The 40,624-nt window shown below is 52.1% G+C and carries 30 protein-coding genes and 2 pseudogenes; 20 read left to right on the forward strand and 12 right to left on the reverse strand.

The genetic code is table 11. From position 1 onward, the window contains the following. The 8 genes and pseudogenes from BSZ31_RS05855 to tssK all read right to left on the reverse strand — a co-directional run. Nucleotides 1-203 (reverse strand): annotated as a pseudogene (locus tag BSZ31_RS05855) (hypothetical protein); the annotation flags it as partial. 77 nt (nucleotides 204-280) lie between these two features. After that, complete coding sequence (locus tag BSZ31_RS05860; RefSeq protein ID WP_105027962.1) at nucleotides 281-1,288, reverse strand: putative solute-binding protein; 1,008 nt, start codon at nucleotides 1,286-1,288, stop codon at nucleotides 281-283. Between the two features lie 70 nt (nucleotides 1,289-1,358). Continuing rightward, nucleotides 1,359-1,547, reverse strand: coding sequence for a hypothetical protein (locus BSZ31_RS05865; protein WP_168426868.1), 189 nt, complete (start codon nucleotides 1,545-1,547; stop codon nucleotides 1,359-1,361). Further along, entirely contained in the window at nucleotides 1,544-3,031 is a 1,488-nt protein-coding gene (locus BSZ31_RS05870) for a serine/threonine-protein kinase (protein ID WP_168426869.1), read from the reverse strand. Before BSZ31_RS05870 ends, BSZ31_RS05865 begins: the two co-directional genes overlap by 4 nt. Further along, nucleotides 3,028-3,636 (reverse strand): type VI secretion system-associated protein TagF, encoded by a 609-nt coding sequence (gene tagF, locus BSZ31_RS05875; protein WP_105027965.1) that lies wholly within the window; start codon nucleotides 3,634-3,636, stop codon nucleotides 3,028-3,030. The genes BSZ31_RS05870 and tagF overlap by 4 nt, the downstream gene beginning before the upstream one ends. Beyond that, the gene (gene tssM / locus BSZ31_RS05880) at nucleotides 3,633-7,106 is read right to left on the reverse strand and encodes a type VI secretion system membrane subunit TssM (RefSeq protein ID WP_105027966.1); all 3,474 of its coding nucleotides are present in this window, start codon (nucleotides 7,104-7,106) and stop codon (nucleotides 3,633-3,635) included. Before tssM ends, tagF begins: the two co-directional genes overlap by 4 nt. A gap of 43 nt (nucleotides 7,107-7,149) precedes the next feature. After that, the gene (tssL, locus tag BSZ31_RS05885; RefSeq protein WP_105027967.1) at nucleotides 7,150-8,514 is read right to left on the reverse strand and encodes a type VI secretion system protein TssL, long form; all 1,365 of its coding nucleotides are present in this window, start codon (nucleotides 8,512-8,514) and stop codon (nucleotides 7,150-7,152) included. After that, entirely contained in the window at nucleotides 8,511-9,875 is a 1,365-nt protein-coding gene (gene tssK / locus BSZ31_RS05890; protein ID WP_105027968.1) for a type VI secretion system baseplate subunit TssK, read from the reverse strand. The genes tssL and tssK overlap by 4 nt, the downstream gene beginning before the upstream one ends. 159 nt (nucleotides 9,876-10,034) lie before the next feature. On the opposite strand from tssK, the gene BSZ31_RS05895 reads away from it, so the two are divergent. The 13 genes from BSZ31_RS05895 (at nucleotide 10,035) to BSZ31_RS05955 (ending at nucleotide 28,590) form a co-directional block, all read left to right on the forward strand. Continuing rightward, nucleotides 10,035-10,574: an OmpA family protein gene (locus BSZ31_RS05895; RefSeq protein WP_105027969.1), complete on the forward strand. Its 540-nt coding sequence runs from the start codon at nucleotides 10,035-10,037 to the stop codon at nucleotides 10,572-10,574. Then, a complete protein-coding gene (locus BSZ31_RS05900; RefSeq protein ID WP_105027970.1) occupies nucleotides 10,571-12,628 on the forward strand; it encodes a type VI secretion system Vgr family protein in 2,058 nt (685 codons plus the stop codon). The genes BSZ31_RS05895 and BSZ31_RS05900 overlap by 4 nt, the downstream gene beginning before the upstream one ends. Nucleotides 12,629-12,642: 14 nt before the next feature. Next, the gene (locus BSZ31_RS05905; RefSeq protein ID WP_105027971.1) at nucleotides 12,643-13,101 is read left to right on the forward strand and encodes a hypothetical protein; all 459 of its coding nucleotides are present in this window, start codon (nucleotides 12,643-12,645) and stop codon (nucleotides 13,099-13,101) included. After that, nucleotides 13,098-14,459 (forward strand): hypothetical protein, encoded by a 1,362-nt coding sequence (locus tag BSZ31_RS05910; protein WP_105027972.1) that lies wholly within the window; start codon nucleotides 13,098-13,100, stop codon nucleotides 14,457-14,459. Before BSZ31_RS05905 ends, BSZ31_RS05910 begins: the two co-directional genes overlap by 4 nt. Next, complete coding sequence (locus tag BSZ31_RS05915) at nucleotides 14,452-15,252, forward strand: hypothetical protein (RefSeq protein WP_105027973.1); 801 nt, start codon at nucleotides 14,452-14,454, stop codon at nucleotides 15,250-15,252. Before BSZ31_RS05910 ends, BSZ31_RS05915 begins: the two co-directional genes overlap by 8 nt. 11 nt (nucleotides 15,253-15,263) lie before the next feature. Next, the gene (locus BSZ31_RS05920; protein WP_105027974.1) at nucleotides 15,264-16,277 is read left to right on the forward strand and encodes a type VI secretion system-associated FHA domain protein; all 1,014 of its coding nucleotides are present in this window, start codon (nucleotides 15,264-15,266) and stop codon (nucleotides 16,275-16,277) included. Continuing rightward, complete coding sequence (locus BSZ31_RS05925) at nucleotides 16,268-17,053, forward strand: PP2C family serine/threonine-protein phosphatase (protein ID WP_105027975.1); 786 nt, start codon at nucleotides 16,268-16,270, stop codon at nucleotides 17,051-17,053. The genes BSZ31_RS05920 and BSZ31_RS05925 overlap by 10 nt, the downstream gene beginning before the upstream one ends. Before the next feature lie 80 nt (nucleotides 17,054-17,133). Then, complete coding sequence (locus tag BSZ31_RS05930; protein ID WP_105027976.1) at nucleotides 17,134-18,834, forward strand: ShlB/FhaC/HecB family hemolysin secretion/activation protein; 1,701 nt, start codon at nucleotides 17,134-17,136, stop codon at nucleotides 18,832-18,834. A gap of 10 nt (nucleotides 18,835-18,844) precedes the next feature. Continuing rightward, complete coding sequence (locus tag BSZ31_RS05935) at nucleotides 18,845-21,616, forward strand: filamentous hemagglutinin N-terminal domain-containing protein (RefSeq protein WP_105027977.1); 2,772 nt, start codon at nucleotides 18,845-18,847, stop codon at nucleotides 21,614-21,616. After that, nucleotides 21,613-27,123: a hypothetical protein gene (locus BSZ31_RS05940; protein ID WP_105027978.1), complete on the forward strand. Its 5,511-nt coding sequence runs from the start codon at nucleotides 21,613-21,615 to the stop codon at nucleotides 27,121-27,123. Before BSZ31_RS05935 ends, BSZ31_RS05940 begins: the two co-directional genes overlap by 4 nt. 93 nt (nucleotides 27,124-27,216) lie before the next feature. Next, nucleotides 27,217-27,624 (forward strand): heme-binding protein, encoded by a 408-nt coding sequence (locus tag BSZ31_RS05945; protein ID WP_105027979.1) that lies wholly within the window; start codon nucleotides 27,217-27,219, stop codon nucleotides 27,622-27,624. 107 nt (nucleotides 27,625-27,731) lie between these two features. Further along, nucleotides 27,732-28,079: a hypothetical protein gene (locus BSZ31_RS05950; protein ID WP_105027980.1), complete on the forward strand. Its 348-nt coding sequence runs from the start codon at nucleotides 27,732-27,734 to the stop codon at nucleotides 28,077-28,079. Continuing rightward, complete coding sequence (locus tag BSZ31_RS05955; RefSeq protein ID WP_105027981.1) at nucleotides 28,072-28,590, forward strand: NlpC/P60 family protein; 519 nt, start codon at nucleotides 28,072-28,074, stop codon at nucleotides 28,588-28,590. Before BSZ31_RS05950 ends, BSZ31_RS05955 begins: the two co-directional genes overlap by 8 nt. Before the next feature lie 60 nt (nucleotides 28,591-28,650). Here the strand turns inward: BSZ31_RS05955 and htpX are convergent, their stop codons facing one another. Together htpX and BSZ31_RS05965 are read right to left on the reverse strand one after the other, a co-directional pair. Next, nucleotides 28,651-29,529 (reverse strand): protease HtpX, encoded by an 879-nt coding sequence (gene htpX, locus BSZ31_RS05960; RefSeq protein ID WP_105027982.1) that lies wholly within the window; start codon nucleotides 29,527-29,529, stop codon nucleotides 28,651-28,653. Then, on the reverse strand, nucleotides 29,526-29,870 hold the full coding sequence (locus BSZ31_RS05965; protein ID WP_105027983.1) for an HPF/RaiA family ribosome-associated protein: 345 nt from the start codon (nucleotides 29,868-29,870) through the stop codon (nucleotides 29,526-29,528). Before BSZ31_RS05965 ends, htpX begins: the two co-directional genes overlap by 4 nt. A 107-nt stretch (nucleotides 29,871-29,977) precedes the next feature. Here BSZ31_RS05965 and BSZ31_RS05970 point away from each other — a divergent pair, with 107 nt between their 5' ends. After that, the gene (locus BSZ31_RS05970; protein WP_105027984.1) at nucleotides 29,978-30,889 is read left to right on the forward strand and encodes a LysR family transcriptional regulator; all 912 of its coding nucleotides are present in this window, start codon (nucleotides 29,978-29,980) and stop codon (nucleotides 30,887-30,889) included. 65 nt (nucleotides 30,890-30,954) lie between these two features. After that, nucleotides 30,955-31,827: an AEC family transporter gene (locus BSZ31_RS05975; RefSeq protein WP_105027985.1), complete on the forward strand. Its 873-nt coding sequence runs from the start codon at nucleotides 30,955-30,957 to the stop codon at nucleotides 31,825-31,827. Here the strand turns inward: BSZ31_RS05975 and BSZ31_RS05980 are convergent. Both BSZ31_RS05980 and msrA read right to left on the reverse strand, forming a co-directional pair. Continuing rightward, entirely contained in the window at nucleotides 31,759-33,714 is a 1,956-nt protein-coding gene (locus BSZ31_RS05980) for a hypothetical protein (protein WP_105027986.1), read from the reverse strand. The two genes, BSZ31_RS05975 and BSZ31_RS05980, sit on opposite strands and share 69 nt — an antisense overlap. Before the next feature lie 79 nt (nucleotides 33,715-33,793). Next, nucleotides 33,794-34,402: a peptide-methionine (S)-S-oxide reductase MsrA gene (gene msrA / locus BSZ31_RS05985; RefSeq protein ID WP_105027987.1), complete on the reverse strand. Its 609-nt coding sequence runs from the start codon at nucleotides 34,400-34,402 to the stop codon at nucleotides 33,794-33,796. Between the two features lie 116 nt (nucleotides 34,403-34,518). Between msrA and BSZ31_RS05990 the strand changes: the two are divergent. From BSZ31_RS05990 to pstS, 5 genes and pseudogenes are all read left to right on the forward strand, one after another. Then, nucleotides 34,519-36,500: pseudogene (locus tag BSZ31_RS05990) on the forward strand (U32 family peptidase). A gap of 133 nt (nucleotides 36,501-36,633) precedes the next feature. Next, on the forward strand, nucleotides 36,634-37,584 hold the full coding sequence (pstC, locus tag BSZ31_RS05995; RefSeq protein WP_105027988.1) for a phosphate ABC transporter permease PstC: 951 nt from the start codon (nucleotides 36,634-36,636) through the stop codon (nucleotides 37,582-37,584). Nucleotides 37,585-37,587: 3 nt separating this feature from the next. Continuing rightward, complete coding sequence (gene pstA / locus BSZ31_RS06000) at nucleotides 37,588-38,505, forward strand: phosphate ABC transporter permease PstA (protein WP_255411418.1); 918 nt, start codon at nucleotides 37,588-37,590, stop codon at nucleotides 38,503-38,505. A gap of 22 nt (nucleotides 38,506-38,527) precedes the next feature. Then, nucleotides 38,528-39,304 carry a phosphate ABC transporter ATP-binding protein PstB gene (gene pstB / locus BSZ31_RS06005; RefSeq protein ID WP_105027989.1) on the forward strand — a complete coding sequence of 259 codons (777 nt, stop codon included), beginning with the start codon at nucleotides 38,528-38,530 and terminating at the stop codon, nucleotides 39,302-39,304. A gap of 190 nt (nucleotides 39,305-39,494) precedes the next feature. Then, nucleotides 39,495-40,526 carry a phosphate ABC transporter substrate-binding protein PstS gene (gene pstS / locus BSZ31_RS06010; RefSeq protein ID WP_105029772.1) on the forward strand — a complete coding sequence of 344 codons (1,032 nt, stop codon included), beginning with the start codon at nucleotides 39,495-39,497 and terminating at the stop codon, nucleotides 40,524-40,526. Nucleotides 40,527-40,624: the final 98 nt, after the last annotated feature.

Below are 40,624 nucleotides of genomic sequence, written 5' to 3' on the forward strand. Positions count from 1 at the left end.
CGGCCTTCTCCCCAGTGCAAAAAGTCGCTGCCTTTCAGGTCGCGTTTAAATTCTGTCGAGAATAGCGCCCCGCTTTGCGATGCAGTAATCGCTTCAGCGGCAGGGCCTTCAGGTTCTACAAGAATGGGCAGTAAATAAATGCCCAAGGCAACACCAACAATCAGCGCGCCGGCATGGGTAATCAACAGGAGAATTTTCTTCATGGTGTTTCAAGCCCTCAGGGAGTGAACTTGTCAATTCGCTCCCTGGGCTCAAAACGTTTCACATGCAGATGAATAATTTACAGTTCGCGCTTGTCCGCACACTCGCCCAAGCTTGCGTCCAGCCGGCAGCGAATGCGCTTCAAAATTTTCATCATCTCGGGATCGTAGAAGCCGTCTGCGGTCATTTGAATTCGGGATTCACGCATCAGCACATCGTACTTTTCGCGATCACCGGCAGGAATATCCAGCCATGCAGCAGCGGGCACGGCTTTCTCAGACGTATCGACCAAAGCAATGGCGCGTTCAAATTGTTGCTGAATCCAAACCCGCGACTTTTGCCCAAAGCCCTCGGGAAATTTGTCTTTGCGGATCAAAATATTCGCGGTTAGCTGCACCAAGGGAAAGCGGTAAATACCACCCTTGCTGCCAATGCCTTTGTACAATTCAAGCGGCTGGTAAGCAATGGCCGGTGCAGCAATAATGTCCACCTGCCCGTTGTTGAATTTTGTGCCAAAGTTGATCACCTCGCTGGCCACGGGTTGCGCGCCCAACTGTTGCACCATTTTGGCTTGCGATTTGTCGTAGTCCAGCACCGCAATTTTTTTGCCCGCCGCTTTTTCAACTGAATTAATGGCCCTGTCGTTCACCATCACATAGGCGGCACCAATGGGCAAAATACCCGCCACTTCAAACAGGCCCGAGGTCATTTTGTCATTCAGCTTTGGGCTGCTCATCAGGTCAATTACCGTGCGCAGGTGCTTGTAGGTGGGCACAGCGCCAATGGAGTCGATGCTGCCCACAAACTTGTTGAACTGCCTGCCACGCAAAGTAGAAATGGCTGCCGCATCGCATTTGCCGGTTTTGAAATCTTCGGCGGCAAGGCGTTCGTCGACATACGCTTCCAGTTCAATATTGGCACCCCAGCCCTTGGCTGCCACTGCATAATCGCGCGCTTGCGCAAAAGCGGGCCCACTGCGCCCTGCAATGTCGAAAATACACATTTTGATGTTGGAGGCTTGGGCTTGTGCCGGGAAAGCGAGGCTGGCGCCCAGCAATACGAGTGCTGCAGCTTTGGTGGTGTTCATGTCGTCTCCGGTAATTTTGGGCTTTTTTTGTAATGTTTAGCCCTTGAGGAAATTTCATTCTACAGAAGAATTAATCCACTTCATGCACTGAGAACCAGGCTGCTGCCAGTCTGTCAGTGCAACTGGTCTTGGTGCAGGGGCTGATTCCCTCGAGCGCTTGAACCAGTGGGCCGCTGTGCGGCGGGTCCGCAGGAATCAAGCCGAATCCGTAGTGGTCCTGAAAGTTCAGGTGCCCGTAGTCTCTTGGCTGTTCTGTCACCACCACCAGGAACTGGTTTTCTCCGGCAGGGCCGGCGGCTTGAATGGGTTCATTGGCTGGAGGCAACGGCATAGGCTTGTTGGCTTCAATGGCCAAGCTGGTACGCGAACATTTGGCAACAACTGAATCAGAGAGTTGTCACTGGCACGAACATACACCGCCACAAAACCCGAAACAGGGGACTCAAGCTGAAAGCGCAACAGATCTTTACCAATTTTCAGTGTTGTTTGCTCCATTTGAATAGTGAGCGCACTGTCAGCTTTGTCAATCACGGCTTGAAACGATGGGTCCAAATTGTTGGTCAGCGCCGGGCCGATTTGTATGGTGTCTGATGAAGGTACGGTTGCTTGAACAACAGCAGTCTTTGTGGTGTCAGCGTTTTCCTCCAAGGGCGGAGCATTTAGATCAAAAATGAATACTGCAAGCAGCGCGGTAAAGGCAGTCGCAGCTGCAATCACGCTGCCTCCACGCTTCATCGACTTCGTTGAATGAAGTCGTTTGGGTGGAGCTTCCGGTTGGGGGTGGGCTGCCTGATCATACAGGCTCAGAATGTCTTGTGTTTCGGTTTGCAAAGCCTGCCGAAACAGCGACATGCTGGCGGTGCGGTCTTGTGGCTGCACTGCCAGTGCATGGTCAATGGCCTTTTTTACATGTGGGCTGTAGGGCAATTCCGGTCGTTCATGCAAGGGCAGGTAGCTGTCATTCACCAGTCGCCCGACTGAAGAAGGCGGTGTTTTTCCGGTCATCAAGAAGTGAGCAACCGCTGCCAGTGCGTACACATCTGTCCAGGCACCTTGGGTCATGGAAGGCACTTCGGCATACTGCTCAATCGGTGCGTAACTCGCTTTGAGAATCACGGTGAATGGTTGCGACACGCTGCCAATGGCTCGGCGCGCTGCACCAAAGTCCAGCAAGATGGGCAGGTCAGTGTTGTCTTGAATAATGATGTTCTCTGGCGAAATATCCCGGTGATAGCACTGCTGCGAATGCATTACCTCCAGTGCCTCGGTCAATACAAGCAGCCAATTCACCAGTTGTTCCTGCGCCAGCGGGGCAGCGTGGTTTTCGGCATACTGTTTCAGGTTCATGCCTTGGTACAGTGGCATCACCATGTAAGCCGTTCCGGCCATTTCCCAAAACCGGTACACCTTCACCAGCGCAGCATGGTCAAATTGTGCCAGCAGGCGAGCTTCATTGATAAAACTTCGCATGCCAGCATCAAAGGTGCTTTTATGGCGTGCCTCACGCACTTTCACAGCGCCACCCGGAATGCGTTGGGCCAATGAAGCCGGCAAATACTCTTTCAAGGCCACTTGTCGTTCAAGCATTGGATCAAGTGCTTTGTACACAATCCCGAATCCACCCACGCCAATCACATCCTGAATCTCAAATCCTTCAATCCGTGTGCCAACAGGCAGCGGTTGCTGGCCTGAATCATTGGGTATCACAGGCGCAGCCTGAATAACGGTGTTCTCGTTCATCATGGTGCGGTGCCAAGTCCAATCAAGGTATTGAAATCGTGGCTTGCAGGCAAGCCGTCGCATTGAAGTACTGCCTTGATTGCACCGCCGTAGTCAATTTCGAACCAATGGCTTTGTGCGTCTCCGACCTGAATGGAATCTTTGCTTGCCGACTCATCCATACATAGCGCAAGAGATTCTGACTTCAATTCAAACTTGTTCAGGCACCAGTCCTCGTTCAAGGCATCCGCGCACAAAGTGTGGGCTTGTTGAAACCACAGTGCGAGTGATTCAAAAGCAAGTTTATCCAGGCTGCATGAAGGCAGTTCTTGAAGCAAAACAAATGGAAATGCCCGCCCGGCTTTGTCGACCGAGGGCATCAAGACGCCGATCGCCGCATTGTTGTGAAACTCGGGTGTCACTCGTGAGCCCCACACAAATCCGTGTACAGGCATTTGGAAATACGCGTTTGTCCACGCGTCTCCGTGTACCGCCTGGCCCTCTTGAATGGTGCTGCTCAGCCAAAGGTCAAGTGTTTCAAGTAGCCCGGCAGGCATGTTGTGGCTGCAAAAATCGCCCACACAGGGCAGTTTGCCAAACCAGCAAAGTTTTTCGGCATGGGTGTTCATAAATTGCCTGGGCAGCGGAATTGTTTTAGCTCGGTGAGCCGCAGCGGGTTGAAGGCAGAATTGGCCAGTACTTCAAACTCAAATTGTTTTCCATCCAGATTGAAAGTCGCCCTGAATTTCTCTGGTCGCTCTGTGTTCTGAATTTGAGCTGCATCGAAAAGACGGAACAGCGCCCAAGGTCCGTTGTATGTTTTGTAGTTTCCCTCTGAGGCCCGAACACGCAATGTGGTTGAAGGCGATTGCCCGCCCCATTGAATTCGGTGCGTGGGCTGAAACTGTTTCGAGAACATTTTCAAGTCGCCATTTGTTTCAAGGTAAAATACATCACTGGGGTTGCTGGCGTTGATCAAACGCATTTCTACATCGAAGCTTGCAGTCGGTTTGCTGCCTTGAAAAAATACGTCGCGAATACGCGCTGCGCGCTGAAACTGCACCAGAGAAGGATTGGCTTGTGGTGCAGAACCGTCACTCAAGGGTTTCAGCGTCCAGTTCGCGCCACCTGTGTCGACCACGCTCGCCAAGCGGCTTGAAAAGAACTGATCCATCAGGCCACCGGGCCCAAAGAACCGGGCGAAGTCGTCTGTCAACACATCCAGACCTGAGCCGGGGTGAATTGGATAACGGTTTGTCACGGTTCGTCTGCACACCTCTTGCAGTGGGCGCAGGTCTGCTGTCAAATTTGCCCGTTCTGCGGCACGCCCTTGAGCGCTGCCTTGTCCCGCCAATTGACCAACAATCGCACGCACGGGCTCAGGCAGTACGCCAGCACCCACCAGCAGCGAGTCCATCGCAGACGCAGGTGGGGGTGGAACCTTGCTTTTCTTTGCGCTGGAAACAGCCGCCAATTGCGCATACAAATCGTTCAACAAGGTTGCCACCTGGGCGTAAGCAGGCGGGTTGCCCTCAAACAGATTGTTGATGTCGCTGAAGTGGTCGTCCACTTGCTGTTCGAGCGGAACCTCGAAGTCGACAGGTTTGAAGTCTGACCCAGCCAGTAGAGCCACATTGGGTGACAGTGCCTGATTTGCTTTTTGGTTGGCAAGTGCTTCGGTTTTTTCGCCAGCCTTGCTCATGGCAGAAGCCAGTCGAGTATGTGTTGAAACTCCCTCGAGAAACTTTTTCAGGGGTGATTGCGGCGAGGCCAGTACGCGGGCCAAATCGACGGCCTGGTCAAATTGTGCAGGTTTTAGAATTTGCACATCTTTCAGGTAGGTGTCCCAGGTGCGAATATAGTCCCGAACATAAAGCTGACGGGCCTGTTGAAGCAGTGCTTTGGAATTCAGCTCGCTGGCCCGGTTGCCTGTGGAAGTGTCCCCCATCACCCAGCTTGATTCCTGACGCAGGCGGTCCGCTTCAACGGGCAATTTCGCCAGAAAATAGCTGACATAGCCTTGGCGCGTATACAGGGCGTCCACCCCCTGGTTCAGTGATTGCCCACTGGGTCGATTGAAAATTCCAGCGGCACTGATACCAACAGTTTTGATCAAATTGAAATCTGCACCCGGTTGCGGCTTGAAGAACCGCTGCATGCGTTTGTACAAGCGTTCATCCAGCGCCTGGGCACCGATGATTTGGCGAGCGGTATCGATCAGCTCTTGATCTTTGGGTGGAAGGCTATTGGGTGCTCCCAGGTGAATTGCTGCCTCCAGGTGTAAACCAGCCGAATCCCGCAGTTCGGGCTCATAAGCCACAAAAACATTTTGCTGCCAGTCATACACCACCCAAGTCGACAAGGCTTCTGCATCATAGTGCTTGGGTGTGTGAATCATCACATAGGCTTTCAGAGATTCATATGCCAGTTCCATGTCCTGATTCAAGGCATTCCGCAACCGGTCTTCAAGGCGCTTGGCCACTCGGGGTATTAGCGCATTCGCCAGGGAATTCCGATAGGCAATTTGTTCGGCCTGTTGAAGCTTTTCATCCTGATTCAGGCCCAAGGTGTGGTTCACTGCGTCGGGGTTGGCCTGGGCTACCGCGCGCAAATCATTCAGCGCCTTGAACAATTCCTGCAGCGGTGCCTGTGCTTCTGTTGGCAAGTTGGCGGTTTGCGCAGCCAGTGCAGTGCTCCGTTCTAGTGTCTGTGCTATGGCTTCACTGTTGTTGCCGTGGCTAATCCACCACCCCAAAGACAACAATGAAAACCCAATCACTGCCACTGCGATCGTGCTGAAATAAACCAACTGCTCGAGAAGGGCTTTCTTTTTCACATAGGCAGCCAGGTGCTGTTCTGCAAACACCACTTGCGACAACACATCACGAATGAAAAAACTTTTGCCGGGACCTTTGGCCGTTGTGCCTTCAGCTGGATTGTTGGCCATCGCTGATGCAATTCGATCGAATACATTGCCGTCTTGTGTGCCGCTGGTTAAATAAACACCGCGCAGTGTCACCTGTTTTTCAAAAGGACTGTCCGACGAAAAGGCCATGCTCAGCAGGCCTTCGATGGCGGGCTTCAATTGGGCCACAGCCAAGGGAAACTCAAACAGCTTTGTACATTTGTAGGCTTGTTCTTCCCGTTCCAGTCGAGCGTTTAACTGAGCGCTCAGTTTCTCCACCATTTGACCCAGAGCCCGTGGCAAATCCTTGCTTAGCGTGATGCTCAAATTGTTGGGGTGCTCGAAGTTCACGCCCCATGCCTTTGCGCGTTCCGTTTCACTCAGGCGACCAAAGGTTTCCTTGAAACCACAGAGCAGATCCAGCTTGGTTACCAGCACGTAAACCGGCGGGCACATGCCCAGGGTGCGAATCATCTCCTGCAAACGCAAGGCAATTTTTGCAGCGGTTTCCTTTCGCTTTGCTTCAACGTCCAGTAACTCTTGAATACTCAAGGTCAGAAGCACACCATTGACTGGCTGCTTCGGTCTGTGTTTTTTCAGCAGACCCAAAAAAGAATTCCAGCCCGCAGCATCGGTGTTCTGATCGGAATCTTGCGTGGTGAAACGGCCTGCTGTGTCTATCAACACCGCTTTGTCTGTAAACCACCAGTCGCAGTTTCGCGTGCCGCCCACACCCTTGACGGATTCCTTGCCCAAGGGGTCTTGCAATGGAAAACGAAGCCCGGCGTTTTTCAGTGCCGTGGTTTTTCCACTGCCGGGTGGGCCCACAATCACATACCATGGCAACTCGTACAACCCGGGTTTGCTAAGGTACCAAGCCTTGCGGGATTGATGCTGCCTCAGCGTTTCCACGGCCTGCTTGAATATGTCATGCAGCTTGGCGGCTTGCATCTGAGATTGCTCATCCTGACGAGTCAGCCCTGCTTTCAATGCATGTTCAGCTTTGTGAACTTTCCACCATCGCCAGGCCAGGGGGCCAAATACCAGTGCGAAAATCAGCACGCTTAGTGTGCTTCGAATCCAGATGCCGGCAAAAGGCTGCGAATCGCCAATAGAAACAATTGGACCCACAAGCCAAACCAAGGCCAGAAAACCAATGAATGCCAATAGGCTGAGTACAAATTTCAAAAGCATGTTGAATACCTGGTGATGTGGAGTTCGAGATTCAGCTCAGCCTTCATTGGTTGTGAATCAGCATGATCTCGACACGACGATTTCTTGCCCGGCCTTGCGCGCTGTCATTGGGTGCGATCGGGTTGGCAGCCCCCGCGCCTTCAGTGGCAATTGCAGTGTTCGGAAGAAATGTGGCGATGCGTTGGCCCACATGTTCCGCGCGTTCCGCGGACAGCTGCCAGTTCGATGGAAAGCGAATGGATCGAATAGGTTGGTTGTCGGTGTAGCCTGTCACCGTGATCTGCCCCGGGTGTAGCGCAAGTTCCCTGGCCACTTTCTCCACCAGTGGTATTGCACTGTCATTCAATTCAGCACTGCCGGAATTGAACAAACCGTCGCCAGTCAGAATCACAGTTGATTTATTGCCGATTTGTTTCAGGGTGAGCAATCCTGCAACAATTTCTTCCCGAAGTTGAATGGGCAATTCAAGCCCCTGAGTTACTGGAACGGGCTCACTCTGAGTCTGCGCGAATTGGGGTGATGGAAATTGAATGGATACAATTTCTGCAAACGCATGATCCGATTGGGTATTCAAGTTGAAATACAATCCGAGGAAAAACAAGGCGCCCAAAGTACTCAGGGCGCTGATTGGTAACCACAAGGGAATTTGGCGCATTCGCCTGTTGTTGCCGGGTGCCTTCGATTGCCAGAAGTCGGGGTGAAGACTGGTTGGCGTGTCGGTTGAATTGGGTTGAACCAATTGAAACAGACGGGTTTTCAATTGGCTCAAAGCAAGGTCGCCACCCTGTTCAACCTTGTATTTGCCTTTGAATCCAAAGCTGAGAATCACAGCCATCACTTCCAGCAAATCCCGATTGTCGGAAGGGTTTTGCATCAACTTCTGAATCAGCGCGAAAATCTTTTCCCCGCCCCAGGTTTCACTGAAAAACTGCAACAGCAAACTGTGATTGGCCCATTGGCCCGAGCCACCCCATGGGGTACTGGCGGCACGTTCATCCATGAAGGTACACAGCGCATAACGAATGGACAAACGCTCAGCCTGTACACGCCCAATTTGTTCCAGTTTCTGATCAAGTTCAGTCAAGCCTTTTGACAGGGTGGCCGACAAAGCCTTGTGCGATGGAATATCGCTGAGCGCTCCCATGGTACAGATCAAGCGCAGCAACGGGCTGGCATGGGCCAGCAGTTTGTTCTGGCTTGCTGTCGGGTTTGCCTGAAGTTGATGCAGCATTTGATCAAAACTGGTTTGCGCTTGCGTGTCGGGCATCCCCATGCCGGAACCTGAGGTGGTCGATGGCCCCAAAATATTGTCGAGTGACTGAATGGCTGGCGATGCAGGTTTACCCAAGCGCGGCTTGATGATGGTGCGTTCACCACCCAGTGCGAAAAACGGATCATTGGGATTCATAGCAAACGCTCCTGTTCACGGCGAACAGCCCACAACTCCAGGCGTAGTTCAGGCAAGTCGCCGGCGTAATGAATCGCAATGTGCCCTGTTTGATCCAGCATTTTCCACAAAGGATCTGTGCGCGTTTCCAGCTGAAAATACAAATTGTCTGCGTAATAGGGCAAAGCGGCGTGCGCCTGCTGAACATGCTTTAGTCGAACACCCGGAAGGTTCAGATTGACGAGGTCGCGCAATTTCTCAACCGGACCAATTTTGACAGTGCTTGGAAATTGTCTTTGTACCAACTCCTCGGGTGCCGCAGCATGCACAGTCAGGTAAAAGTGAGCGTTGACCAGCAGTGTTCTGTCGGTAATTTGACCCAGATGAACACCCGCCTGTTTTTGTATCAAAGGAATTTGTACGGCGTGCTGGTCGTGAAAGCCTGCAAGTGCATTGCGAAGGGCTGTAAAAACTGTGTCAAAAGCCAAACGCAAATTGTCATGGTCGTAGTTGGGCAAGAAGTCGGCTGCGGTGTCGTCACCATACAATGTGACAGCACCCAAACAAGCCAGAAGTCGCATGTAGGCAGCTTCAGGATGTACCTGTTTGCTGCGAAGCAGGTGTACAACAATCAACCGGTGTTGTACGCAAGCTTGCAATAACAAGAAGTCCCCTATTTCCGAACTGTTGTGGCTTCCCTTGCGCACGCGTCGTTGCCGAAGCTGGTTGATTTTACTTTCCAGCAACGCCAGTACAGCTTCCAGTATTCGGCGAATGTTGGCGTTTTGAAGGCTGCACAAGCAAGGTTCAATGAAAGCATCAACAAGCTGGATTTCTGAATTTCTTGATTCACGAAATTCACAGATCGCCAGTTGAACATGCCCTTCCTGATGAAGGTGTTCTGCACTTAAAAAAAGATTCAAGCGCGCCAGGTCAACCGCAGAGGGTTCAAGCTCAGGGTCGTAAACACTGGAAATTTCAGTGGTTTCGGCCAGGTACTTTAGCGGCGAACGGTTGTTTGTTGGTGCCTCTTCCGGTGTCCAGTCCAAATGCCTCCCCGCCCAGTGGGGTTTGGGCAGCGAAAGGTAGACCTTTCCGCTTTTCACAGCATTGGCGAAATCAAGACAGGGAGGTGCCGGGTCCTTGTCAGGAATCGAGAAGTGTGTTCCGTCCGGAAAATACCCTGATGCCTTGAGAATACCCACCTTGCCGGCCAGCAACAGATCAGGGTCTAGCTGTAGCTGATGAAAGCCGTGGCAATGCCCGTGAAAATGCGCTGTTCGAATATGAATTTCATGGTCGAAATAGCGTTCTTGCTGCTGAAAATGTTGGGGTTGGAGAAAGAGACCTTCACTCCAGATTACACGGCTGTTTTTAGTCATTTAGGGGGATGAGTTTCACTCTCTGTTGGCTGTGATGTATCACTCGTTGGGCGAATTTTTTCAAAAGGAATAGACTCGTGGCCCAAGTCGCGAAAAATCCTATCACGAGATTTTTTAAGGTGATTTTTTTACCGATGCCCTACCTATTCCGGAGTAGCTATGTTTGAAAAACATATTCTGAAGTTCGCTTTGTTGGCGCCCGTGCTCATCGGCTTGCACGCACCGTCCCATGCAGAATCGTTGGTGGTTGATTTGGCCAACACAGTTCCAGCTGTCGAGCAGGTTAAAGAGGGTCTATTCCCCGAAGAGGCATGTGAAGAGCTTCGTAAAAACGGTTTCAAATGCATGGGGTTCAAGCCCGCAGTGCGTTTTTCAATTCCGAATGCGCATTTCCAGTTGGGATCTGCCGAGCTTCCCGCTGAACTGAAAAAGCAGTTAGACGTTTTCGCACAGGTGCTGAGTAATCGTCCATCCGATTCCCCGCCAATTGTGGTTACGGGGCATGCCGATGCCAGCGGTGACGCTTCCTTGAACCAGGTGCTTTCTTCAGAGCGCGCCAAAGCTGTTAAAACTTACCTGACTCAGAAGGGTGTATCGCCAAGCTTGTTGCGTGTGGAGGGCAAGGGTGCTGACAAGCTGGCTGACGTGAATAATCCTTTTGCTCCCGCCAATCGCCGAGTTGAAATCAGCCGCCAATGAACAGATTGATCAGCCTGAGCGGTTCAGCTCCTCTGGACGAAGTTCATTTCAGATCCGCGCGCTTGCAGGAATCACTTTCCGAGAACAGTACAGGTTCTGTGTTTCTGGAATCCGATTCTGCGCTGTTGAATGCAGACGATTTTCTGGGAAAGAATTGTTGTCTGGCCTATGAAACCCGTGAGAAAACCAAGCGTTATTTTGACGGTGTAATTGTGGAAATGGAGCAGGTTTCCATGTCCAGCGTAGGGCGCTGCGCCTATCGCCTGGAATTGAAATCATGGACGTGGTTGCTGGGCAAGAACCAGGAGTTTCGCGTTTACCAGAACAAGACCGTACCGGGCATTGTTTCCGAAGTAATTGGTCGCCACGGACATTCCTCAGTGCGGTTTTCTGATCGCACAATGGGCGCCAAGCGTGTTTGGGAATATGTGGTTCAGTACGGTGAAAGTGACCTGAATTTTATTCGCCGTATACTTGAACAGGAAGGCGTTTATTTTTACTTTGAACATGGTGAGGGCCAGCATACGCTGGTACTCGCAGACTCAAGCAGTACACATCAAGTTTTTCCCGGTTATGCCAATCTGGCCTATGATCCAGCTTCGCAGAGTGGCAGGCTGACCCCGGAAGAAACGATCACCAGCATGTCATTGAAGAAGTCCATTGAACCGCCAAGGCATGCACACACGGATTACAACTTCAAAACACCATCGAACTCCTTGCTCGTGAACTCACAGGGCAAGGCAGAAAGTTACAACTCGGCCTACGAGGTGTTCGAGTATCCTGGTGAGTTTGAAAATGAAGGTGAGGGTACTCACTACAGCAAACTGCGTCACGAAGAATCTCAGGCGCGCCAGCAAACGTTCAATGCAAGCACTTCGGCAAGGGGAGTTGCAACAGGCCATTTGTTGAACACGGTTTGCAAGGACAACCCCGCGTTGTCCAAAACTTTGCTTGTGATTGGTACCCTGATCACCGTTCACGAGTCAGAGCCAGAAGCCAGTGGCGGTGCGCAATCTGATTTTGATTGTCAGTTTGAAGCCATTGAGTCCAGCCAGCCTTTCAGACCCGAACGGAAATCCAGAAAACCCCAAGTCAAAGGACCCTTGCCCGCCTTGGTTGTTGGCCCGGAGGGGCGAGAAATACACACCGATGAATTTGGTCGAATCAAGATTCAGTTTTACTGGGATCGCTACGGCAAACACAATCAGGACAGTTCTTGCTGGGTGCGTGTAGCTTCTCCTGTTGCTGGCAAGGGCTGGGGTTTTGTGGCCATTCCGCGTATTGGCCAGGAAGTGGTGGTGTCATTCGAAGATGGCGATCCCGACCGGCCCTTGGTTACCGGGGTTGCCTACAATGCTGAGCAAACAGTTCCCTATCCATTGCCTGAACACAAAACAGTGTCTGGCTGGCGTTCTCAATCCAGCGAAAAAGGCTCACCCTCCAATTTCAACGAACTTCGTTTCGAAGACAAAATTGGCAGCGAGTATGTGTGGTTTCAGGCCGAGAAAGATTATTTAAGCCTGATCAAGAACAACAGCAATACAGAAATTCGCGGGCATTCCCACAGCTTGATTCACGGCAACCTGATTGAAGAAATCAAGGCCGATGTGTCGCGCACAGTGCTTGGTCAACTCAGTCAGCAGATCGACAAAGCCTTGCATTTGACGGTGAACGATGATGTGTTGGCCAAAGTTCAAGGTTTACTCGGTTTGACCAACAACGGGCAAATTGCAATTAGTACCACTGGCCAGTGCTCATTGAAATCCCAGGGCAGCACTGACCTGGATGCAGCAGGCAATTTGAACCTGAGTACCTCGGCCCAAGGCAACTTGAAAGCGGGCTCAAGCCTGAAGCTGACCGCGGGCTCTAGCTTGTCGCTGAACGTGGGTGGCTCTTCGATTGTTATTTCCGCATCAGGCATCAAATTCAGTGGCCCAGCAGTTTCAGTCAACGGAAGTGCCATGGGTGGTGACGCCTCAGCAGCTTCCCCAAGTCCGCCCGAAGCCGCACTGGCACCCGAAATGGTAGAGCCACCCATCGATCCAATTCCCTGAGGAATCTTGCCCAGATGTTGACCGTTTACGGTGTGGCCCCTTCTGAAATTGTGTCTGGCGGATCGACGCTAGTGCAGTTTCCTCCCTTGTCGGGGCGGGCTGTGGGCGGAGTTATTCCAGTGGATTGCCAAGTCAGTGTGCTGAAACTTGCAGACTCTGCCTTGGGCTCTACTGCGTTCTGGCCCTGGAAGCCTGTGGATCGAGGCTACGTAATTTCCAGCAGAAATGTGCAGTCCAGTGTGCTTAAGAATCACCTGCGACAGGTTCGTCATCTTCAAGATTCCTCAGGCTGTAATCGAATTTGGCCCTGGTTTGATCCGCGTTACCTGAAGCTTGCCTTGAACACCCTGGCAGGACAAGAGTTGGTCAAACTGTTTGGTCCAGTGGAGTCGTTTGGTTTTGCCGATGAATCCGGTGTGGAGGTGTTTCAACTAAGGTCTGGCCTGGTTCATGTTACACAGGTGCGCCGTTGATCACGATTGATCTTCAAGCCAGTTTCAATGAGCAGGCACGCGCTGATCACTTGCGGCGCATGCATGTGCTGTTGAGCTCGCTCGATCTGGATCAAAGCTACAGCTTAAAACCAGATTTCACCGAGTCACTTTCAGCCGCAATTGATTTGCTGGAAGCTCATGATGTAACCCAGGCGTATTCGCAAGCCTGTGTCTTGCTCAGCTTGTTTGCAGGTCAAGTGAGCATTCACGGTATATCGAGTGAAGCCGACCCTCAAACCAATGTTTTGCGTAGCATGCAACAGGCTTTGAGCGCCGGAGTGTCCCCAAGCGCCTTTCATTGTCTGTATGAATCATTGGCCGGTCTTGGGCGATTTGATCAGCCGTGGCCAAGCGGGCAATTGCAGATCAATTTGATCGACCTGCTGGCCGCCGTTCAAATGGGCAGTCAGCCAACAAAAATTCCATGCAATCAAACAGGTTCTTTGGCTATTGGCGTGAGCACCATTGCTGGTGAGCTGGTGAACTGGTTCAGAACAGACTCTGGTTTTGTACATCAGGTCTTCGGACAATTCACTCCCGATTATCTGATTGCACAGGTCTGTAAAAATTCATTGCCAGCAAATGATTTGGTCATTCATGTAGACCCCGTATTTGAGCGCTGTGAAATTGGTCGGCAAAACACGTCTGGATTCTTTTCACTTCAGCGTATGGAGCTGATTGACACGCGGCTTACACAGCTGGATTTTAAACAGCTCAGTTTGTCCTGCTCACCTGAAGAAAAGCAGGGCTTGCAATCAAGATGGTCTGATTCAGGCGTACTGATTGAGCCGGTGGTGCAACAGTCCAATTCCTGGCTCAGCACGGATTTGAACTTTCGTGCCCAATGGACGATTCATGAAGGCTTGATTGAATTTGTTACCACAGCGGACATGCAGCTTCGTGCAGCCGCAGATGATTTCAAATGGCAGGCCCAACTGATTCACAACCATGTGCCGGTGAATTTGAGCATACAAACCGAACGCGATATCCACGTTCACTGGCAACACAGCGAGAAACAATTGCCAGGATTGTTGCCGCTGGGCGAGCCATTGTGGTTGGCGCAATACAGGGTGCCTTTGCATGTTCAGGTGTGCAGCGTTGTTGGTGTGGGTAAACCGCTCATTCGCGCTGCCAGCCCTTTGGCGGGTGAACTTGTTTTCAGTGTGTCAGCGGTGGTTAATCCTGAAGATAGGGCACTGGAGGTGGTACTGACTGTTGATCATTCCGAATTGGTCTGCGACTGGCAAAGTGTCGATCCAGTCAAGGGCTGGGCCTTGGGCTGCTGGCACTTGGCAGCGCCTGCGCGAATCATGCAACGGGGCCTTCAGCATGGATAAAACCCTGTTGTTGCGTGCCAGTGTACAGGGTCAGAATGCTTTACTGACTCTGAACGGCATGGTGCTTGCCAAGTTACAAAATGGGCGAGAACTGGTGTTGCCCATCCATGAGTATGTTCAGTCGGGCGAAAACAGAATTCAGGTGATTCTGTTGCCAGGTGCTTCAATGCGAGGCGCATCATTGAATCCTGATCATGCCCTGCTCACGCAAAACTGCAGCACAACTGTGTGGGTTGAACTTCAAAAAGACCGTGGGCCTGATGTGCTGGTGCAGCCACGGGTGTTATTTGAATTGAAAACTGCTTTTCAACGTGGGCAGCGTTTGAGAAAAAACCGTTTGCTGGACTCGACAGTTGACTTGCCGGTTTCCTTTCCCCGTTGGCGCTATCTCGATGTATTGCCTTCCACACACGGTGCAAATGATTCGACACTGATTGAAGATTTTCTGCTGAATATGTTTGCCCAATTCAAGTCAGGCAAGGCATCTGCCTTGCTGCCGTTTTTTACCGTTCGCAATCGCGAATTGGCTGCGGCTTATGGCCTCGACCCACAAAATGTAGTCAGCGATTTCGCAGCACATCTGACACATCTTTGCACACAATCCGAGTTGCTTGAATCCGCGCTGGATCCCCAATGCTGGCAGTTTCAATGCGTTCGTCAATCTCCAGTTCACGCATTGCTGGATATCAATCACGCGCCGCTGCTGCAATGGAAATGCAAGCTGAGCGGAGCCACCCTTCAACTGCCCATGCATGTGGGTGTGTTGGGTGGTGAAGTTTTTGTATTGCGTTAAGGGTGGGTTGAATGTATTCCAACTTTGAATTCCAGATTACCCGCGATGGTCAGGCGGACAAGGCAATCGAACAGTGGCCTGTGCCCTTGCAGGGGGGATCGATTGGCCGCTCGCCCGATTGCACCTGGGTGTTGAAAGATCCCCAACGGGTGGTGTCGCGTTTGCACGCACAGGTACTTGTTGAGAATTCCCAATGCCACTGGACAGACCTTGGCACCAACAGTACCTTGGTTAACGGCAAACCCATGCCCCAGAATCAATCTGTGCCCTTGAGTCCCGGCGATGTGCTGCGAATTGGTGATTACTCAATCATTCTTGCGAAGGTTGCCGCGAATTGGAACGGATTCGAGGACTTGATGCCGAGGCCCGAAATTGATCCACTGGAATCCTGGTTGCCACAACCAGCTTCTAACGTCGAGATCGACGATCTGTTGGCAGCTTTCGATATGCCCTTGCCGCCTGTCGAAAGCGAAATCGAAGAGAACATTTCGCCGTTGGCCCAGCGTATGTATGTGGGTTCCCAACAAGCTGATTCAGCAGTTCGAGGTGTGGTGGCTGAACAACCGACAACACCCTCCACAATTCAGGATGCAGAGAAGTTGCACCACTTGTTGGGTATCTGCGTTCAAGGTTGCATGCAATTGCTTTCAGCGCGCCGAATTTTCCAGGAAGAAACGGGCAGCAAGCTGACCAGTATTTCCGCGAAGGGCAATAATCCACTGAAGTTTTCTGCGTCACCGGCGCAAGCCATGGGCAAACTGCTTGGTGATAATTCACTGGCTTATCTGGATGCAGAGCAGGCCTTTGAGCAGGCGTTTCAGGATATTCAGGCGCACATGCAACTGAGTGTTGCGCGAATTCAAGTATTGATTGAGCAAGTTCAGGGTGGTCTGGATCCAGCTGTGATCGAACAAGAAATTAATCGGCAAGGTGGATTGAGTTTGAGTCTCGAACTCGCCAGAAAAGCACGCATGTGGGACCTTTATTGCGATCGCTACCGGCATCTGGCGGGCACATGGAGTTGACCATTCAACTGGGTGGCGCACACGAAGGGCGATTGTTGCGAGTACAGGTTACACAGCGTACCGACATTGGTAACCGCCCGGAAAATCAGGACGCTGTTGGGCATAAATTATTTGGAGACTGGCTGGTGTGCGCGCTGGCAGACGGTGCTGGTGGTCATCGTGGCGGGCAGCTTGCTGCTGCCTTGGCTGTTGAAATGTCTTTGAGTGCATTTGAACAATCACCCACGCTGGAAAGATCACGCTTGCTGGAACTGATGCAACAGGTGAATCAAAATATTTTGCATCAACAGACCACACACCCCGATTGCTCAGACATGCACACCACCTTTTGTCTTTTGGTGATCAATCAACGATCTGCACAGGCAGTTTGGTTGCATGTCGGCGATTCGCGTGTGTATCACTTTCAGCAAGCTGCGCTGCGCTCAAAAACCAGGGATCACAGTGTGTTGCAGTGGATGATTGATCATCAACAATCTGATGGTCAAGCCAGTCGAAACGCGCTGTATACCGCATTGGGTGAGCAAAATGAACATCTTCACATGGATGTGACCGAGCCTTGCTGCTTGTTGGCTGGGGACTGGTTCTTGATGTGCAGCGATGGTTTGTGGGAACACCTCAATGACGACGAGCTCGCATTGCTGGGCACCAGCCTGTGGTGCGCAGAGGATTGCAATGCCCATATTCACCAACTGGCATTTAATCGCGCCTTGGGGCGGGCAGACAACCTCAGTAGCATTTTGGTCTTTGTGGGTGAGGGGGGTGCTCAATTCGGTTGACACCATACCAATGACCCAGTTTCCTGATTTCCGGTTTTGATGTTTCACTCCGGTTCGCTCTCATTCCAAGTACCTATTCCATGTTGACCAACCGATACACAATTGCCCTGTTGCTGTACACACTTGCCTGGCCGGTACAGGCCCAGGTGTCTACGCCCGCCCCCTTTATCAATCCCGAGTCTGCCGCGCCTGCTGCGGAAAAAGAAGCAGAGCCTGTCATCGACAATCAGGCTGAAAGAAAGGCGGCCCCTGAGTTGGGCAAGCCGTTGAACGATGTGTCTCTGAATGTCAGCGCTTATCGAATTGAAGGTGTCGAAGCCAAGCATCTGAACGATATTCAGAAATTGCTGGTGCCGTATGTGGGCGAAAAGCGTTCGTTTGAAGACCTCAGCAGTGCAGCACAGGTGGTGACTGCATTCTTGCAGCGTGAATTGGGCTATTACCTCGCGTATGCCTATTTGCCCGCGCAAGACATTAAAAACGGTGTGGTGACCATTGCCGTGTTGCCCGGTGTGCTGGAGTCAGTCGAAGTGGCTTGGCCTGCAGAAGAACTGCGCGTGAATCGGGATATTGTTGAATCGCACTTGAAGCGTTTAAAGCCCGGTACGGTCATTCGTGTGGAAGAGGTAGAGCGGGTGGTGTTCCTGCTCAATGACTTGCGTGGCATTCGAATGTCATTTGCCATCAAGCCTGGCACACAAGCAGGCAAAGCGATTCTGGTTGCAACACCCAGCAACGACAAGGCACTGACCGGCAGTGCGGGCCTGGATGCAAACGGCTCGCGGTACGCAGGCACGTACCGTGGCATTGCCACCTTTTCCTGGGAAAGTCCGTTTGGCTTGGGTGACTCGTTTTCGGTCAGTCATCTTCAATCTGAAACAGGTGGTTTGGACTTCACGCTGCTGGGTTACACCCTGCCGGTTGGTGCGGATGGATTGAAGTTGGGTGTGAACGTGTCTACCGTGAATTATTCACTTGAGGAAAACGATTTTCCCTTGGGCTTGAATGGCGATGCAGAATCGCTGGGTGTATTCGCGCTGTATCCCCTGGTGCGTTCACGCAACCTGAATGTGTTTGCACTGACTGGGTATGACAAAAAGGAGTTCACTGACAGGCAGAGCCTGTCTGGTTTGGAAACCGTGAAGGAAGTGGATTCATTTCGCCTTGGTCTCAGTGGCGACTCCCGCGATAGCCTGGTGGGCGGCGGTCTTAACTTCTTCAACTTCAACGTAGAGGAAAGCAAAACAAATTATCCGGGTGGTGTGCCGTTTGGCCTGGACGATGAACTTAACACCATGCGTGTGAACTACTCGTTTGGTAGGTTGCAATCTGTTGTGCCCGGCAAGTTGATGCTGTGGAGCTTCTTGCGTGGTCAATATGCACTCGACAATCTTGACAGCAGTGAACAATGTTCGCTGGGTGGTGCTACGGCTGTGCGCGCATTTGCACAAGGTGAAACTTCTGGCGACAGCTGCGATTTGTTCACGCTGGAAGCGCGCTATTTGCCCTCTGCCAACTGGTTTGGCAGTGCGGCGCGTGAATTGTCTTTCAATGTGTTTTTTGATCAAGGCCGTGTTCGTTTTCGCGAAGACACCAGCAATCAGCCCGCAGGATTCAACAACCATGCCGAACTGGCTGGTTACGGCCTGGGTTTGGCTTGGGACAGGCAAGACATTTTCACATTCAACTTGAGTTTGGCCTGGGAGCTGGCGGGTGTTCGGCAGTCTGATCCGAAACGCCAAAGCCCAAGAATCTTTGCATCTTATATCTACTATTTCTAAGAGAATTTTTATGACTTCCGCAACTTGCAAGCTGAATTCGTCTTTCCCACTCAAGCCACTGGCAGCTGCCGTGTTGCTGGTGTTCAGTGCCAATGTGCAGACTGCGCCGATTCTTGATGGTGTCTTGGGCAATAACCTTGATCTGGACGTGTCATTGCCCGGCACCACTGTGATCACTCAGACAGTCAATCAACGTGATGTGATCAGGTGGCAGGAGTTTTCCATCGGCAGCGGCGAAACCGTTCGATTTGTTCAGCCCAGTGCCGATTCTGTCATTTTGAATCGGGTTGTCGGGGGTAATTCATCTGAAATTTTCGGCAGCCTGGTGGCCAATGGTCGAATTTTCCTGATCAACCCAAGTGGTATTGTGTTTGGTGCAGGTTCTCAGGTGAATGTGGGTAGTCTTGTAGCGTCTACATTGAATCTCAAGGGCAATGGTAACGGCAATGGCCAAATGCCCGGTCAAACAATTGAGTTTGAAACAGGTGCAAATGCCGGAGGCATTCTCAATGCTGGCAGCATCACTGCCAAAGACATCGTATTCCTGGCGCCTTCCATTACAAACTCGGGAAATCTGACAGCAGGATTGCAACCACAACACCAGGCTGGGTCTGGCGTGTCGGTGAATCTTATTGCAGCCAAGGAGGTCACCGTAAATACCTCGGGCAGTGACCTGGTTGTTCAGGCAGTTGAAGGTCACAACAACGCCTTGATTCAACAGCTTGGCCAGGTGTTGGCCGAGGGCGGACGGATTATTTTGTTGGCCAATGCATCGAACAACGGCGATCCCAGTGTAATCAACACGGCTGGTGTAAACCGGGCTTCACGAATTTCAATTGAAGGTGATTTGATCCAATTAACAGGTAGCCTCAACGTGGGTAACCCACAGGGTACCGTAGACGTGATTGCGGGTGAAGTTGGCCAGATGCGCAACGGCCAAAGTGCTGCTTTGCTATCTGACGGTGGCTTGAACATCAACTCAAGAGGTGGTTTGAGTTTAAACAACGCTGGCAATGACTTCACTGGCTCGGTCGATTTGACAGCGACAGGGTCAGTTGCTGTTCATGATTCCAACAATCTGCAAGTTTCGGTCGATTCAGGCGGTGAAGCCACACTCAGTGCTCAGAACCTTGCTATCAACAGCCTTGCTTCTGATGGCCTCACAGTCAATGCCAGTGGCAGGATCGAGCAGACTGGCCCGGTGCAGGTGAATGGAGGCACCATATTGAATGCGAATGAAATCAACCTGGGGAACCCGGCAAACCAGTTTGATGGCAATGTATTGATTAACAGCACTGCGGGTACTACTTTACACACCAATGGTGAGTTGAACATTTCAGGTTCTGCCGCGCAACTGAATTTGACAGCAGCCGAAATTACGCAGAGCGCTGCGCTGTCCGTTGCTGGTTTATCCACCCTGAATGCCAATCAGGTCAATCTGCTTCAGTCCGACAATGATTTCGCAGGCAATGTCGAGCTTGCGGTGACTGGTGCAGCCACTTTAATTGACATGAATGATCTGGCTGTGTCGGGGTCTGCGGGTGCAGCCACTTTGTCAGCAGTCAATCAAGTGCAGCTAAACGAACTGACAGTTGAAAGTTTGAATGTTACTGCGGCCAGCATTGCACAGAACGGAACACTGACTGTGCAGCAAGGCACAAGCTTGAATGCAAGCGTGGTTCAGTTGGCGGATATATCCAATGATTTCGGCGGCAATGTCGAGCTTGGCAATGTGGGTACCGCCGAGCTTGCTGACGAGAGCGAGTTGTCTTTGTCAGGGCAGGTCAACAACCTGACTGCAACCGCCCGCAATACCACGCAGTCGGCGCAGGCAGTGCCGTTGACAGTTAACAACACGGCAACTTTCAATGGCGAGAATGTTGAATTAATTCAGCTTGGCAACATATTTCGCGGCCAGGTCGTTCTCAATCTGGATGGTCAGGTTCAATTGGGCAGCGCCGAGGGTGTTGCAGTCTCAGGTCGGGCTGCAAGCGCAGTTTTCAACGTGGATTCGATTCGTCAAGGCACCACTGAAGCCGATGCGCTGAATGTGCTTGGGCAAACGCGCATCAACAACAGCAATTCTGTTCAGCTAAACAACGCGGCAAACCGTTTCGGTTCAAGTGTGGTGCTGCACAATGCAGGCGCAGTAAATTTGAATGGCAACGATACTCTGACTGTTCAGGGTTCTGCCGATGATGTCACTTTGACCACCGGTTTCAATGGGCAGATTGTTGTAAACGGCTTGAATGCAAACAGCCTGAGTGCAACAGCAATACGAATTGATCAAACCGATTTTTTGAATGTGACAGGCACCAGCGCACTGAGTGCACAACATATTGATTTGACTGAGTCAGGCAATAATCAATTCGGCTCTACTGTCACACTTGCTTCCAGTGAAAGCGCAGCAATAAAAGCCAACGGTACATTGACTGTGGCAGGCAATGTTGTCAGCGGTAGTGTTGAAGCCGATTCCTTGGTGTTCAACGGTTTGACCGCAAGCAATGGCCTTGCAATGAGCGCAGACAGCATCACGCAAAGCATGGATGTTGATCGTGCCCTGCAGGTGCAAGGTGAAACCCGGATCAACAACTCGGGTGCCGTTGCGTTGAACAATGCAATGAACGATTTCAATGGCGATGTGGTTTTGAATACCCAAGGTTCTGTGCGTTTGCGTGACAGCAATACCTTGACGATTGAGGGGCAGGCCGGTTCGCTTGACCTGACAGCGCTATCCATCGCACAAAGTGACTCACTTGTTGTGGGGACACCGCTGCCTTGAATGCCGCCGCAGTCAGCCTGAATAACCCTGCGAATGATTTTCAGGGGCAGGTTAACTTGCTTGGCAATGCACGTGTCAGTTTGCACGACGAAAACACACTGAACGTGGCAGGCAATGCACAGGAACTTGAGTTGAATGCAACCACTGTTGAAATCAGTAACGCGCTGACAGTGAATGAAAGCTTGACCTTGACTTCAGATGTTGTGACACAGGCTTCCTCGGGTGCGGCGGCCTTGATGGTTGGAGGTGATGCGCGCATTGAGCACCGCAACAACAGCAGCAATACCTTGGTACGGTTGAACAACGCCAACAACGATTTTGTTGGCCCGGTTACTTTAAGCAACCAAGTCAATGTTGAATTGGCTGATCGAAACACACTGACTGTTCAAGGCCAGGCAGGTCGTTTGTCCGTCAATGCAACAGAAGTGAATCAGCTTGGCGATCTGACTGTTGAAAACCAAGCCACATTGAATGCAAACACCATTTCCTTCATGAACGCTGCCAACAACTTCGCAGGCCCCGTGGTGCTGAATTCTGCTGGCAGTGTGAACCTGCGCGACCAGCAAGTAATTGAGTTGCAAGGTTCAGCAGGCAGCTTGAATGTGCAGGCAGGCACAGCAATTAATCAGTCGGGCGCATTGAATGTAAATGGCAACAGCAACCTGGCTGCACCTACAATCAACTTGACCAACGCGGCGAACAGTTTTGGCGGTGGCGTTACTGTTAATGCCACACAGCAGGCAACAGTGAATGCCAGTGGAGACCTCTCGGTAGGCGGCAATGCAGCAGCATTGACCGTGACCGCACAAAATGAACTGGACTTGAGCAATTCAATGCTGGGTAGCTTGAATGCGGCCGCACAGCAAATTGGTCAATCTGCCACTGTATCAGTGACAGGTCCAACAGTCCTGGTTGCACAAGGTGCAACGTTATTGGATGAGGGCAACGATTTCAACGGCACTGTCACTCTGAATGTGGCGGGCCAAGCCAGCATCGCCGACACAAACAACCTGTTGATTCAAGGCACCGCGCAAACCCTGACCACATCAGTTGTTGGTACGTTGACCGCCGGAGAACTTAGCATTGCCAATGGCACCTTGATTGCTGGTGAGATCAATGTGAACCAACTTGAAGTTGCGAACAGTGCAGAACTGCAAGCTGGCAAGGTTACCCAAACGCAGGCCAGCCAAACTGGAGGAAGCTTGACACTTCGCGCAAACGAGGTTGATCTTGCCCAGGCTGGTAACGACTTCAGTGGTCAAATTATTCTGCAAAATGTTGGCACTGCAACCATCAGCGACACCAATGATCTCGCCTTGAGTGGGCGTGTGAATGCATTGATTGTCAACGCCCAGCGAATCACGCAGCAGCAAAGCCAGCCAGGTGCCTTGAATGTTCAGGGCAGGGCTGACTTGCGTGCAGCAAATATTGATCTTCAAAATGCCGCCAACAACTTCGGGGGTGTTGTAGATTTGCAGGTCAGCGACACGGCACAATTGCGCGATGTCAATAATCTGGTTTTGCAGGGTGATGTGGGTACCTTGAATGTGAGGGCTTCACAGCTGGCACAGGCCGAGTCACTGACTGTTCGAAACAATGCGACCATTGATGCAGCCGCAGTTGATTTGAATCATCAAGCCAATGATTTTCAGGGACGCTTGAGTCTGAATGTTGCAGGCGATGCTCAAGTGGCTGATACCAACAGCCTGCGTGTGGCGGGTAATGTCAACACAGCAACCATGAATGCAAGTACGTTGATCGTGGATGGTTTGGCTGCACAGGGCAACGTAACTTTCAATGCCGCATCCACCGGGCAAAGTGGTGTACTTTCGGTGGCAGGCGCCAGTACTTTCAATGGAGACTCGATCGCGCTGGACAACCAAGCGAACAGCTTCAGTGATGTGGTGCATTTGAATTTGACTGGTGCAGCATCCATCACCGCCAGCGGTGGGCTGAACGTATCAGGCACCGCCACTTCAGTGAATGCAAGTGCGAATTCGCTTTCTGTGTCCAGCCTTGCTTCAGAAAACATCGTGTTGCAGGCAGATCAACTTGAATTGAACAACTTCAGCGCCACGGGTAATTTGACCTTGAATGGTGGCAATGTAATTCAGCAAGGTGCTTTGCAGGTGGGGGGTACAACCACCCTGGGGGCTAGCAATGTGACTTTGCAGGATGAAGCCAACAATTTTGTTGGCAATGTGGTGCTGAATTCTGCTGGCAGTGTGAACCTGCGCGACCAGCAAGTAATTGAGTTGCAAGGTTCAGCAGGCAGCTTGAACGTGCAGGCAGGCACAGCAATTAATCAGTCGGGCGCATTGAATGTGAATGGCAATAGCAACCTGGCTGCACCTACAATCAACCTGATTAATACAGCGAACAGTTTTGGCGGCGGCGTTACTGTTAACGCCACACAGCAGGCAACAGTGAATGCCAGTGGAGACCTTTTGCTGGGGGGCAATGCAGCAGCATTGACCGTGACCGCACAGAATGAACTGGACTTGAGCAATTCAGTGTTGGGTAGCTTGAATGCGACCGCACAACACATTACACAGACCGGTGAGTTGTTGGTGACTGGTGCTACTGGGTTGACTGCACAGGCAGTCGATTTAAGGAACGAACACAACAACTTCAGCGGCCCGGTAACACTTGATGTGGCGGTGCAGACGGATATCTCAGACAACAATGATTTGCTGCTTCAAGGTCAATCGCAAATTTTGAATACATCCGTTGTTAGTACGTTGACAGCAGGAGAACTTAGCATTGCCAATGGCACCTTGATTGCTGGTGAGATCAATGTGAACCAACTTGAAGTTGCGAACAGTGCAGAACTTCAGGCTGGCAAGGTTACCCAAACGCAGGCCAGCCAAACTGGAGGAAGCTTGACACTTCGCGCAAACGAGGTTGATCTTGCCCAGTCTGGCAACGACTTTAGTGGTCAAATTATTCTGCAAAATGTTGGCACTGCAACCATCAGCGACACCAATGATCTCGCCTTGAGTGGACGTGTGAATGCATTGATTGTCAACGCCCAGCGAATCACGCAGCAGCAAAGCCAGCCAGGTGCCTTGAATGTTCAGGGCAGGGCTGACTTGCGTGCAGCAAATATTGATCTTCAGAATGCCGCCAACAACTTCGGGGATGTTGTAGATTTGCAGGTCAGCGACACGGCACAATTGCGCGATGTCAATAATCTGGTTTTGCAGGGTGATGTGGGTACCTTGAATGTGAGGGCTTCACAGCTGGCACAGGCCGGTTCACTGACTGTTCGAAACAATGCGACCATTGAAGCAGCTGCAGTTGATTTGAATCATCAAGCCAATGACTTCCAAGGCAATGTGGCATTGAATGTTTCGGGCACAACAGTTGTTGCTGATGCGAATGTGCTGAATGTGTCGGGTCAATTGAATGGCGCAGCGGAGTTGCGTGCACAGTCGATTGAACAAGACGGTACCCTGACCGCCAATTCCAGTGTCTTGCTGCAAGCCAATCATGTTGATCTGGGTAACCAAGGCAACAGCTTCAACAGTCTGCTTCGTGTGGAAGATGCAAGCCAGGCAACTTTGAGCAGTGCCGGTACCTTGCGGGTACAAGGTGCAAATTTGGGTACTTTGAATCTGCAAGCACAAGAGGTCAGTTTGGGTGAGCTTGGTGAGTTGCAGCAGCTGGATATAGCGGCTGCTGAAGTTCGCCAAACAGCAGCTTTGAATGTGAAGGGTGATACAAACCTGCGCAGTGACCGGGTAGATCTGAACAATTCAGAGAACGATTTTATCGGGAAAATTACGGTTCAAAATCCGGATTCCGCCAACGCAAGCGTGTCGATTACAGACAAAAATGATTTGTCCATGCAGGCTGAAAACCTCGCCCTGGCCGCACGCGTGTTAGGCAACTTTGAATTACAAGCCAACAATGTGGAGCTTGGTAGCACGCAAGTGGATGGTGCAAGCCAGATCGAATTGACTGGTGCATTAACCCAAAGCAGGTCGGTCATGTTGAATGATGCAAGCTTGACAGCAGCCCAAATCAGTTTGACCAATTCCGGCAACCGGTTCAATGGCAACACGCAAGTACAGTCAGGTGGTTCGGTTGCACTGGGAACCAGCGGCAACTTGAATGTCAATACCACCTCATCGACTGGTACTTTGGCCCTGAATGTAGGGGGTAATGCGGAAGTCAGCGGCATGCAGGTGCAGTTCGCGGATTCCCAGTTCGATGGTGATCTTGTTGTGTCTGCCAATCAGATTTCCCAGGTAGGGCGTTTGCAGGTTGGGGGCGATGCCAGGCTTGAATCAATCGGTGGCGAAATTGATTTGCAGCATGCAGACAACCGCTTTCGGGGCTCGGTCAGTGCCAGTGCGGAGCAAACCCGTTTGTCGACCTTGGGCGACATGCAGTTGTTGAACCTGAACAGTCGGGGCGGGCAGTTGACCGCCGATGGCCGCATGCTTCTGCTGGGCACAATTGAGCAAACGGGTGGTGCTTTGACCTTCACTGCGAAAGGCGTGTCGCGACCATTGTCTTCTGCCGACATTGCTCTGGTCTTGCCACCTTCGCTGGATGTATTCTCCAGCAAAGAAGCGGTGAATCCATTCACAGGACTCGGTCGAATTACTGTGGCCAGCCCGATGATTCATCAACGTTCAGGGCAATTGCTCACCACTGCTGGTGCCACAACCCAGTTCAATTCACCTGAAAACGGTTCAATTGTCCTGACGCAGAATAACCAGATCAATGGTCAGGTCGGCGTACTGGCCGGGCGAAGCCACAATCAATCTTTCTCTTATGTGGCAGATCGTGGCGCGAGTCTGTTTGCAGTTAACAACGACGTGCGGTTGAATATTGGAGGGCAGGGTGCCGAAGCAGACTTGATTGCTGTTCGAGCGCGTGGCCTGGCCACACAGGGCAGTGATGCGGTGATCCGTGCTCGGATGCCTTACAACGACCTTGCTGTGGGTACAGCGCGCTCTTACGCAGGCCTGACACTTTCGATACCCTTGGGGGGAGTGAATGGGCAACCGGGTGGTTTGGCCACATTTGGCGAATCGTCTGGTTCAGGTCAGTCGGCAGGTGCCGGTGCCATCCGGGTTGAAGTTGGTGACATCAATCGTCCGGGCTTGGGTGGTTTCCTCACAGTACTACCCTTTGAGGGAAGTAATCTGTTGCCTGGGCAAGTGGTTTACCTGGCGGGCCCGGAGCGCAAGGGCACTCAAGCGTTTTTCTACGATGGGGCACGCAGTCTTGATCGCATTCCCGTGGTTTACAACGGCACCTTGCTGTTGTCACCACAAGAAGCTGCCGCCTTGACGACTGCCCAAGGCGCTGTGGTATTGGCTCGCCAGGAGCAAACCCGTTCCGTGGTTCGCACTGAAAACGTGGCTGGCAAAATTATCAATGGTGTGGTGGCGGAAGTGGGCCCGGGCAGGCCTGCAACCGAGGGCGAGGGTGGTGCAACAAAGCCGGCCACTTGTGATGCAGAAGACTCAGGCCTAAGCTGCGCACCCTGATAATTTCGCATTAGGGACTTCCTGTGTAGCCACCACAGGGAGTCTGCCGCATACTTCGCTTTGACATTTTTAATTCAAAACCGGAGTTAGTTCATGAAAACCAAAGCCGTCTTGTCTGTAGATGACGTACAAGCCATTTTGACTGCCGCCCGTGCGGAAGCCGAAGCCAATAACTGGGGCGTAACCATTGCTGTGGCCGACGATGGTGGTCATTTGTTGGGCATGCTGCGTTTGGACGGCGCACCCCCCATGAGCGCACACATTGGCCCTTCCAAGGCCAAGTCTGCTGCCATGGCCCGCAAAGACACCAAAATTCTGGAAGACGTCATCAACAACGGCCGTACTGCCTTTGTAACCGCTCCCTACGTAGACGGGCTGCTGGAAGGCGGCGTAACCATTGTGGTCGATGGCCAGGTGGTGGGCGCTGTGGGTGTTTCTGGCGTGAAATCGGATCAAGACGCCCAAGTGGCGCGTGCCGGTATTGCAGCACTGAAGCTTTAATAGTTGCCATTCATGCAGTACAGAAAACCCCGGGCATTTGCCTCGGGGTTTTTTTATGCCGGTGCGCTCGTCTAAAATGGGCAGGTACTTACCGACACTGGAGCGCTATGAGCTATCAACCTAATCCGGTTCCCAATCAGGAAGAGTCCAACCGCACCATTGTTTTGGTGGCCTATGTGTTGGGTGCTGTGGGTATATTCACGGCGTTTATTCCAATCCTGATTGCTCTCATTATTTGTTATGTGAAGCGTGGCGAATCAGCGGGCACTATTTATTACAGCCATTACGACTGGCTTATTTCAACCTTCTGGATTGGCATGTTCTGGTTTGTGGTGGCCATGATCACCATGGTGTTTGGCGTGGGCTTTATTGTTTACGGCATTTTAAGTTTGTGGTTGCTTTACCGCTTCGTGAAGGGTTTGCTCCGGTTTAGTGAAAGGAAGGCGGTTGTTTAATCAAGCTGTTGCTGTGTTTGGCCGGTTTGCTGGCGTGTGCCTGCTGCTGTTGTTGCAGGCCTGTGCAGGTTTGCAAGAAGGTGGTTCGGACGCCTTGGTACTTGAAGATGGCACCGTATTTACCGGCTTCGAAACCGAAAAACCTGAGGTTCAAAAAGCGTTGCTGGCCCAGTTTCGCGAGTGGCGCGGCACACCTTACAAATTGGGCGGCAATTCAAAAGCGGGCATTGATTGTTCGGCCTTTGTGCAACAAACTTTGAATACCCATTTCAACATTACAGCGCCGCGCAGCACCACCCAACAAGTCAATATGGGTGTAGATGTAGGCCGCGATGCCATGCAGGTAGGCGACCTTGTATTTTTCCGAACAGGGTACACCACCAAGCACGTGGGCTTTTACTTGGGCGATGGAAAATTTTTGCACGCCTCTACCAAGGTGGGTGTCACCATCAGCCGGCTTGATGATTTGTATTGGCGTAAAACATTCTGGAAGGTACGCAGGGTGATGTGAAACACCTGCCAACAAAAACCCGCCAAACTTCGGCGGGTTTTTTATCAACGCACAGCGGGTTTATCGCTGCTGGGCCAGTGCTTCAATGCGCTGCTCAATGGGTGGGTGGCTGCTGAACAAGGCCATTACACCACCTTTGCCTGAAATACCGGATGCAGCCATGTTCGAGGGCAGTTCACCAGCCTGCATGCCGCCCAAACGCTTCAGGGCAGAGATCATGGGCTGCTTGTTGCCCATTAACCAGGCTGCGCCCGAGTCGGCACGGAATTCACGCTGACGCGAGAAGTACATCACGATGATGGAGGCCAAGATACCCAGCGTAATTTCCATCACGATCACGGTGATGAAGTAACCCATGCCCTGGCCACTGGATTCGGAATCGTCTTTGCGCAAAAACTGATCCACCAGAAAGCCCACCACGCGGGCCAGGAAAAACACAAAGGTGTTCACCACGCCTTGAATCAGCGTCAGTGTAACCATGTCGCCGTTGGCAATGTGGGCCACTTCGTGCGCCAACACGGCTTCGGCCTCTTCGCGGCTCATGCTTTGCAGCAAACCCGTGCTAACCGCGACCAGTGAGTTGCTTTTGCTGGGGCCGGTGGCAAATGCGTTGGGTGCGCCTTCGTAAATGGCCACTTCCGGCATGGGAATGCCGGCTTTGTCTGCAAAGCGCTGAACCGTGCTGACCAGCCATTGCTCGGTGGCGTTGCGTGGTGTTTCAATGACCTGCGCGCCGGTGCTCCACTTGGCTACTTTTTTGCTGATCAACAGGCTGATGAATGAACCACCAAAGCCCAATACAGCACTGAATGCCAGCAGCATGGTCAGGTTAAGCTGACCCCCGGCCATGAACTGGTTCAAGCCCAGCACATGCACGGTAATGCCCAGTACCACCATAATGGCGACGTTGGTGGCTAAAAATAAAACAATGCGTTTCATGATGCGTGTTGTCCTTTCAACAATTGCAAGGGGGTCACCTGGTGAAGGGTGTGTTTCAGTTGGCGGCGAACAGCACGTGCTGCTGATTCAACCGCCTGGTCAATTGCGCTGAGCCAATGCGGCCCGGCGCTGTCTACGATCAAGGGCGCTTGCCCGTCGATTCGAATTTCAATCACACAGTTGCGCTGGTCGGCCTGTTTTGCGGAGTGCCTGTCCAGTTTCACGGTGATGTTTTTAATCTGGGTCGAAAGTCGATTGATGGCCGAGCGCACACGGCGTAGTACGTACCTGCGCAGGGTTTCATCGATCTCGGGATGCCGAGCCACAATTTCAGTTTTCATGGTTGCGTCCTCCTTTCGGGGAAATAGACAGTTGAAGTGTACGCTGGTTCAATGTAAGAATAAATGGAACAATTGCTTAGTAAATATTCGAATAAATCGAAGGGTTAATGAAACTTACCGACCTGAACTTCCACCACTTGCGCTATTTCTGGATGGTGGCCAACACCGGAAGCCTGACAGCGGCGGCCGAACGGCTTGGGCTGCGCGCACAAACGCTTTCAAGCCAAATTACCCAGTTGGAGCAAACTTTGGGGCGGGCTTTGTTTCAGCCAGTGGGGCGAGGTTTGGGGCTGACCGAGGCGGGGCGAATTGCTTTGCGCTATGCCGACCAAATTTTTCAGCTGGGCGAGCAAATGGCCGAAAGCCTGGGCGACGAGCAACTGGATTACACACTGCGTTTGTCGGTGGGCATTGCCGATGCCTTGCCCAAAACAGTGTCGTTTCACATGATTGAGCCCATTCTGGGCATGCAGCGCCCTGTGCGGCTGGTGTGCCACGAAGGTCGGTTCGAGGCCCTGTGTTCGGAGCTTGTGCAACACAGCGTAGATGTGGTGTTGGCTGAGCGCCCCGGCGGGCAGGGCACTGCACACTTGCAGGTGGCCAAGTTGCTGACTTACCCGGTGCGAATTTTTGCAAGCCCGGATTTGAAACTGAAGTACGAGGCGAACTTTCCACAAAGCTTGCAACACGCGCCTTTCCTGATGCCATCGCGCAACAACGTGTTGCGGCTGAAGCTGGAGCACTGGCTGGAAAGTGTGGGCGTGGAGGTGACGGTGGTAGGGGAGTTCGACGACCTCGCCTTGCTGGAAACGTTTGGCCGGGCTGGCTTGGGATTGTTTGCCGTACCTGCCATGCTGATTGAAGACGTGGTGCGCGACCACACTGTGCTACACATGGGCGATGCGCAAGGTGTGGTTGAAGATTTTTTTGCATTCACCCACCCGCGCAACTTGAACCACCCTGCGTTGAAACTGCTATTTAACGTCAACCCCAATACAAACCCGAATCGCCCCGATTAAACGCTTGCAGTACACTTCGACCTTCCCTGTCACTTCCCAGTCATTTCCCTGTACGGCGGCCTTCTATGTTTTTGCGCATTGTTGCGGTTATTTTTCCGGTGTTTGCGGTGGTGGCCCTTGGGTATTGGTATGGGCGGGTGAAAAACCCCGACATGAAATTTGCCAACCAGCTGAACATGGAAATTTTTGTGCCGGCGCTGGTGTTCTCGGCCTTGGCCAGCAAGTCGTTTGAAATTGAATCGTATTGGTTGCTGGCTGTGGGTGGTGCCATTGTGGTGTTGGGTTCAGGTTTGTTGGCATGGCCTGTGGGCCGTTTGTTGGGAATTGATAGCCGAATTTTTGTGCCTCCCATGATGTTCAACAACTCCGGCAACATGGGCTTGCCACTGGCCATTCTGGCATTTGGTGAGGAGGCCTTGCCCGCTGCGGTGATGCTGTTTTTGGTGGGCAATACGCTGCATTACTCGTTGGGCACCTGGATGATGAGCCCCAATGCGCGCATTTTGATGTTGTGGAAAGAGCCCGTGATTGCCGCGTCCATTGCAGGTTTGCTGGTCAGTGTGCTGAAAATTGAAGTGTGGGCGCCCCTGTATTTTGCAATCGACATGGTGGGTGATGTGTCCATTCCACTGCTGCTGTTTTCATTGGGGGTTCGCCTAACGCAAGCCGATTTTTCGGATGTAAAGCTGGGCGTAATTGGCGGTGTACTGTGCCCACTCACAGGGCTGATTTTCGCGGCCCTGTGTGTGTGGTTGCTGCCTTTAAGCCCCGAGCACACCGCCATGTTGATTGTGTTCGGTGCCTTGCCACCAGCAGTGCTCAGTTTTGTGTTTGCCGAGAAATACGGCCTTCAGCCTCAACGGGTGGCGTCACTGGTGATGATGGGGAACCTGATGAGCCTCATCTTCGTGCCGATGGCCCTGTATTGGGTACTGTGAACCATTGCCCGGGCTGGGCATGCTCACCCACACCCGTTCACTTCTCGGCAGGCGCAAGGTGGCATTGGCCAGCAGGTCCGGGTATTGGGCCAGGTCAATGACCAGCCTTTCCTTTCGTGGGTCGTTGTAAACATGGCCCAGCGTGGGCCCGGTGCGCATGCCCAAGGCGGTGAACTCGGGTGTTTTCATCCACAGGCCCAGTGGCAACAATTCCATGGTGTTGTAAATTTCGCCAATTTTTTCAGCTGGCAGGGTGCCCACATGCACTTGCAGGTAAGGCCCCAGCGGCGAACGCAGTACGGTTTTAATGGCTCGCAGTTCGGTGCTTAATTGCAGTGGGGGCAGTGCGCTGCCCAAGGCAATGCGAATGGTGTTGTCTTGCAGCTTGACTGCGGTCTCGTCAATTTTGATAAAGCTGCTGAGTTTTAACCCGGCGTAATCAATCAGCGGCAGCATGGACAGGCCAAACATGCGCACTTCGGCGGGTGTGAATTCCAGGTGCTGTTTGTCGCTTGAAATAAGCAACGGGCCGCTGAGTTTGCCAGGCAACCAGAACAGTGAAATGCCAAAAATTTCAGGTTTCACTTGCAGCGAAAGCTGCAAGTGAGGCTCGCCAATGGTGGTGTTGACTTGTCGAATTGGGCTGCCCTCGAAGTTGAACAATGCTTTGTTCATCAGGGTATTCATGGCGGCTTCGCTCAGCGAAATCTCGCCCACATGTACGGTTTGTTTGGCAGTCGGCAGTTGACCAAGGTCGGTGGATTGAGTGCTGGCCAACAGTTTTTCAACACGCAGTTCAATCCCCTCGCGGGACAGCAGCGTGGCATGGTGCACAGCCAAGGTCACTGACTCTAGCCCGGAATTCAAACCTTCAAGTTGGGCAATCGCAGCCTCTCCAGTGTTGAGCAAGGCCGTTTCAGCGGGGTTGAGCAGCCCTTCCTGGGCGCTGATCCACAGGGCACCGTCGGTGCGAAGCTGCACGGTGCTGGTGCTGATTAAACTGTTCAAATCGTGCAGTGCAATGGGCAAGCTGCCATTGCTGATGCCTGTGACCAAGGTGGGCTGGCCAGCCAGCACCATGCCTGCAGCACGTAATTCACCGCCCTGGGTGTACACAAAATTAGCGGGACAATCGGCTTTGCAATAAAAGGGGGGTGCCGGGTTGGCCTGGCCTAACAACACGGTGACTTCCCCTTGCCCCAATTGCACGGCATTCAGTTCGAAAGAAAGTTTGGGGGCGGGTAGCACTTGATCAAGCCGAAGCACCATGGCCTGACCTTGCAAAGCCACGGCCTTTGATTTCATGTCGATCAGCGATTGCAACTGAATATTGGTGGCCAACAAGGCTTTGTACAGGGGTACGCCTGCCACCTTCAAGGTGCGCGGGGTCAGGGTAATTTCCCGTGCATTGGCCACGGCGGGGGTGCCTTCCATGGTGAATGGAATCCACAACCCCAGCCTTTTAATATCGCCGGTAATCAGCATGCCGTCGGTTTGCGTGGTCACCTGCCTGATTCGCAAGGGCGCCTCGCTGGCTTGCAGTTCTGCCTGCACAAGTGCCTGCAATACGCTGTCGGCAATTCGAAGGTGCGCATGGTCCACGTTCACTTCATAGGCCGCCAGGTTTTCGAGCGAAACAGGGGTGTTGGGCTGTGCGGCGGCAAGCGTGCCGTGCAAGCTTTGAATATCGAATCGAATGTTGTTGGCCAAGGCCAGCCGGCTGTTGCGCACCTGTACCAAGGCCTGTTCGCTGGGCTGCCAGGTGTTTGGAAGCGAAATGCGCCAGTCCTGAACCTTTTCCAGTGTGTCGGCCCACGCGTTGGGGGCCATGTACAGGGTGAATGCAGCAAATGCGAGGGTCGCCAACAGGCGTGCTTGACGCTTCATCACAGTCGGTTAGAGTGAATTTGGGGTGGAGTGTAGCCGGATGTGGCTGTTTTTACTGGAATTGTAGTTCTAGGTGTTGTTATTTGGGTTTGTAGCCCCACACCTCGTTCAAGCGGTTTTCGCGGCCACAGGTGGTTTTGTAATACTGATAGCGCAAGGGGTTTTTGCGATAAAAGTCTTGGTGATATTCCTCGGCCACATAAAAGGTTTGGGCGGCTTCAACCGTGGTGTAAATGGTTTTGAATTTGCCGGTATCCAGCAATTGTTCCTTGCTTTGTTTGGCCTCGCGGTGCTGTTGTTCGTTCAGGTAAAAAATAGCTGATCGGTATTGTTCGCCCACATCGCAGAATTGCCGGTTTTCAACGGTGGGGTCAATATTGGTCCAAAAGGCTTTCAACAGGGTGCTGTAGCTGATTTGCCGGGGGTCGTATTGCACCCGCACCACTTCAACATGGCCGGTGTTGCCTTGGCTGACCTGCTCGTAGGTGGGGGAGGCAGTGCGCCCGCCGGTATAGCCGGAATCAACTGATTTCACGCCCCTGATTTTTTCGAATGCTTCCTCCATGCACCAAAAGCAGCCGCCTGCGAATATGGCCTGTTCAAGTTGCTTGGCGTGCGCCAGGGGCAAAAAGCCTGAAAGCCCCAACAACAAAGTTGCAGTGTTACGCGACCAAACCACCCAAGCCATGCAAGTACTCCTTGTGCAACATTCAAACTGATTGTGATGCCAACCACGGTTTTGCTTTCAATCAGACCCGCTTTTTGAAATAATGTTCACCCCTTGCCAGAAATATCAGTGAAATCATGAGTTTGTTGCCACACGAGTTGGAATTGCTAGCCCCCGCACGCGACGTTGAAATTGGTCGCCAGGCTATTTTGCACGGCGCAGACGCGGTTTACCTGGGTGGGCCAGTGTTCGGCGCGCGGGCCAATGCGGCCAACTCGGTGGCTGATATTGCAAAGCTGGTGGAGTTTGCCCACCGCTACCACGCACGTATTTTCACCACCATCAACACCATTCTTCACGATGCAGAGCTTGAAGAAGCCCGCAAACTGGTGTGGCAGTTGTACGACGCAGGTGTGGATGCGCTGATTATTCAGGACATGGGTTTGCTCGAGATGGATTTGCCCCCCATTCAACTGCATGCCAGCACGCAGTGCGACATTCGCACGGTGGAAAAAGCAAAGTTTTTGGCTGACAGCGGATTTTCGCAATTGGTATTGGCGCGCGAGTTGACCGTTGAAGAAATTACCGCCGTGCATGCGGCGGTGGGCAATTCCGCCACCATCGAATATTTCATTCACGGCGCCTTGTGCGTGGCTTTTTCGGGGCAGTGTTACATTAGCCATGCTGAAACTGGCCGCAGTGCCAACCGTGGGGATTGTTCGCAGGCCTGCCGCCTGCCCTACACGCTGACCGATCAAAGCGGTGCTGTGGTGGCCTTTGACAAACATTTGTTGTCGATGAAAGACAACAACCAAAGTGGCAACCTGGAGCATTTGATTGATGCGGGTGTGCGTTCTTTCAAAATTGAAGGGCGCTACAAAGACATGGCCTATGTGAAAAACATTACGGCCCACTACCGAATTTTGCTGGACGAGATCATGGAGCAGCGCGGCGAGTTTACCCGCGCGTCCAGTGGCACCACCCGCCACTATTTCAGGCCCGACCCCGACCGCAACTTTCACCGTGGCTCAACCGATTACTTTGCCAGCGGCCGGAAAATTGACATTGGCGCCTTCGATTCACCCAAGTTCATTGGCCAGCCGATTGGCCACGTGGTGGCTGTGGGCGACAAAAGCATCGATATACAAACCAGCGACGAACTGAACAACGGCGATGGCTTGAACTTCATGCGAAAGCGTGAGGTGGTGGGTTTGCATGTGAACCGGGCCGAGAAGTTGAACAACAAAGGTGATGGCCAAGTGGTGTACAGGGTGTTTCCCAAAGACCCGGTGAATAGTTATGGCGGACTGAAGGCCGGTTTGCCCATGCACCGCAACCGCGACCACGCTTGGGACATGGCGCTGACCAAGGAAAGCGCCGAGCGGCGAATTGGTGTGTGGTTGACCCTGACAGAGTGGATGGAAGGCGATTTGTTGAAGGGCTTGCAGTTGAGCCTCACCGACGAAGATGGAATTACCACCACGCGCGAGTTGACATGAATTTGGAGTTGGCCAAGCAGCCTGAGACTGCTGTGGACAGCATTAAAACCCACCTGGGCAAGTTAGGCAGCACCGATTACTCCGCTTTGGGCCTGAACGTGCATTTAAGCCAGCCCTGGTTTGTGCCCGCCAGTACCTTGAATGGCATGCGCCGCGAGGCGATTGACGCCTTGAATGCCGCGCGAATTGCGGCTTGGCAACGCCCGTCGCGCAAGGAGCCGGTGCAGCCTTACGTGGAATACCCGGAAAAGTCACTGAGCTTCCTGGCCAATGTTTACAACGACAAAGCCCGTGAATTTTACAAAAAACATGGTGTGCAGATGATTGCTGCTGCTTATGAGGCGCATGAGGAGGCTGGTGAAGTTCCTGTCATGATCACCAAGCATTGTCTGCGATTTTCGTTTAATTTGTGCCCAAAACAGGCCAAAGGTGTAAAAGGTGTTCAGGGCCAGGTGAAAGCGGAGCCCATGGTGTTGGTCAATGGCGATCAAAAGTACACCCTGAAATTCGATTGCAAACCCTGTGAAATGCACATCATGGGTAAAATGCGCAAGGATATTTTCAATAGCCCACCCCCGTCGGTGGTGCCAATTACGTTCATGAAACGCAAGCCTGTTTGAATTAAAACAACGTTTCCGACCCGTGATATTCGATTTCACGGGTACGTCAAATTTTTGTCATTTATTTGTCATAATGCGCGGGTAACCTTGTCAGTCTGCGCGAAACCTTCTGCTGGATTAAACACTTACCAACATGTCTGATACCTCGACGATCAAGGCCCCGACCAAGCGGGGCGACGCCATATTCGCCGTGTTAACCAGTGGGGCGTCCATTTTCACGCTGCTGATGCTGGGTGGCATCATTGCATCGCTGGTTGTGGCTTCATGGCCCACCATCACTGCTTTTGGTTTCGATTTCCTGTTCACCGCCAACTGGGATCCCCCCATTGACGAGTACGGCGCTTTGGTGCCGATTTACGGCACCTTGGTGACTTCGTTCATCGCCCTGATCATCGCTGTGCCTATCAGTTTTGGTATTGCACTGTTTCTGACTGAACTGTCTCCACCCTGGTTGCGCCGCCCATTGGGTACGGCGATTGAATTGTTGGCCGCTGTTCCTTCTATCGTGTATGGCATGTGGGGTCTGCTGGTATTTGCTCCAATTTTTGCGAAGTACGTGCAGGTGCCTTTGAACGCCACCATTGGCCAGGTGCCGGTGATTGGCGCATTGTTCTCTGGCCCGCCCATTGGTATCGGCTTGCTGACCGCTGGTGTCGTGCTTGCCATCATGATCATTCCTTATATTGCGGCCGTGATGCGCGATGTGTTTGAAGTGACCCCGGTGATGTTGAAAGAGGCCGGCTACGGCATGGGTTGTACCACCTGGGAAGTGGTGTGGAAAATTGTATTGCCCCACACGAAAGTGGGTGTGATTGGCGGCATCATGCTGGGCCTTGGACGCGCTCTGGGTGAAACCATGGCCGTCACGTTTGTGATTGGTAACACCAACTACCTGAACGATATTTCGCTGTTCTCGCCGGGCAACAGCATTACGTCAGCGCTGGCGAACGAGTTTGCCGAAGCGGACGCAGGCTTGCACACATCGGCCTTGATGGAGTTGGGCTTGGTGTTGTTCTTGATCACGTTTATTGTGTTGGTCGCTTCGAAGTTGCTGTTGGCCAAGCTGTCGAGCAACGGGAGATAAAACATGAGCAGCATTTACACCGACCCGACATCAGTGCCCAAGGACAACGTAGTGACCACAGTGGCCACTGACGAGAAGATGCGCCTCAAGATGCAGTCCAAGCGCAAGCTGGTGAATACCGTTGCCTTGACTTTGTCGCTGGCTGCGATGGCCTTTGGACTGTTTTGGTTGATCTGGATTTTGTACACCACGGTGACCTTGGGTGTGAGCGGATTGTCGGCCCAATTGTTTACTGAAATGACTCCTCCGCCCAATGCAGAAGGCGGTGGCTTGGCCAACGCCATTACTGGAACTTTGCTGATGGTGGGTTTTGCCACACTGTTTGCTACCCCGTTGGGTATTCTGGCGGGTGTTCATTTGGCTGAATCCAGAAAAGACAACAAACTGGCGATCTCCGTGCGCTTTTTTAATGACATTTTGTTGTCTGCGCCGTCCATTGTGATTGGTTTGTTTGTGTATGCCGTAATGGTGCGACCCATGGGGAATTTTTCAGCTTGGGCGGGTGTGGTTGCCTTGGGTTTGATTCAAATTCCGATTGTGATTCGAACCACCGAGAACATGTTGCGCCTGGTGCCTGATGCTCTGCGTGAAGCCGCCTTCGCCTTGGGCACGCCCAAATGGAAGATGGTAATGGCCATTACCGTGAAGGCCAGCTATGCAGGCATTTTGACGGGCGTTTTGTTGGGTGTGGCGCGTATTGCCGGTGAAACTGCACCGTTGTTGTTTACAGCACTGTCTAACCAGTTCTGGAACACCGACATGATGAAGCCCATGGCGAACCTGCCCGTGATTATTTTCAACTTCGCGCTCAGTCCATTCACGAACTGGCAGGAACTGGCATGGGCTGGCGTTTTCCTGATTACCGCGGGTGTGTTGGTGTTGAACATCATTGCGCGCTCGCTACTAAAGAACTCGAAATAACTGACCTTTGAAGGCCAAGAATATGTCCACGATTGACGTTGAAGAAAAGATCAAACTTGAGGTGAAGAACCTGAATTTTTATTACGGTTCGTTTCATGCGCTGAAGTCGGTTAATTTGAGCATTCCTGAAAAGAAGGTGACCGCGTTTATCGGACCTTCCGGTTGTGGCAAGTCGACTTTGCTGCGTGTGTTCAACAAGATGTATGCCTTGTACCCGGAGCAGCGTGCTGAAGGGCAGATCTTGATGGACGGCGAAGATTTGCTAACCAGCAAGAAAGACATCGCCTTGATCCGCTCGAAGATTGGCATGGTTTTCCAAAAGCCCACGCCTTTCCCGATGTCGATTTACGAAAACATCGCATTTGGTGTGCGCCTGTTTGAGAAATTGTCCAAGGGTGAGATGGAAGAGCGCGTGGAATGGGCGCTGACCAAGGCTGCCCTGTGGAAGGAAGTCAAAGACAAATTGCACCAAAGCGGCAACGGTTTGTCGGGTGGCCAGCAGCAGCGTTTGTGCATCGCCCGTGGCATTGCGATCAAGCCTGAAATTTTGCTGTTGGATGAACCCTGTTCAGCACTGGACCCCATTTCAACTGCCAGCATTGAAGAGTTGATCACCGAGCTGAAGGAAGACTACACCGTGGTGATTGTGACTCACAACATGCAACAGGCTGCCCGCGTTTCTGATTACACAGCTTACATGTACCTGGGCGAGCTGATCGAATTTGGCGTGACCGACCAAATTTTCCTGAAACCCAAGAAGCAAGAAACCGAAAATTACATTACAGGTCGCTTCGGTTGATGAACTTTCCAGTCTTTGGTTGATGTTCGGCTGTCAGTAAGTATTTGAATTGATTTATGAAAAACCACACATGGGTTAGCCAAGTGTGGTTTTTTGACATTTATGTTAATGCCTTATATTTGTCATGATTCTGAAATATTTGTAGGGCACTATGACCGTACTTTAATAAGTGAGGTGAAAAATGTTCAACATCAAAACAATCGCTACAGCGATTTCCGCAGGTGCCTTGGCCCTGAGCATGACTTCTGTGAACGCCGCTGAAATTACTGGTGCTGGCGCTTCATTCCCCGCTCCGATTTACTCCAAGTGGGCCGATGCCTACAACAAGGAAACCGGTAACAAAGTGAATTACCAGTCCATCGGTTCCGGTGGTGGTATCAAGCAGATTTCCGCAAAAACTGTCGATTTCGGTGCCTCCGACATGCCTTTGAAACCCGAAGAACTGAAAGAAAAGGGTTTGATGCAGTTCCCAACCGTGATCGGTGGTGTTGTACCCGTGGTGAACCTGCAGGGCGTGGCCCCAGGCCAGATGAAATTGTCCGCTGAAGTGCTGGCCAATATTTACCTGAACAAGATTACCAAGTGGAATGACAAGGCAATTGTTGACCTGAACCCAGGTGTGAAGCTGCCAGACATGGACATCAGCGTGATTCGTCGTGCCGATGGTTCAGGTACAACCTTCATTTTCACCAACTACCTGAGCAAGGTAAGCGCTGACTGGAAGAGCACTGTTGGCGAAGGTACAGCGGTAAAGTGGCCTGTTGGCTTGGGTGGTAAGGGTAACGAAGGCGTGTCTGCTTTCGTACAGCGCGTACCAGGCTCTATCGGTTATGTTGAGTATGCGTACGCCAAGCAGAACAAATTGACACACACTCAGTTGAACAATGCTGAAGGCGTGTATGTACAGCCTTCTGAAGAGTCATTCAAAGCTGCTGCGGCAGGTGCTTCATGGTCTAACAGCTTCTACGAAATTCTGACTCAGCAGCCTGGCAAAGCCGCATGGCCCATCACTGGCGCAACTTTCATCCTGTTCCACACCGAACAGGCTGACGCTGCCAAGGCCTCTGAAGTGTTGAAGTTCTTCAACTGGGCCTACGCCAAAGGCGACAAGCTGAGCTCTGACCTGGACTATGTTCCACTGCCAGACGAAACAGTGAAGAAGATTGAAGCCGCCTGGAAGACAGTCAAAGCAACTGACGGCAAGACAATCGTGATGAAGTAAATATCAAGTTGGCTTGATTGGAAAAGGGGTCCTTCGGGACCCTTTTTCTTTTTGAATGTCAGAAAAGTTGGGATTGAGCGGGGGTAGTTTGAAGGTTA

The sequence above is a fragment of the Limnobacter sp. SAORIC-690 genome (assembly GCF_002954425.1).
In the GTDB taxonomy this organism is placed as follows: domain Bacteria; phylum Pseudomonadota; class Gammaproteobacteria; order Burkholderiales; family Burkholderiaceae_B; genus Limnobacter; species Limnobacter profundi.

Bases quoted from the DNA above. Each gene is read 5' to 3' on its own strand.
- BSZ31_RS05860 (WP_105027962.1), bottom strand. From the start codon at position 1,288: ATGAACACCACCAAAGCTGCAGCACTCGTATTGCTGGGCGCCAGCCTC.
- BSZ31_RS05870 (WP_168426869.1), bottom strand. From the start codon at position 3,031: ATGATGAACGAGAACACCGTTATTCAGGCTGCGCCTGTGATACCCAAT.
- tagF (WP_105027965.1), bottom strand. From the start codon at position 3,636: ATGAACACCCATGCCGAAAAACTTTGCTGGTTTGGCAAACTGCCCTGT.
- tssM (WP_105027966.1), bottom strand. From the start codon at position 7,106: ATGCTTTTGAAATTTGTACTCAGCCTATTGGCATTCATTGGTTTTCTG.
- tssL (WP_105027967.1), bottom strand. From the start codon at position 8,514: ATGAATCCCAATGATCCGTTTTTCGCACTGGGTGGTGAACGCACCATC.
- tssK (WP_105027968.1), bottom strand. From the start codon at position 9,875: ATGACTAAAAACAGCCGTGTAATCTGGAGTGAAGGTCTCTTTCTCCAA.
- BSZ31_RS05895 (WP_105027969.1), top strand. From the start codon at position 10,035: ATGTTTGAAAAACATATTCTGAAGTTCGCTTTGTTGGCGCCCGTGCTC.
- BSZ31_RS05900 (WP_105027970.1), top strand. From the start codon at position 10,571: ATGAACAGATTGATCAGCCTGAGCGGTTCAGCTCCTCTGGACGAAGTT.
- BSZ31_RS05905 (WP_105027971.1), top strand. From the start codon at position 12,643: ATGTTGACCGTTTACGGTGTGGCCCCTTCTGAAATTGTGTCTGGCGGA.
- BSZ31_RS05915 (WP_105027973.1), top strand. From the start codon at position 14,452: ATGGATAAAACCCTGTTGTTGCGTGCCAGTGTACAGGGTCAGAATGCT.
- BSZ31_RS05920 (WP_105027974.1), top strand. From the start codon at position 15,264: ATGTATTCCAACTTTGAATTCCAGATTACCCGCGATGGTCAGGCGGAC.
- BSZ31_RS05925 (WP_105027975.1), top strand. From the start codon at position 16,268: ATGGAGTTGACCATTCAACTGGGTGGCGCACACGAAGGGCGATTGTTG.
- BSZ31_RS05930 (WP_105027976.1), top strand. From the start codon at position 17,134: ATGTTGACCAACCGATACACAATTGCCCTGTTGCTGTACACACTTGCC.
- BSZ31_RS05935 (WP_105027977.1), top strand. From the start codon at position 18,845: ATGACTTCCGCAACTTGCAAGCTGAATTCGTCTTTCCCACTCAAGCCA.
- BSZ31_RS05945 (WP_105027979.1), top strand. From the start codon at position 27,217: ATGAAAACCAAAGCCGTCTTGTCTGTAGATGACGTACAAGCCATTTTG.
- BSZ31_RS05950 (WP_105027980.1), top strand. From the start codon at position 27,732: ATGAGCTATCAACCTAATCCGGTTCCCAATCAGGAAGAGTCCAACCGC.
- htpX (WP_105027982.1), bottom strand. From the start codon at position 29,529: ATGAAACGCATTGTTTTATTTTTAGCCACCAACGTCGCCATTATGGTG.
- BSZ31_RS05965 (WP_105027983.1), bottom strand. From the start codon at position 29,870: ATGAAAACTGAAATTGTGGCTCGGCATCCCGAGATCGATGAAACCCTG.
- BSZ31_RS05970 (WP_105027984.1), top strand. From the start codon at position 29,978: ATGAAACTTACCGACCTGAACTTCCACCACTTGCGCTATTTCTGGATG.
- BSZ31_RS05975 (WP_105027985.1), top strand. From the start codon at position 30,955: ATGTTTTTGCGCATTGTTGCGGTTATTTTTCCGGTGTTTGCGGTGGTG.
- BSZ31_RS05980 (WP_105027986.1), bottom strand. From the start codon at position 33,714: ATGAAGCGTCAAGCACGCCTGTTGGCGACCCTCGCATTTGCTGCATTC.
- msrA (WP_105027987.1), bottom strand. From the start codon at position 34,402: ATGGCTTGGGTGGTTTGGTCGCGTAACACTGCAACTTTGTTGTTGGGG.
- pstC (WP_105027988.1), top strand. From the start codon at position 36,634: ATGTCTGATACCTCGACGATCAAGGCCCCGACCAAGCGGGGCGACGCC.
- pstA (WP_255411418.1), top strand. From the start codon at position 37,588: ATGAGCAGCATTTACACCGACCCGACATCAGTGCCCAAGGACAACGTA.
- pstB (WP_105027989.1), top strand. From the start codon at position 38,528: ATGTCCACGATTGACGTTGAAGAAAAGATCAAACTTGAGGTGAAGAAC.